The organism is Flavobacterium alvei, from assembly GCF_002920895.1.
Classification (GTDB): domain Bacteria; phylum Bacteroidota; class Bacteroidia; order Flavobacteriales; family Flavobacteriaceae; genus Flavobacterium; species Flavobacterium alvei.
On sequence record NZ_PQVG01000002.1, the window covers coordinates 461,373 to 519,043 of the forward strand.

A 57,671-nucleotide genomic window follows, 5' to 3' on the forward strand; every position below is an offset into this window, starting at 1 on the left:
TACCGAAGGTTTTACCCAATAAACACGAGCATCGGGAATAAATAAATTGCCCCGAATCCAAAGAAATAGTTTATCCAAAAAGGATTGTTTTTTCTGGTTTGGAATAATTCCCGAACTGATTTTCTTGGTTTTATTTTTAGATAAAAACGAAGCCAATTGATAGGGTTCAAAAATTTTATGTTTGACAACAACAGCTTTATCCGAAACTTCTTTGACCAAATTTTCGTCAACAATTGGGTAAGTGGGATTCTCCGGAATATAAACAATAGGCTGAACGCCAAAATCAGGCAAATATTTAACGAATTTCAACCAACGCTGCACGCCTGGTCCACCAGCTGGAGGCCAATAATAAGTTATGATGAGGAGTTTTTCTGGTTTCAAGTTTAAGGTTTAAGGTTTAAACTTTTCTTCCTTTCAACATAAATCCCGCCAATTAGAAGCAACAACATTCCAATGAAACAAAAAAGTGTAATAGTGCTTCCTGTTTGTATAACTTGAGGTTCAAACTTGAACTCAATAGTATGATTTCCTTCAGGAACTCGCATCGCTCTTAGCACATAATTCACAGGAAAATGCTCCTTTTTCTCCCCATCGATATAAGCATTCCAACCATTTTCATAATATATTTCAGAGAAAACAGCCAATCCTTTTCCTGAATTATTGGAGGTATATTTTAAATAATTCGGTTTATAAACATCCAATTGTATGGTTCCTGAATCATCAAAATCCTCTTTCAAACGGGCGTTTTTATATTTCTTACCATAATCGTGAACATTGAAAACCGCATCATGTTTGGTGTCCAATTTACCCAAAGCTTTCATCACATCATCAGGTTTATTCACTAATAAAAGATCTTTAATGAACCACGCATTTCCATTGGCTTCTGGATTTTGAACCGGAACAGAATTGCCTGTCGAATCAGTTTGAATAATGTACTTTACATTCAACATATTCAGAATTTCGATATTGTTTTTGGCAATTTGATAATCGAATAATTGTTGCATTCTTCTTGGTTTAACAGCGCTATAACCTCCTATCGATTTATGGAAAAAGGATGCTCTAGCACTCGAAAGATTTCCATCAATTTCAAAAACTCTATAATGCGACTTATCTTGCAAAATCTGAACATCGGCAGGTGTTTCCTGAAATGGAACTTCTACTTCTCTTTTACTAACAAAACCTTCGGCATCAACATACTTTTTATCTACAAGAACCAAATCAAGAATCATCAATAGTCCAACTGCAATTATTGTAGTATTTTGAGCTAACTTCTCTTTTATAAACAACCACAAAGCAGCAGCTACAAGCAAAAGAAAGAATCCTGAACGCAACAAATCAGCTGAATATAGTGTTTTTCTATCGGCTTTGAGCGCATCAATAAACGAGGGACCATAATTTTGAATATAATAACCATCGTTGGATCCTGCAAAACTGAAACTACCTTTCAATAAAAATAAACCCACAATAATTCCAAAACCTACTGCTGCTGATTGCCACAAGGTTTTGAAACGTGCTTCTTTTTCTAAAGTGAAAAAGGATTGCAAACCCATAATAGCAAGAACTGGAAAACACAATTCTAAAATAACTTGTATCGACGAAACGGCTCTAAACTTATCATACATTGGAACATTGTCAATAAAAAAGTCAGTCAATGTCGGGAAGTTTTTTCCCCAAGAAAGAATTAATGCAACTATAGCTCCCGAAAGAAAGACATATTTAATTTTTCGTTTATCGGCAAACAAAGCCAAAATTCCCAAAAAGAAAACCACAACACCAATATAAGCTGGTGCTGCTACAATAGGTTGATCGCCCCAATAAGTTGGCATGGCTGAAACAAATTCATTGGCTTGTGATTCTGGAACTCCTTGGCTAGTCATGAATTTATACATTTCACTATCAGTTCCTAAAGCCTCACTGTTTGAACCTCCAAAAAGTCGTGGCGCTATTAAATTGAAACTTTCGGCAATTCCGTAACTGTATTCGGTGATATAATCGTGTGACAAAGCACTGTTGGTCTCTGCTTTTTTTCCATCAGGAGTAAAAGTCAATTCACTTTTTCCACGGGTACTAAATTTTGCATATTCGGCTGTAGCCAATAAGTTGGTAGCATTAGCACCAAGTGCAAAAATTCCAGCTATTGCCAAGACTCCAAAGGAAGTCAAAAGTGGTTTAAATTCTTTTTCTTTTATAGCCAAATAAATAAAATATCCCGAAAGCACCAACAAGAAAATCAACAAATAATAAGTCATTTGAAAGTGGTTGGCATTGATTTCTAAAGCAACGGCAAACATAGTCAGCAATCCACCCCAAATATGTTTCTTTTGAAAAACCATTATAAAACCGGCAATCACCATTGGCATATAAGCAATGGCGTGAGCTTTAGCATTATGACCAACACCCAAAATAATGATCAAATAAGTCGAAAATCCAAAGGCCAAAGCTCCAAAAAAGGCTTTGAGTGGATCTGTTTTTAAAACCAAAAGCAGAACGTAAAAACCAATAAAATAGAGAAATAAATAATCCGCAGGACGTGGCAAGAAACGCAAAACATCATCAATCATTCCAATGTAATCGTGAGGATATTTGGCTCCCAATTGATACGTAGGCATTCCTCCAAAAGCTGAATTGGTCCAATACGGTTCTTGATGTTCTGAAGCTCTAAAATCATTTTGCTCCTTTGCCATTCCGGTATATTGGGCAATATCAGATTGCAAAATTTGTTTCCCTTGTAAAACTGGATAAAAATAAATGAGAGAAATTAATACGAATCCGAGCAGCACTATGGCGTGAGGATATAACTTTTGAAGTTGCTTCATTAAATTGGTTTTGTTTTTTTTGGTTTTAGGTTTTGGGTCTTGGATAAATTTAATCTATCTCTTCATAATCGACATAATCCCCCACTTTTTTGGTTTCGCGAGTTTTTTTGGCATTGGCAGTATCAATAATAATTTCGTCGTTATTTGGCGTTTTTTGCCAAGGATTACCCTGAGCATATTGCTGCTGTTTTTGGAAATTTTCACCCGCTTTCTCCACTACTTTTTTGACCAATAATGGTAAAAACAATCTTGCCAAAAACTTTATAATATAGTAAATAGCAATGATATAAATTAAAGTCCTAATAAATCCTTGAAATGATGCTTCTTGCATAATTAAATAATTTTTGGCAAAATTAACAATTCCATCGTTCAAAATTAAAATATCATTCTTAAATAAATAATAAAATATAGTACATTTGAAATGCGTTATCCCTTTTTAAACCAAAAAAAAGAATATGTACAAAATCAAAAACCTTGTCGTAGCTGCATTTTTTATGATTCCTTTGATTCATTATGGACAACACACCGACCAAATCAACTCGAATAGACCGGGCGAAACCATGTCGGCTTTTGCTGTTGGAAAATCGGTGATTCAAGTTGAATCTGGCCTATATGGCATCAAAGAAAATCATAGTATCTTGAATTATGATGCCAATGGATTTGGCATTGATATGACACTTAGATGGGGATTGTTTATGGAAAAACTGGAATTGATTGCTGATTTACAATACCAATATGAATATTTAAATCCTGCCACAGCTTATCCTGAGAGATCGGCTTTCAAACAAACCGTTTTAGGAGCAAAATACCTGATTTATGATCCTTTCAAAAACTATGAAAAAAACATCAATGTATATAGTTGGAAAGCCAATCATGCCTTTAATTGGCATCAATTTATTCCCGCCGTTTCAGTCTTTGCTGGGGCGAATATTACTCTCGCTAATAATCCATACTATTTTTCTCCTGATGCGGCTATTTCTCCAAAAATAGCTTTGATAACCCAAAATCATTTTGGTGATGGAACTTGGGTTGTTGTTACCAATATCATCGCTGACTATATTGGAACTGATTATCCAAGTTATGGTTACGGAATTACCTTGACCAAAGGATTCAACCGAAAATGGTCTGGATTCATAGAAAATCAAGGCTATATAAGTGATTTCTATAGTGATGCCATTGTTCGTGGCGGAGCTGCATACTTAATTCACGATGATTTGCAAATTGACGCTTCTATCAGTACGAGTTTAAAAGACACACCCTCAATACTTTATGGAGGCATAGGATTTTCTTGGCGTTATGATGCCAAATACAAAGAAGTGAGAATCAATATTGATGATGACAAAAAAACAAAATCTCAAAAGAAAGTTGAGAAAAAGAACAAAAAACGCAAAGACCAAATAGAAACTACATCTTAAAAACAAAAATGATTACCATCAAAGAAGCCTCTACCAAAAAGGAAATGACAGAATTCGTGAAATTTCCATTCTCCTTATACAAAGACAACAAATATTGGGTTCCGCCTATCATTGCCGATGAATTGGCCAGTTTTGACCGAACCAAAAATCCAGCATTCGAAAGTGCCGAAGCTTATTTTTATTTGGCATATAAAAACGATACAATTGTTGGACGAATTGCTGCTATCATCAACTGGAACGAAGTAAACAACCAGCATAAAAAGAAAGTTCGTTTTGGTTGGTTCGACGTAATTGATGACATTGAAGTGACTAAAGCATTATTAGAAAAAGTCTATGAACTAGGAAGAAAAAACAATTTAGAACATGTTGAAGGCCCAATGGGATTCTCCAATCTGGACAAAGTTGGCGTTCTCACAGAAGGTTTCGACGAAATGGGAACTATGATTACCTGGTACAACCATCCTTATTTTGCAAGTCATTTAGAGCAATTGGGATTTGTAAAAGAGAAAGAATACATCGAAAGCGTTTTTCCTTTTTCGAATGTAAAACCAGAATTCTTCCTGAAAGCGCAAGCTTTAATCAAAAAAAGATATGAACTAAGGAGTTTGAACTTTACTAAAACCAAAGACATCATGCCTTATGTGGACAAAATGTTTGATTTGTTTAATAATTCTTACGCTAGTTTATCTTCGTTTGTAGCCATTACCGATATTCAAAAAGAATACTTCAAGAAAAAATACATCAGTTTTATCAATCCAGAATACATCAAATTTGTGATGGATAAAAACGATAATATTGTAGCTTTTAGCATTGTAATGCCCAGTTTTTCAGAAGCTTTACAAAAAGCAAAAGGCAAACTTTTTCCTTTTGGATTTTATCATTTGCTCAATGCTAGAAAAAACAGCAAAGACGTTGTTTTTTACCTGATAGGAGTTGATCCAGAATACCAAAACAAAGGCGTAACTGCCATTATTTTTGACGAATACTTCAAGACTTTTAGCGAAAAAGGAATTGTCAATTGCATCCGAACTCCAGAACTTGAAGAGAATCATGCCATTCATAACCTTTGGAAAAATTTCGACCCAAGAATTCATTGTAGGAGAAAAACGTTTATTAAGAATTTGTAGAAAATGGAGCTCCGCAAAGTCTCCGACTTTGCGGTAGTGATTATCGTTTTTCAACCGATTTTGTTTTTAATTATTTTTATAATGTCAGTCAAAGACTGAAGAACACATTCTCAAAGTCGGAGACTTTGCGAAGCATAACTATACAATTCAAAACTTAAAAATCGTTTTTATCCGCTCTATCTGCGTCATCAGCGTTCCATTTTTTTACCAATAAACTTTGTAACTTTGCCTTTCTGAACAACGCCAAATGAAATTCCAAGTCATATCCGATTATCAGCCCAAAGGCGACCAACCTCAAGCAATTGCCAAATTAGCCCAAGGCATTGAAGCTGACGAACGCTATCAAACTTTGTTGGGAGTAACGGGTTCTGGAAAAACATTTACCGTTGCCAATGTGATTCAAGAAGTGCAAAAACCAACCTTGATTTTGGCACACAACAAAACCTTGGCGGCACAATTGTACTCAGAATTCAAGCAATTTTTTCCGAATAATGCTGTAGAATATTTCGTTTCTTACTACGATTATTACCAACCTGAGGCTTTTATGCCCGTTTCTGGAGTCTTTATCGAAAAAGATTTATCTATTAATGAGGAGTTAGAAAAAATGCGTTTGAGCACCACTTCTTCCCTACTTTCGGGACGAAGAGATATTATTGTGGTGGCATCGGTTTCTTGTATTTATGGTATTGGAAATCCAGTAGAATTTCAAAAAAATGTGATTGCGATTGAGAAAGACCAGATGATTTCTCGTACCAAATTATTGCACAGTTTGGTGCAAAGTTTGTATTCCAGAACCGAAGCCGATTTCAATCCCGGAAATTTCAGAATCAAAGGCGACACGCTTGAAGTTTATCCAAGTTATGCCGATGATGCGTATCGCATTCATTTCTTTGGAGACGAAATTGAAGAAATCGAAAGCTTTGATTTGAAAACCTCCAAAGTCTTGGAACGTTTTGAAAAACTGACCATTTATCCCGCCAATATGTTTGTGACTTCACCCGATGTATTGCAAAATGCCATTTGGGAAATCCAACAGGATTTGGTCAAACAAGTCGATTATTTCAAGGAAATAGGCAAACATTTGGAAGCCAAAAGACTGGAAGAACGCACCAATTTCGATTTGGAAATGATTCGCGAATTGGGTTATTGCTCCGGAATTGAAAACTATTCTCGTTACCTTGACGGACGAGATGCTGGATCAAGACCTTTCTGTTTGTTGGATTATTTTCCAAAAGATTATTTGATGGTGGTGGACGAAAGTCACGTGACGCTTTCGCAGGTTCAAGCGATGTATGGCGGCGACCGCAGTCGAAAAGAAAACTTGGTCGAATATGGCTTCAGACTTCCTGCCGCAATGGATAATCGTCCGTTGAAATTTGAGGAATTTGAAGCGATGCAAAACCAAGTCATTTATGTTTCGGCAACGCCTGCTGATTATGAATTGCAAAAATGTGATGGTGTTTATGTGGAGCAAATCATTCGCCCTACTGGATTATTGGACCCGATTATTGAAATTCGTCCGAGTTTGAACCAAATTGATGATTTGATTGAAGAAATTCAAACCCGAGCCGAAATTGACGAACGGGTTTTGGTTACGACTTTGACTAAAAGAATGGCTGAAGAATTGGCTAAATATCTGGACAAAGTTTCCATTCGTTGCCGCTATGTCCATTCGGATGTGGATACTTTGGAACGCATCGAAATTATGCAAGACTTGCGAAAAGGATTATTTGATGTTTTAATTGGCGTGAACTTATTGCGTGAAGGATTGGATTTGCCCGAAGTTTCCTTGGTTGCTATATTAGATGCTGACAAAGAAGGATTTCTGAGAAGTCATCGTTCGTTGACCCAAACCATAGGTCGTGCGGCAAGAAATTTGAACGGAAAAGCCATTATGTATGCCGATAAAATCACGGCAAGTATGCAAAAAACTATTGACGAAACCAATTATCGCAGAACCAAACAGATTAATTTCAATACCGAAAACAACGTTATTCCAATGGCGTTGAACAAAAAAATAGAGAGTGCTTTTACCAATAATAAATTGGTAGAATATGAATTAGGACACATTCCTTCGCTTGCTGCCGAACCTGAAACGGCCTATTTATCAAAACCCGAAATTGAAAAACTCATTCGTGAAAAACGAAAAGCAATGGAAAAAGCCGCCAAAGATTTGGATTTTATGCAAGCGGCAAAGTTGAGAGATGCTATAAAAGCTTTGCAGGAACAATTAAGTTAATTCTTTTTTTTTTAATAAATTCTAAGCCTATTTTTAATTATTTATTGAAATAATGGATTGGAATCGATTTCAATTTAAATCAACAATCTAAAATTTTAAATTATAAGTTTTTTAGTCAATTTAAATTTAAAACTAGATTAATTTTGTAGTATTTAGAGAATCATTCTTTGTCCTAAATCCTAAAAAAAATACAGAAACACGGAAAGGCAACTTTTTAGTTTTGCCTGTGTAAACTCATTTAAATAATTAGAATTTAGAGCTGTACAAATTGTTTTTAAACAATTACAACTAAAACAAAATTAACGGCAAAAAACTGATTTTTTATAAAAAAAACACTAACTTTATATAACAAATATCGATTTCTAGCCGATACAATCAAAATACGATAAATGAATTCTAAGAAAAAGTGGCCTAATTTTATCAGTTGGTTTCTAGAAAGACCTAAAAAAACTGGATATATATTGTCCCTAATTCTTAATGTATTGGTAATTCTGATTTGTTTTCAACGCTATCATATGTTGAAAGAAGACCAGGAAAGGGAAATGAAGGCTGTTTCAGATAAAATTTATGAAAATATCGAGCAGTCTCTTAAAAACTGCCAAGCCACATTGGTCTTGCTCGCATTTACCATCAATGACAATGGTATTCCCCAAAACTTCGATAGGGTTAGCAAGCAGTTAATAAAGACAAACCCTATTATCAGTGTGTTGCAAGTAGATCCAGATGGAATCATAAAGTACATCCATCCTATGCAAGGCAACGAGAAAGCTCTAAACATAAATATTTTAGATTCAGAATCCCATAAAAAAGAGATCTACAATTCAATTAAAACTAAAAAAATATACTTTGCAGGTCCGTTAAAATTGAAACAGGGCGGAATGGGTATTTTGGGTTGGCTTCCCGTTTACAAAGACAATAAATTCTGGGGATTTACTACTGCCATCATAAAGTTGGAAAACTTGTTAAAAGCATCGGGAAGCAATTCTATTGATCATACTGAGTATGAATTCCTGTTTTCAAATAAAAACCCAAAAACGCATCGAGAAGAATTTTATTTTTCCACAAGAAAAAAATTAACAGAAACCAACTATATATCCAAAAAAATACCCAATAGTAATTGGACAATTTATTTAGTTGAAAAAAAACATTCTGATATATACCTACCCATTTTAATAGTAGGTAGTTTAGGCATATTAATTGGCATATTATTAGGTTTGCTTACGATGAGACTATTAAAAGCGCCTGAAACATTAAATATTTTATTAAAAGATCAAGAAACAAAACTCCTGAAGAATGAATTGAAGTTCAAGACTATTTTTGATCAAGCCACCATAGGCTTTGCCATTTTAGATGCCTATACAGGCAGTTTTAAAGAAGCCAACAAGAAATATTGTGAAATGTTGGGCTATACCTTCGAGGAAATCAAAGAAAAAGGTATTGCCAACTTGACCCATCCAGATGATATAGAAACCAGCTTGCTTAATCTAAAAAATCTTGAAGAAGGCAAAGTTCAGGAATACTCTTCAGAAAAAAGATATATAACCAAGTCAGGAAAGACTATTTGGGTAAATTTGAATGTTTCGCCACTTTGGGAAAATCACGAAAAACCTACTTCCTTTATTGCTTTCATAAAAGACATTACACAAAAGAAAGAAGCCGAGGAGTTAGTAGTAAAAAGTCAATCCCAATTTAAATCCCTTATCGACACCATAGACGGGATTGTTTGGGAATACAACATTGAAACTTCCACTTCCACTTTCATAAGTAAAAAAATAGAAAGCATTTTAGGATACACCGCAGAAGAATATATAAGTTGTCCTACTTTCTGGGAAGACCATATCTATACCGAAGATCGTGAGTTTGCTTTAAGAATATCTACCATAGTAAACAAAAAATACACTAATTATGATTATGAATACCGAATGGTTACCAAAAAAGGTAAGATTATCTGGATCAGGGATATTGTGAATTTTGTCTATGAAAATGGTAAAGCCGTAATGTCTAGAGGAATCATGATTGACATTACCGTAATGAAAGAAGCCGAGAAAGATTTAAGCAACTCCTTTCATTTGGTTTCAGAACAAAACAAAAGATTATTGAATTTCTCCTATATCATTTCACATAATTTAAGATCTCATACCAGCAATATAGAGTCAATAATATCGTTAATAGACAATACAGATTCAGAAGAAGAACGCAATGAAATGATGAAATTGTTAAAATCAGTTTCAAATTCACTAAACGAAACAATGAATCATTTAAACGAAGTAGTCAACATCAATACTAATATCAGCTTGGTCATAGAACCTTTGAATCTTAGCCAATATATTAATAAAGTAAAAGAAGTTCTTTCTGAACAAATAAAATTAAGTGAAGCCACTTTTATCATTGAGGTAGGTGAAACTAATTTGGTAAATTATAATTCGGCCTATCTGGAGAGCATTCTTTATAATTTAATTTCAAATGCTATTCGATACAAACATCCCAAACGAAAACCAATCATAACCATAAAATTATACAAAAAAAGAAACAAAGATGTGATTGAGATTTCAGATAACGGAATTGGAATCGACCTTGAAAAAAATAGTGATAAAATTTTTGGTATGTACAAAACATTCAATAATAATGTAGATGCTAGAGGAATCGGATTATTTATTACAAAAAATCAAATAGATTCTATGGGAGGAACTATTATCGTAGAGAGTAAACCCAATATAGGAACAACGTTTAAAATCTATACCAAATGAAAAAAAAGATAATCTGGGTAATAGATGATGATATTATTTATCAAACAATCATCAATAAATTAATACAAAAAATGGAGGTATTTTCAAACTATTCTTCCTTTATGAATGGAAAAGATGCTATAATTTCTTTGACCAATAAATTAGAAGAAGATAGCAATAATCTACCTGATATTATTTTATTGGATATAAATATGCCGATTATGGATGGTTGGGAATTTATTGAGGAAATCAAAAAGATAAAATCAAATATTAAAAAACACATTCAAATTTATATTGTAAGTTCCTCAATTGCTATCGAGGACAAAGACAAATCAAAAACTTACGCCGAAATTATGGGCTACATACCTAAACCAATTTCTGTAAATGATCTTATGTCTATTGTTTCTAATGATAATAATTAAAAGCAGAATATTTTGTTTAAAGAAATCGTATTTAATCTAACGATAAATCACTTAAAAAAACATCAGCTTTCAACTTCAATAGTTTTTAATTGAGGGTAAAAAAGACCTATATTATAGCCCTATTTTACTAACTAATGATTTTTTAATTATTAATCAAATATAACAACTCATAGGTATTTACAACTGTTTTGGAAAATAATTTAAATACATTTATAAGTAGAATACACTAATTGGCCCCAAACCTACTATACATAAAAAATGAGCACTGAAAAATTATGGTCATACATAACCCGTTGGTTTATGTTTAGACCTAAAACCTCTGGATTTTTACTATTTCTGTTCCTAATGTCTGCCGTAGTAATAATATCTATACAACGGATTCAAATGACATGTGAGGCTCGGGATAATGAAATGAATGTTAGATTAAAAGATATTCATCAAAATATTGAACAATCTCTTAAAAACTGTTACACCACTACTGTATCTTTAGCTCTTTCTATTGATGATGAAGGTGTACCGCAGAATTTCGATTTAGTCGGAAAGAAATTATTACAATCAAATCCTATTGCTAGTGCTATTCAATTAGTTCCCAATGGAGTTATCAAGTATATCTACCCAATAAAAGGCAACGAAGCAGCAATGAATCTGGATATTCTAGGATCTAATCATCTCCAAGAAGAAGCCAAAAAATCTATTGAAACACAAAAAATATATTTTGCTGGTCCTTTGAAATTGGCACAAGGAGGAACAGGCATTGTAGGAAGGCTTCCTGTTTATAATGGAAATAAATTTTGGGGGTTTTCGGCGGTTGTTATTAAGTTAGAAAACCTTTTAAATGTTCCAGTGATTAATTTAATGGACAAATCCAAATATGAATTCCAGTTTTCAAAAACAAACCCAATTAGCAATAAAGAAGAGTTTTTTCTTCCTTCAAAAACAGATTTATACAAAAGTTATTACAAATACATCAATATCCCTGATAGCGACTGGAACCTTTATTTAATTGATAAAAAACCATTTGCAATATACAATGAGATCATTTTTCGCTTTTTTTTAGGTTTAATCATATCAATAGTATTAGGAGTTTTTACAAGCAAACTCTTGAAAAAACCAAAAGAATTAGAACTTTTGTTAAAAGAACAGGAGGAAAAACTCTTAGGAAATGAAATGAAGTTTAAGTCTATTTTTGATCAATCTGCAATAGGTTTTGCTCTTATAGATGCCAATTCTGGAGACTTGATTGAAGCAAACAACAAATTTTGTGAAATGTTGGACTATACTTGTGATGAGATCAAAGAAAAAGGTATTGTCAGCTTGACCCATCCAGAGGATTTATATAAAAGCACCCTAAACTTCAAAAGGCTTAGAGAAGGAAAAATCAAGGAGTATTCTGCAGAAAAAAGATACATTACAAAATCCGGAAAACTTATTTGGTTAAATTTGACAGTTTCCCGTCTTTGGGAATCAAACAAAAAGCATTCCACAAATATTGTATTTATTAAGGATATCACATTAAGAAAAGAAGCTCTAGCGCTGATTGAAAAAAGCGAAACCCGATTTAAATCTATTTTCGAAAATTCACCACTCCCATTATGGGAAGAAGATTTTTCGGCAGTAAAAAATCATCTTATTGAATTGGATTTAATGAACAAAAATCCTGAAATTGTTTATTCTTTTTTTAATGAAAATCCTGAAGAATTATACAAATGTATTTCACTGGTAAAAATTATTGATGTTAATAATGAATGTTTAAATCTTCATAAAGTTAAAAACAAAGCATTATTATTAGAAAACTTAAACAATTTAATTGATTCAGAATCTTTTGATGCCATAAAACAACAATTGGTTGCTATTTCTCAAAATGTCAAACAATTTAGTATCGACTCCAGAATAAAAAATATGAAGGGCCAATATCGTGACATCAATTTAAAATGGAATATAATCGAAGGATACGAAGATTCACTAGAAAGAGTTATTCTATCAACGCAAGACATAACCGAAAGAAAAGACTCCGAAAAAGCCATACTCAATTCCCAACAATATATTAAATCACTCGTTGATACAATTGATGGTATCGTTTGGGAGTATGATATTGAAACTCTAGCTTGCAATTTTATCAGTAAAAAAGTAAAACAAATATTAGGCTATTCAGTAAAAGAATGGATGGAAAGCCCTACTTTTTGGCAAGACCACATTCATCCTGAAGATCGTGAATTAGCATTAGAATTATCTGATTCTGCAACCAAGCAAAAAACGAATATAGATTATGAATATCGAATGATTACCAAAAGTGGTGAAATTGTTTGGATACGAGATATTGCTGGTTTTGTTTTTGAAGGAGACAAAGCTGTAAGCTGCCGTGGAATTATGGTTGACATTACTTTAATGAAAGAAGCCGAGAAAAATTTGAACCATTCTCTATATTTAGTTACTGAACAGAATCAGAGACTACTGAATTTTTCCTATATCGTTTCGCATAATTTAAGATCTCACACTAGCAATATTGAGTCAATAATCTCATTAATAGAATCGGCAGAATCAGAAGACGAACGAAATGAAATGATGCATTTGCTGAAATCAGTTTCCGATTCGCTGGATGAAACCATGAGCCACCTCAACCAAGTTGTGAATATAAATACAAATATAAGTTTAATGACAACACCATTGAGCTTGAACACCTATATCACAAAAACAAAAGACATACTTTCTGAACAAATTCATTTAAATGAAGTTTCCTTTATCACAAATTTCCCGGATGATACAGTAATAAACTATAATCCCGCATATCTTGAAAGCATAATTTATAATTTAATTTCAAATGCAATTCGCTACAGACATCCTGAGAGAAAACCTGTCATTACAATACAATGTTATAAAGAGAATAATAAGGATGTCATCGAAATTTCAGACAATGGTATTGGAATTGATCTAGTCAGAAATGGTGATAAAATCTTTGGTATGTATAAAACATTCAGCAACAATAAAGATTCTAGAGGAATAGGATTATTTATCACAAAAAATCAAATTGAGGCAATGGGAGGAAGTATTTCAGTTTACAGTGAACCCAATATAGGAACTACATTTAAAATACATACTAAATGAAAAAAAAGATAATTTGGATTATTGATGACGATGCTATTTACCAAAAAATCATCGAAAAAATAATTAAAAAATCAGGTGTAATTTCTTCACATACTTCTTTTTCAAATGGAAATGAAGCTATCAATACTCTAAAAAATACATTAGAAGATAATAAACAACTTCCTGATATAATTTTATTGGATATCAATATGCCTGTTATGGATGGATGGGAATTTATGGAAGAAATAAAATATCTAAAATCTAAAATCGACAAACGAATTATTATATATATGGTAAGCTCTTCAATTGCTCCTGAAGACAAAAACAAGTCTAAAACCTTTACAGATATTTATAGTTATATACCTAAGCCCGTTTCAGTAAATGATTTAATAGCTATTGTTTCTAATGAATAAAAAAGAATTTAGAACCAACTTTCTAATTATGTTGCTCTTTAAAAATTCCCAATAAAACTTCCGCTTCAATTACAGGACTTTGGGTCTTTTTCATCATTTTCAGAATACGATTAGTTACAATTGGGTTCAGTCCCATATCGATTCCTATTTGTTGTATGGCAATTTCTTCTTTTGGATGCAATACTCCATCACAGTGCATCAATAAAGCCAAACGATAAAACTGATGAAAACGCTCAAATTCCGATTTGATTACAATAAAGGGCAATTCCTGATGGAATAAATCATCAAAAACTTCTTTGGTAATCTTCAACTCATCAGCAACAATGGATAAAAACATGTATTCTTTTTTATGCAAACTTCCGTCAATTGTAGCAAAAGCAATCATTTCTAAAAGTAAACTAATTTTTTCTTCGTAAGTAGGCATCAAATTGTTATTTTTAGCTAAAATATTGTTTTTTATTTAAATCACAAAATCCGGCAATGATACAACGATTTACTGTAGTTATAATTTTCTTTATTGCAATAGGAACATCTTTTGCCCAGCAAAGCACCGCTTCAAAACAAGTCTCTACTTTTACTATAGAAGCACCACAATTGCATACTACAAAGAAAATTTGGATCTATTTGCCAAAGAATTACAAATCATCCACAAAAAAATATCCCGTGATTTATATGCACGATGCCCAAAATCTTTTTGATGCTAAAACTTCCTTTGTAGGCGAATGGAATGTAGATGAAAAACTTGATAGCCTCAATGCACAAGTGATTGTCGTTGGAATTGAACACGGAAACGACAAAAGAATGGAAGAATTAACACCCTACAAAAACGCTAAATATGGCGGAGGAAATGCAGATAATTACCTTGATTTTATTGTAAAAAACCTAAAACCAGCAATTGACACCAAATACAGAACTAAAACGAATGCCCGAAATACAGCAATTATGGGAAGTTCACTCGGTGGATTAGTTTCATATTATGCTATTTTGAAATATCCAGAAGTTTTTGGAAAAGCAGGACTATTTTCACCTTCTTTTTGGTTCAATCGAAAGGAGATTATTGAATTAACAAATACGATCCCAAAACTGAAAACCAAAATTTATTTTCTTTGTGGCGATAACGAAGGTGATGCTGATATGGTAAATGACCTCAACAAAATAGACGAATTAATTTCAGAAAAACGTTGTGAATGTGTGCAATTAACCAAAAAGAAAATCGTCAAAGGTGGTCAACATAACGAAAAATTATGGCGAGATGGATTTGCAAAAGCATATGTTTGGTTGTTTTAAAATATCCATTTAAACCATTTATAAATCAAAAAATATGGTCAAAAAACAGTTGAAAAATCGAGTTTCGACTTTACTAATTTTAGTATTGGTAAGCACAGCTACATTTGCGCAAAAAATACCCCAACGAAAAATCAAAAAATTAATTGAAAAATCAGAAATTCTGAACGAACATTTCACAGGTTTTGTCCTTTTTGACCAAGACCAAGGCAAAATGATTTATGAGCAAAATGCAAGTAAACATTTTGTCCCGGCTTCCAATACTAAAATATACACTTTTTACACCGTTTTAAATATGTTGGGCGATTCGATTCCTGCGTTGAAATATGTAACCAAAGGCGATTCCTTGATTTTTTGGGGAACTGGAGATCCAACACTAACTTATTCGACATTTAAATCGACTAAAGTTTTGGATTTTTTGAAAAAATCGGAAAAGAAATTATACTTCGCATCTCATAATTACAAAGGGAATTTTTATGGATATGGCTGGAATTATGACGATTATTTAGAAGATTTCCAACCCGAATTGACCGCTTTTCCAGTTGATGGAAATACTGCGAAAGTATATAAAACCGAAAAAGGTGAAGTGACTGTAAAACCTCCATTTTTACAACCTTATTTTAAAGTTGACCCCAATTATATCCCTGAAAACTTCCTTATTCATCGGGATTTTTATACCAATCAGTTTACGTATCCAACGACAATTGCTAAAACAGGATATCTTCAAGAAATTCCGTTTAAGACCAGTCCTGAACTAACGATTTCGCTTCTGGAAGAAAAAATAAATAAAGAAATTTCGCTTCTAAACATTACTTTACCTCAGGATTTCAAAATCATTTACAGCGAAAAAACCGATGATGTTTTACGAAAAATGATGCTAGTCAGCGATAATTTTATAGCCGAACAATTGCTTTTAGTCTGTTCTTCAACACTATCGAATGATTTATCTACCAAAGTGATCATTGATTATAGCAAAACTAATTTTATGAAAGAATTTGCCAATGATATCGTTTGGGTTGATGGTTCGGGTTTATCGCGATATAATTTATTCACTCCAAATACGTCAGTTGCTTTGCTGAAAAAAATCAGTCTTACAATTAATGACAAGGAAAGATTGCATAGTTTATTTCCTGCTGGTGGAGTTTCGGGAACACTTAAAAGAGCCTATAAAACAGATGCTGACAAACCATTTGTTTGGGCAAAAACAGGAACACTTACCAATGTTTACAATCAGAGTGGTTACATCATTACTCGAAAAGGCAAAAAATTAATCTATTCATTAATGAACAATAATTTTACCCGAACCACTGAGGAAATTAGGGATGAAATAGCTAGAATTATCACCAAAATTCACAATGATTATTGATTCTCAATTTCAATTAAGGAATAATTTACTTCCAAATTGCTTTTAAACCGTACCTTTGTAAAAAAATAAAAAATGACAAATAACGATATTTTCAAAAAACTTCGTGTAGCCTTAATGCTTCGTGACGACCAAATAGTAGAAATTTTAGAATTAGTAGATTTCAGAATTTCAAAAACAGAATTAAGTGCTTTTTTTCGTGCCGAGAATCACGAAAATTATGTGGAATGTGGTGACCAAGTGTTACGCAATTTCCTAAACGGATTGGTAATTCATTTGAGAGGAACTAAGGAAAATCCAAAAAATCCAAATGATGTTTTGGCCAAACACAAAGCACAAATCCCTACCAAAGAAGGAAACTCAGATAGACCCGAATTTAAGGCAAAACCCAAAGACGAAGAACGAGCCAGAGGTGACCAAAGCCCTTCTAAAACAAAACCTGCTCCAAAAAAGAAACCTTTTAAAAAAACTGCTCCAAAAGTGCAAGTGGTGGAGAAAGTAAAATACAATTTCGGGAAGAATAAGAAGTCATAAGTCAAAAACATTCATTACAGCATATTTTAAAACACTTTTTTCAATCTTAACGAAACATTGATGAAATACTTAATATCAATTGCTTTTCTATTTTTAACTATAAATGTTAAGAGTCAGAACCAGTCAAAAGACCAAATAGTTGGAGATTGGAAAGTTACAAATGTTATAGTAAAATCTACAGATAAAAATAAAATTGATTTAGCTAATTCTTTTAAAAATTCAATCTTTTCATTTAAACCAAATGACTATTTTTCTTTCACTTCAGCAGAAAAGAGTAAATTGATTATGATGGTTGTTGAACAGCTAAAAAATAAAAAGTGGCTTTTTGAAGAAAAGAGTCAAACGATTAGAATTGGTTCTGCAAAAGACAGTTATTCAATAATGTTTATTTTGCCGAAAATTGAAAACAATAAAGCTTCGTTTGAAATTGGTGAAACTGAAATTAATTTAGAGTTAATCAAAATTTAAAACAAAAAAACCTGAGCTTTCACTCAGGTTTTTCATTATAATATAATTTCTAAAATTAAGAAAGTGCTTTTTTAACTTGATCAGCAGCCTCTTGAAATTGTACCGCCGATAAAATTGGCATTCCAGAATTATCGATTAATTCTTTAGCTATTTCAGCATTTGTACCTTGCAAACGAACGATGATTGGCACTTTTATAGCATCTCCCATATTTTTGTAAGCATCAACAACACCTTGAGCAACACGGTCACAACGAACGATTCCACCAAAAATGTTAATCAAAATAGCTTTTACATTTGGATCTTTCAAAATGATACGGAAAGCTAATTCCACACGTTTTGCATCGGCAGTTCCACCAACGTCGAGGAAGTTTGCTGGTTCAAAACCAGCATATTTTATTAAATCCATTGTTGCCATTGCCAATCCTGCACCGTTTACCATACAACCTACGGTTCCGTCAAGATCTACATAGTTCAACCCAGCTTCTTTTGCTTCTACCTCGATTGGATTTTCCTCGCGAATGTCGCGCATTTCGGCTAATTTTGGATGACGATATAATGCATTATCATCTAAATTTACTTTAGCATCAACAGCAATAATTTTATTATCAGATGTTTTCAAAACAGGATTAATTTCAAACATTGAAGCGTCTGAACCGATGTAAGCTTTATACAAAGCATCTACAAACTGCACCATTTCTTTGAAAGCATTTCCAGAAAGACCTAAATTAAAGGCAATTCTTCTAGCTTGAAACCCTTGTAATCCAACAGTTGGATCAATTTCTTCAGTAAAAATTAAATGTGGAGTGTGTTCAGCCACTTCTTCAATATCCATTCCACCTTCGGTAGAATACATAATCATATTGCGCCCTTTACTTCTATTCAAAAGAACCGACATATAAAATTCAGAAGTTTCGCTTTCACCAGGATAATATACATCCTCAGCAATTAAAACTTTATGAACTCTTTTACCTTCGGCCGAAGTTTGAGGTGTAATCAATTGCATTCCGATGATTTGTTCAGCTAATTCCTCTACTTGTTGAAGATTTTTGGCTAGCTTCACTCCTCCTCCTTTTCCACGACCACCTGCGTGAACTTGAGCTTTTACTACGTGCCATCCTGTTCCTGTTTCGGCAGTCAATTGTTTAGCAGCAGCAACCGCTTCAATAGGGTTGTTGGCTACATAACCTCTTTGTACTTTCACGCCATAGCTGGCTAAAATTTGTTTTCCTTGGTATTCGTGTATATCCATTTTTGGTTTATTTGCTTTGATAACGGTACAAACTTAACAAAATTCAACTGAATACAAAATCTTTTTTAATTCAATATAAAATCAAAACTATATTATATAGAAATTTCACTTAAAAAGTAAAATTCAGAGAAAATTTAAAAAAAGCAAAAGTTCAAACCATTATTGATTGAAAATTTTTAATAAATAAGTATAAGTAACAACAATCTTTGTTAAAATTGCGATTTTACATCAAAATAGAATTATCATTTTGTTAATTTGAGTGTTTATGAATGATTAATTACTATTTATTGAGCGTTTTTTTAACATTATAGCAAAAATAAGTTAAACGCAAATTTAAAAATTGTTGTAGCAAATGAAATCTTTATTTTTGCATAAAAATTAATAAGCATGAAAATTAAAGAACAAGGTCTTTATTCACCAGAATTCGAACATGAAAACTGTGGAGCTGGTTTTATCTGCAACCTTAAAGGCGAGAAAACAAATCAAATCATTCACGACGCATTAGAAATTCTTGTAAAACTAGAACACCGTGGTGGTGTGAGTTCTGACGGGAAAACTGGTGACGGTGCTGGTTTATTAATTGATATACCACACGAATATTTCACTAGAGTTTGCGATTTCAAACTTCCAAATGCACGTGAATATGCAGTAGGTATGGTCTTTTTACCAAAAGCTGAAAACCAATACGTTTTTTGTAAAAAAATATTTGAAGATGAAATCAAAAAACAAGGTTTAACCATTCTTGGATGGAGAGAAGTTCCGGTTGATTCGTCTCAATTGGGACAAATTGCTTTGGCTTCTGAACCAAAAATTGATCAAATATTTGTTGGCAAAAGCGAAGAAATTGATGATGTAACCTTCAAAGCAAAATTATATGCTGCTCGTAAAATAACTGAGCATACCATAATCAATTCAAAAATATCTGAGAGTTCGTATTTTTATATTCCAAGTTTATCTACAACAACTTTGATATATAAAGGTATCATTATGCCAGAAGATATTGGTCCTTATTATACTGATTTACAACAAACCGATTTAGTTACTCGTTTGGCTTTAGTTCACCAACGATTTTCTACTAACACCATGCCTTCTTGGGAATTAGCTCAACCCTTCAGATACATCTGTCAAAATGGAGAGATTAACACTCTTAGAGGAAACGTGAGTAGAATGCGTGTTCGTGAAGAAATCATGAAAAGTGATGTATTTGGTCCACAAATAGACAAATTATTCCCAATCATTATTCCAGGAAAATCAGATTCTGCTTCAATGGATATGGTAGTCGAATTGTTAATGCACACCGGAAGAACATTGCCAGAAGTAATGATGATGATGATTCCTGAAGCTTGGGAAAAACACAAAACAATGTCTGAAGAGCGCAAAGCCTTCTACGAATATAATGCTTGCATTATGGAACCTTGGGATGGTCCAGCTTCGGTTCCTTTTTCTGATGGTGATTATGTTGGAGCTTTATTGGATAGAAATGGTTTAAGACCTTCTAGATATACTGTTACCAAAAGCGGTAAATTAATTATGGCATCAGAAATAGGTGTTGTAGATATTGCCCCTGAAGATGTAGAAAGCCACGGTCGTCTTGAACCAGGAAAAATGTTCTTGGTTGATATGAACGAAGGACGCATCATCAATGACGAAGAAATAAAAAGCAAAATTGTATCTGAAAGACCTTATCAAGAATGGTTAAATCAATACAGATTGCATTTAAAAGATGTACCAAGCTCCTCTGAAGTTTGTTCTATCGAAACTATCGATTTGGCTACTAGAGAACGTCTATTTAATTACACTTTAGAAGATATTCAAGATGTAATTACACCAATGGCTCAATCTGGAAAAGAAACGCTAGGTTCTATGGGAACTGATACTCCGTTAGCCGTTTTATCAGACAGACCACAATTAATTTCGAACTACTTTAAACAATTATTTGCACAAGTTACCAATCCACCTTTGGATGGAATTCGTGAAGAAATTGTAACTGATATTAGTTTGAACTTAGGACAAGACCGCAATATTTTTGATATTTCTAGCAAACAATGTAGAAAATTAAGAATTCAAAATCCTGTAATATCTAATAAAGATTTAGAAAAAATTAGAGCTATTTCTATAGATAATTTCCATGCCGAAACTTTTGAAATTTTATATCCAAAAGCAAAAGGATTAAATGGTTTAGAAGATGCTTTAGATGCATTAATCGTTCAAATTACAAAGGCTGTAGAAAGAGGTACAAACATTATCATCTTATCAGACAGAGGTGTAACTAAGGATTTAGCTCCAATTCCATCTTTATTGGCTTGTTCTTATGTAAATCATCAAATGAACCGTTTACGTAAGCGTTCTTATTTTGATATTATAATTGAATCAGCAGAACCACGTGAACCGCATCATTTTGCTACTTTATTCGGATATGGCGCCAGTGCGATCAATCCTTATATGGTTAATGAAATTATCCGCGTTCAAGTGCGTGAAGGATTTATAACAGGAATCGACGAAGAAAAAGCAGTCCACAATTTCAACAAAGCCATTGGAAATGGAATTGTAAAAATTATGAATAAAATTGGAATCTCAACTTTACACTCGTATAGAGGTTCTCAGATTTTCGAAATTGTTGGTTTTAATTCTAAATTCGTTGAAAAATACTTCCCATACACTACTTCCAGAATTGAAGGTATTGGATTGTATGAAATTGAAAAAGAAATTAGCGAAAGATATAAATATGCTTATCCAGACCATTTAATTGCTAACCGATTAGGATTAAATATTGGTGGAGAATACCGATGGAGACGTAATGGAGAACGACATATGTTCAATCCAACAACCATTGCAAAATTACAACAAGCTGTTCGATTAAGCGATCAATCAAGTTATGACGCCTATTCAAAAGCTGTAAATGATCAAGCTCTTAATTTGATGACCATTCGTGGTTTATTTGAATTTGACAACTTGAATCCAATTTCTATTGACGAAGTAGAGCCTTGGACTGATATCGTAAAACGTTTCAAAACTGGAGCGATGTCTTACGGATCTATCTCTAGAGAAGCACACGAGAATTTAGCAATAGCCATGAATCGAATTGGTGGAAAATCTAATTCTGGTGAAGGTGGAGAAAACAGAAAGCGTTTCCAACCTGATATGAATGGTGACAGTCGTAATTCGGCTATCAAACAAGTTGCTTCTGGTCGTTTTGGCGTTACTTCCCACTATTTATCTAGTGCTAAGGAAATTCAAATTAAAATGGCTCAAGGTGCAAAACCTGGAGAAGGTGGACAATTGCCTGGCGAAAAAGTATTGCCTTGGATTGCAGAAGCGCGTAACTCAACTCCTTATGTAGGATTGATTTCGCCACCACCACACCACGACATCTACTCTATCGAAGATTTAGCACAATTAATTTTCGACCTTAAAAATGCCAACAGAGAAGCACGTATCAATGTGAAATTAGTTTCAGAAGTAGGTGTTGGAACAATTGCTGCTGGTGTTGCTAAAGCAAAAGCAGACGTTGTGTTAATTGCAGGTTATGATGGTGGAACTGGAGCTTCTCCATTAACATCCTTGAAACACGCAGGTCTTCCTTGGGAACTTGGATTGGCCGAAGCTCAACAAACTTTGGTTTTAAACAACCTTAGAAGTAGAATCGTTGTTGAATGTGACGGACAATTAAAAACGGGTCGTGATGTAGCAATTGCCGCTTTATTAGGAGCTGAAGAATTTGGTTTTGCTACTGCTCCACTTGTTGCTTCAGGCTGTATTATGATGCGTAAATGTCACTTAAATACTTGTCCAGTTGGTATTGCAACTCAAGACAAAGAATTGCGTAAAAATTTCAAAGGAACTCCAGAACACGTCATTAACTTCTTCTACTACGTTGCCGAAGAATTAAGAGGTATTATGGCTCAGTTAGGCTTTAGAACCCTAGCCGAAATGGTGGGACAAACTCATAAAATCAATACCAATAAAGCGATTACTCATTATAAAGCTAAAGGTTTAGATTTATCAGCCATTTTGCACACTCCTGACGGATACAGCGAAAGAATTGTTAGAAATACCGAAAAACAAGACCATGCCTTAGATAATGTCCTTGATTTCCAAATCTTGAAAGATTCACACCGTGCAATGTACAGAAAAGAAAAAATGACATTGAATTACCCTATCAAAAATACCGATCGTTCAGTTGGTGCTATTGTAAGTAATGAAATTTCAAAAATATACGGATACCTAGGTTTACCCGAAGACACCTTAAACATAAACTTCACTGGTTCTGCTGGTCAAAGTTTAGGGGCTTTTAGTGCTCACGGATTGACATTTACTGTTGAAGGAAACACGAATGACTATTTAGGAAAAGGACTTTCTGGTGCCAAATTAATTATCAAAAAACCAGCAAAAGCGACATTTGTTGCTGAAAACAATATCATTGTTGGAAACGTTTGCTTATTTGGAGCAATCGAAGGAGAAGCTTACATAAATGGTATTGCAGGTGAACGTTTTGCCGTTAGAAACTCTGGAGCAACAGCAGTTGTTGAAGGAGTTGGAGACCACGGTTGCGAATATATGACTGGTGGTAAAGTAGTTGTATTAGGTAGAACTGGAAGAAATTTTGCAGCTGGAATGAGTGGAGGTATTGCTTACATCTACGATCCAGAAAACAAATTTAAAAACGGTCTTTGCAACACAGAATCAATAGACTTTGAAGCAATAGAAGGAGATGAAGCGGATGAATTGAAAGCATTGATTGCAAAACACGTAGCCTATACAAATAGTACAAGAGGTGCTGAATTATTAGCAGATTGGGCTACAAGTTTGAGCAAATTTGTAAAAATAATGCCTACAGAGTACAAAAAAGCATTGAAACGTCTGGAAACAGAAGAACAGATTTTTGAAGAATTAACAGCATAATACAATGGGAAAAGTTACCGGTTTTAAAGAATTCGAAAGAATAGATGAATCATATATTGCAGTAGAAGAACGTGTAGTAAATTACAATGAATTTACAGTTGCCCTGAGTGAAGCTGATATTACAAAACAAGGGTCACGTTGTATGGATTGCGGCATACCATTTTGTCATAGCGGATGCCCTCTAGGCAATTTGATTCCTGATTTCAATCATATGGTACACCAAGGCGAATGGCAAAAAGCCTCTTGGATATTACACTCAACAAACAATTTTCCAGAATTTACAGGACGTTTGTGTCCTGCTCCTTGCGAAAAAGCATGTGTTTTAGGTCTTATAGAAGATCCAGTATCTATTGAAAATTTAGAAAAAAATATTGTAGAACGTGCCTTCAAAGAAGGATGGATTAAACCACAACCACCCAAAACAAGAACAGGAAAAACAGTTGCTATTGTAGGTTCTGGACCAGCTGGTTTAGCCGCAGCACAACAACTAAACAGAGCTGGACATTTAGTTACAGTCTTCGAAAGAGATGATGCTATCGGAGGATTGTTGCGCTACGGAATTCCTAATTTCAAATTAGAAAAAGGAATTATCGATCGTAGAATAGCCGTTTTAGAAGCAGAAGGCATCAGCTTTAAAGTAAACACTCACGTGGGTGTAAACTATGATATTAACGACTTGAAAGCTTTTGACGCCATCGTATTGTGTGGTGGAGCAACCGAAAGAAGAGGTTTGCCAACTCCAGGAGCTGATGCAGACGGTGTAGTTCAAGCTATGGATTTCTTAACACAACAAACCAAAGTAGTTTTTGGTCAAAAAGTAGAAAACCAAGTATTAGCAACAGGAAAAGATGTTATCGTAATTGGTGGTGGAGATACTGGTTCTGACTGCGTTGGAACTTCTAATCGTCACGGTGCAAAATCCGTTACTAACTTCGAGATTATGCCAAAACCTCCTGTAGGAAGAAGCGAAACTACTCCTTGGCCGTATTGGCCTTTACAGTTAAAAACTTCTACTTCTCACAAAGAAGGTTGCGAAAGAAACTGGTTGATCAATACTAAAGAATTCATCAAAGATGCCAATGGTAAATTGATCGCATTAAAAACGGTTAATGTAGAATGGAAAATGGTTCCTGGTCAACGTCCTGAATTAATTGAAGTAGCGGGTTCCGAAAAAACTTGGCCTTGCGATTTAGCTTTGCTTGCCTTAGGTTTTACAGGACCTGAAAAAACATTGAGCAGCCAATTAGGCATTGAACTTGATTTCAGAAGTAACTACAAAGCAGAATTTGGTAAATTCCAAACCAATATTCCAAATATTTTTACTGCTGGCGATATGAGGAGAGGACAATCTTTGATTGTTTGGGCCATTTCAGAAGGTAGAGAAGCTGCTAGACAAGTAGATATTTATCTAATGGGTTCTAGTGACTTACCTACTAAAGAAGGTGGAGATTTGCCAGGTGTATAATCTAAAACCTGGATTAATATAAAAAGACCTTGATTCATTTCAAGGTCTTTTTTTTTAAATAAAATCGAAATATCGTCAAGGTAAGTTTGTTTTTAAACATTTTGTTATATTTTGTTTGATTTCAATAATTTCTTGTATGTGTCAATAAAGAGTAATAAATTTGCCAAAAATGAATCACAATGCAAGCGAAAGACCTAGTACAATTAGCCGATCAATTTGGAAGTCCATTATATGTTTATGATGCGGCCAAAATCCAATCTCAATACAATAGATTAACAAAAGCATTTTCGAAAGTAGAAAAATTGCGTATCAACTATGCAATGAAAGCCTTATCAAACGTAGCCATTCTTGAATTATTGAGAGAATGTGGTTCTTGTTTAGACGCTGTTTCAATTCAGGAAGTACAATTAGGGCTTCACGCAGGATATGCACCCGACCAAATATTTTTCACACCAAACGGAGTTTCACTTGAAGAAATCGAGGAAGTATCTGCTTTAGGAGTTCAAATCAATATTGATAATTTATCTATTTTAGAACAATTTGGAACCAAATATCCAAATGTTCCGGTTTGTATCCGTATCAATCCACACGTTATGGCTGGCGGAAACGCCAACATTTCTGTAGGTCATATTGATAGTAAATTTGGAATTTCGGTTCATCAATTACCCCATTTGTTGCGAATTGTTGAAAATACAAAAATGCATATCGTGGGAATCCACATGCATACTGGTTCTGACATCCTAGATATCGAAGTGTTTTTATATGCTGCCGAAATTTTATTTGACACCGCAAAAAACTTCAAAAACTTGGAGTTCCTTGACTTTGGAAGTGGATTCAAAGTACCTTACAAAAAAGACGATATCGAAACCGATATTGATGAATTAGGTAAAAAATTATCTAAAAGATTCAACGCTTTTTGTGCTGAATACGGAAAAGACTTGACCTTGATTTTCGAACCTGGAAAATTCTTAGTGAGCGAAGCAGGTTATTTCTTAGCCAAAGTAAATGTTATCAAACAAACTACTTCGACAGTATTTGCTGGAATTGATAGTGGTTTCAATCATTTGATTCGACCTATGTTTTATGGTTCGCAACATCATATCGAAAATATTTCGCATCCTGGAGGCAAAGAACGTTTCTACTCGGTTGTAGGATACATTTGTGAAACAGATACTTTCGCCAACAACCGTAGAATTTCAGAAATTAACGAAGGTGATATTTTATGCTTTAGAAATGCCGGAGCTTATTGTTTCTCGATGTCATCCAATTATAATTCAAGATACAAACCAGCAGAAGTATTATGGCTAAATGGTCAAGGACACTTAATAAGAGCTCGCGAAACCTTCGAGGATTTACTAAAAAATCAAATCCCGTTGCCTGTAGAAACAGCAACTGTATAATAACTATCAAATCCCATTTCAATCCAAACGAAATGGGATTTTTTTTGAAAGTAAGAATAATTTAGTGTCAAAAATAAAATAGCTGAACCACAAAATAAATACAATTGGAATAATTTTAATTCATTTTATAAACTGAGATATATCATATTTATTCGAAAATAAATTAGCTATTTTTACTTCGAAAATTAAATATACCCTAAAAATGAAAAAGATAATATTTTGGAGTGTTTCAAGTTTAGTTGCAATACTCGTATTAGTTCAATGCAAACCGAAAACTGAAACCGAAGTGGTTGAACCAGCAAAAGAAGTTGTAAATCCAGATTTGCACGAAGTTAAAGTTAAAGAAGCACTACAAGCCAATGCCTATACCTATCTTTTGGTCAATGAAGCCGAAAAAGAATATTGGATTGCCATTCCGAAAACAGAAGTAACTATTGGCAAAACCTACTCTTACGAAGGTGGAATGGAGATGAAAAAATTTGAAAGTAAAGATTTAAAAAGAACTTTTGACTCTGTATTGTTTGTGGAAGGAATAATAGATCCGAATCCTCCTGTAGCTCCAGAAACTACAACCACTCCAAAAGTTGTGTCCTCTAAAGAATTATCAAAAGGAATTTCGTTGGCCAAAGGCGGAATTTCAATATTTGATTTATACTCTACCAAAGACCAACTTGCAGGAAAAACAGTTATTCTGACTGGTAAAGTAGTAAAATTTATGCCCGAAATAATGAAGAAAAACTGGATTCACTTGCAAGATGGTTCTAATTTTAACGGATTTAACGACATCACCATTACCACTTTAGAAAAGGTAAAAGTAGATGATGTAGTTTCTTTAAAAGGTAAAGTTGTATTAAACAAAGATTTAGGTTCAGGTTATAAATACGATGTACTTGTTGAAGATGCAGTACTTGTAAAATAAGTAAAACTCAATCTTTATATAAATAATAAATCCTATTTCAATGAAAACTGAAATGGGATTTATTTTGCATAATTATAGGTGCATAAATAGTCAAGTGACATTAATTAATTCTTACTATTTGTCACGCTGGAAGCGTCTCAACAGAGCATATTGAGACGCTTCCAGCGTGACAAACGAAATAGACAGTTTTATCTGCAAAATAGCATTAAAAATCAAACAATTAATATCAGATTCAGATTTTCAGAATCTCATTGGATTTTACTTCTCACCCAAAACTTCCGTCAAAACCTTGCCCTCCGTACCGTTTGGCATTTCAAGTTTGAGTTTTAGGGCTAGAGTTGGGGCAATTTCTGTTATTTCTTTTTTGTCAAAACTTTCTCCAGGTTTTATCTTCCAACCATAAAAAAGCAAAGGTGCGTGAGTGTCATAAGCATAAGGCGTTCCGTGAGAAGTTCCTGTTGCTCCGTACTCGATATACCCTGGTTTGTCTAAGACTACCAAATCACCATTTTGGGAAACATCATACCCTTTATTTATAAAATTCAAATAATAATCATTACCTGTTGATGCCAAAATTTCTTCTTCAGTGTACACTCGCTTAACTTGTTCCTGAGTAATCAAATAATCCTTGAAAGTTTGTTTTACTTTTGATAATTCCAAACCTTTAGACTTGATTAAATCCTTATTGAAAAAAACATTAAAATTAGAATATTCCACCACTAGATTTTCGCCATAAGTAGCCGTAGAGAAATCTTTTAAAGACTTTGCAATATCTTTGTATGGGATGTTTTTTACGTTGTATTTATGATCTTTCAGATGATTGGCATTTTCTGCACAAGCGTGATCAGCTGTCAAGAAAAGCAAATAATTGTCCTTGCCAACTGTTTTGTCTAAATAGTTCAATAAATCAGCAATAGTCAAGTCTAAACGCAAATAAGTATCTTGCAATTCCATTGATCTTGGTCCTAGAATATGCCCCACATAATCGGTAGAAGAAAAACTAACGGTCAAGAAATCGGTGACATTATCCTTTCCTAATTCTTCTTTTTCTATGGCTTTTTTGGCAAAATCAGCCAATAAATTATTCCCAAAAGGGGTTGAACGCATAACTTCAGCACCATGTTTATCATACATTGCTTTTAAATTGTATGGAAAAACTGGTTTGTCGGAATTGTATAATTTACCTTCATACGGATTATCGTCTGGCAAACTTTCGTTATAGTCGGCAGCGGGTTTCAATAAATTCCAACCTTTATTGATATAGGTCATATAATTTTTATTGTTGTTGAATTCTGTTACCCAATCCGGCAATGCTGCACCATAAAATGTACTCGAAATAAACGAGCCTGTTCCACTGTACCAAAACGCCCAATTCGCAAAATGTCCGGCTGGTAAAATGGCGCCACGATCTTTTAAACTCATCCCGATTACTTTCCCTTGAAAGTTGGTTCCCAATCGTAATTCGTCAGTAATGGTCGTGCTTAACAAGTTTTTTGGAGACATTGCGCCTTCTTTAGCCGTTCCGTCGCCAACAGTTTTTACAGAAGCATCATCGGTGCAATACATTGATTTACCTAACGTTCTATTGTACCAATCGTTACCCACAATTCCGTTTACCGATGGAGTCGTTCCGGTGTAAATAGAAGCGTGTCCAGGAGCGGTATAAGTGGGCATGTAATTGAAATTGGCATTGTGAAAAACATACCCATTTTGCATCAACCGCTTGAAACCATTTGGAGAAAAATCATCCGAAAATCGATATAAATACTCCATTTTCATTTGATCGACAACGATTCCTACTACTAATTTGGGACGTTGCTGTTGCGCTTGCATATTTAAAATCACAACTAGAGAAAACAACAAAAATAACTTTTTCATAGTACTTTTTTTAGTACAACAAAAATAAGTATTCCAATTCTAGAAAGTGAACTAAGTAAGAATAAAAAAATAAAAATTAATATAATCTTAACTTATAAGGATTAATTGTAATTGAAGATGTTGTAGAGTATAATTCTATCTTCATAATTGATGTAAAGTTGCTTGCGATTGTCTTGCTTTTTTCGAGTAATAATCGAAAGTGTACAATTTTCGCCATTGTTATCTTTGCAGGTAAAAGAGTAAACGCTATCGGATTCGCTCTCTTCTAAAGGAATATAATCAACTATTTCAAAAACTTGAAGCGATTCTGAAAAGACAATAATTCGGTTTTTGTTGGTATCTAATTTCACTAAGATATTGACTAAATTCAAGTCAGACCATTTGCCCCAATTCCCTTTTGAATCTTTTTGCAAAACACTTAAACCCGAAGTTTTGAAGTTATAAGTCTGGCTATACGATTTTTGCAATCCGATGGAGAGAAAAGCGAGAATTATAATTATTTTAATTTTAGTCATTAGTTGAAAAATTTGTAGGTCACCAAAAGTAATAAAATTTAAAACTAGAAATTGAATTTCTCCATTTCTTTTCTAGCTTTTTTAAATTCGAAAATCATTTCTGAAATAATTTCGGCAGCAGGTTTTATATCGTGAATTAATCCAGCTATTTGTCCTATTTCTAATTCACCTTCGTCCATATCACCTTCAAACATTCCGTGTTTGGCTCTTGCTCTGCCTAATAATGTTACCAACTCTTCTTTGGTTGGACATTGGGCATACAAATCCTGAACGTCTTGGTAGAATTTATTTTTGATTAATCGAACAGGAGCCAATTCTTTCAAGGTAAGTTGCGTCTGCCCTTCTTGTGTTTCGATAATTTTATTTTTGAAATTGTCGTGTGCCGAAGATTCTGTCGAAGCGGCAAATCGACTTCCTACTTGCACTCCTTCGGCTCCAAGAACCATTGCGGCTAGCATTCCACGACCGTTTGCAATTCCTCCAGCGGCAATCAATGGAATTTTGATTTTTTCTTTTACCATCGGAATTAAAGTAAAAGTAGTGGTTTCCTCTCTTCCGTTGTGTCCTCCGGCTTCAAAACCTTCGGCAACCACGGCATCTACTCCAGCATCTTGAGCTTTCAAAGCGAAAATTGAACTGCTGACAACGTGAACAACCGTTATTCCTTTTTCCTTTAAAAAAGGAGTCCAAGTTTTGGGATTTCCTGCCGAAGTGAAAACAATTTTCACCCCTTCTTCGACCAGAATAGTCATAATTTCCTCGATATTGGGATACAACATCGGAACATTTACCCCAAAAGGTTTATCAGTAGCTTTTTTGCATTTTTGAATGTGTTCTCTTAAAACTTCGGGATACATTGAACCTGCACCAATCAACCCCAAACCGCCAGAATTGCTGACTGCACTAGCCAATTTATAGCCGGAATTCCAAATCATTCCAGCTTGAATGATGGGATATTTGATATTGAAAAGTTGAGTGATTTTGTTCATTTACTGTTTTATAATTTTTCCACTTTCGGAAATACCATTCGATTCAATTTTATAAAAATAGATGCCGCTATTCAAAGATTTCAATGAAATAGTTGGCGATTGTGTAGAGATATTTTTTTCTAAAACTTTTTGTCCCAAAATAGTATAAATAGCTATTGTTCTAACCTCTGACCCATTTGGTAAAGTGACCGAAATGGAATCATCAGTAGGATTTGGATAGACCTTAAAATCATTTGTAGAAAAAGCTGCAACCGACAATCCATTGGATAAAGCCAAACTAAAATTAGGAATTCCATAACCATATTGAGTTCTTGATTTTACTGCTGGTTCAGAAAAATTATCCGAAGATTGAACGACTAATTGTTTGATTTGTTGCGCATTTTTTCCGGGTAAAGCTTGCCACAAACAAGCCACCATTCCGGCTAAAATAGGACAAGAATAGGAAGTACCGCTGCCACCATTATTAATTGTTCCACCAGAATAAGTATAAGGATATTGTCCCTGAGTCATTACATCTGGTTTTACTCGACCATCATAACTTGGGCCAATAGAACTAAACGAGGCATAAGTTCTATCGTCTTTCACCGCGCCAACGGCAATAACATTTAAAGCTTCGGCTGGAACACCAATGTGTGGTTCTGGATTTGCACCTTCGTTTCCAGCACTTGCCAACACAACAATTCCTTTGCTAAAAGCAACATTCGCCCCTTTTGAAGCAAAAGCAGCATTTCCAGTCATATCAGCATAAGTGTGACCGTAAGAAGCATCGTCAAATTCAAAATAGCCCAAAGAAGTTGTGATGATATCTACACCTACTCTATCGGCTTCCTCTGCGGCTTCTACCCAATTCGATTCTTCAACAGGATTTTCGGAAGCATCATCTTCTGTGATGTACAAATAATATTGAGCATCGGGAGCCGTTCCTATTAATTGACCATCAGTAAAACCTCCTATCAACGATAGCACAGCAGTTCCATGTGTTCCTCCAGAATAAAAATTAGTGCTTTTAGTTACATAATTATATCCACCTAAAATTTGATTGTTTGTCATTAATCTTTGGAATGGTTGTGCCGTATTTACATCAGGGAAACCGGAATCCAAAACCGCAATTATTTTTCCAGAACCCGTATAATTGGCTTGATGTAACAAATGTCCGTTCAGCATTTGAACCTGATTCAAAGAATTGCCATAATTATAGGTTACGGCCGTTTCCATCGTTTTATTTACAGGAGTATATTTTAATTTTGCTTTAGTTTTGTTAGGAGAGCTATTCAACGTTTTATCTGCAAAATCAACACTAAGCACAAAAGACAATAATTTTAGTGCATTAATATCGGCTTGCGAACCTCGAACGTGAACACAATTGAACCATTTAGACTTGGCTTTGACACTAATTCCAATCGAAGCTACTACTTGGTCAATATAAGGTTGATAAATAGGAACATCTTTACTGTCTAATGCAATTCCTTGATTGGAACGTCGGTCCAAAGCTCTTTGCGAAAGCATCGTCAACGGATTACTCAAATAAGTAGCTGAATCGGGTTTGTCTTTAAAATACACCCAAGCATCTTCTTGCGAAAAGCCAACTAAACTAGAAACTAAAAACAGGAAAAGAATTATTTTTTTCATATCAATTTGAGGAAATAAAATACTAATTTAGGAAATAACTCCCGAACCTACTAATTCATCTTCTAAATACCAAGCTACGAATTGCCCTTCGGTGATGGCGGATTGAGGTTCATCAAAGGCTACGTACATTCCACCTTCGAATTGGTGCAAAGTTGCTTTTTGCAAAGGTTGACGGTAGCGAATTCTAGCCATTACTTCCATTGTTTCTCCATTGGCTAAAGCCAAATCAGTGCGAATCCAATGCACTTCGTATTTTTCTATAAACAACGCTTTTCTGAACAATCCTGGATGTTGACTGGTCAATCCGGTGTAAATAGAATTGGTTTCTACATCAGTTGAAATGATGAACAATGGATCGGTTGTTCCGCCCACATTGAGCCCTTTTCTTTGACCGATGGTAAAATAATGTGCGCCTTGATGTTTGCCTACCACTTTCCCCATTTCTGGAGTATAATCTATTTTTTTGGCATCGAAGGCTAATGCTTCTTCAACAGAAAGATGGGCTGGTTTCTCTAAATTATAAATCGGTGACTCTTTATCTATTTGGTAAATGATTCCGTCTTTGGGTTGCAATTTTTGTTGTAAAAATTCGGGTAATCTTACTTTTCCAATGAAACACAAACCTTGTGAATCTTTCTTATCGGCGGTTACCAAATCCAATTCTAGAGCGATTTCACGCACTTCGGGTTTTGTTAATTCGCCTATTGGAAACAAGGATTTTGCCAATTGTTCTTGCGATAATTGACAAAGAAAATAAGATTGGTCTTTATTAGTATCGGCTCCAGCCAAAAGCTGATAGACTTTTTCGCCATTGACTTCGGTTTCTCCTTTTCGGCAATAATGACCTGTTGCCACGAAATCGGCACCAAGACTTAAAGCGATTTTCATAAAAACATCAAATTTTATTTCGCGATTGCAAAGTACATCTGGGTTTGGAGTGCGCCCTTTTTCATATTCATTGAACATATAATCCACGATTTTTTCTTTGTATTCTTCGCTTAAATCAACCGTTTGGAAAGGAATGCCTAATTTTTCGGCAACTAATAATGCATCATTACTATCTTCGAGCCACGGACAATCATTGGAAATAGTAACTGAATCGTCATGCCAATTTTTCATAAAAAGCCCTATGACTTCATAGCCTTGTTGCTGCAACAAATAGGCCGCAACACTTGAATCTACACCACCTGAAAGTCCTACAACGACACGTTTCATTTTGAAATAATTATAATTTTACAAGGTTGCAAAGTTACAAAGATTTACGGAAGGATTGGTGGTTAAAATAGGATTAACCTTTTGTTGGGAAGATTTACTAGAAAGAGGAAAGTATTTTTACGATTTATCTAGATCAAGATGTTGTTTACTGTTTTTACTTTCAATGGTTTTGAAAAACTCAATTACATTTCTATTCCACTCTATTTTATTTTTTATCAAATAGTTTTCGTGTCCTGTTTCTTTATAAATATTTAATTTTTTTATTCCTTTCAAATTAAAATAAATTTCATCAATTTCTTTTCGGCTTACACTTTTATCTTTTTCTCCATAAAGTAATAAAGTGGGGCAATTTATACTTTTAGCATATTCTGTAGGATTATGGCTAAATCCCCAAAATCCATTTTGTATTCCACCCCAAAACAATAAAATTCCAGCCATTGGAAAAGTTGGTACGTTCATTTTATTAAATCTTGCACAAACCGTATCATACATAGAACCAAATGGACATTCAATTATTATTCCTTTTGGTTTAATTTTATTATCATTAATGCATTTCATTATTGCAACTGAACCCATTGAGGTTCCAAATAAATAAATATTTTTTTCACCCGTTTTAGTTAAATAATCAAATACTGTTTTTACTTGTTCGGCTTCTTTATAACCAATTGTAGTTTGATTTCCTTCTGAATTTCCACTTCCCATAAAATCTACAAGCAAAGTGCTAAAACCTTGTTTTATAAATTCATCAGATTTAGTAATCAATGAAGATTTTTCTCCGCCATAACCGTGAAACAATACAATTGTACCTTTCGAATATTTATTTTTAATTAACCAACATTCAATTTCTTTATTGCTTTTCAGTATTACAATTTCATATTCTTGAGATGGGAATTTAACATTTTTGGGTTTTATATTATTTACTCCAAAAAACAAAGTTTTTACTTTTTCTATTGTCGATAATTTTTCTGGACTTTTAGTTTTTTCAGAATTATTCTCTGTGAAGTGAGTAAATTTATAAGCGTGAAAAAATGCAATGATATTCATCATTATAAAGATGCTTAACAAAAACCTAACGATTTTAATACGCTTTTTAAGTACTTTCATGTATGAAATAAATTACTTTTTGGTTTTCGAAACACTTTGTGGATAACTCATATTCTCCTCTTTAACCAATTTCCCTTTGGCAAAAAACTGCCAAATTCCAGCTTTTTTTCCATTAACAAATTTTCCTTTGGAAACAATTGTTCCATCATCTGGATCTCTAAAAATAGCTAATCCTTCATACTGATTGTTGATGTAATTGGATTCTTCGATGATGATTCCAGATTCAGTATATCTTTTATAAGGGCCATTTTTCAGGTCATTTTTATATACTATTTCTTCGGCAATTTTTCCATTAGGATAAAAAACAGATCGCAAACCTTCGAGTTTTCCTTTGCTGTAATTTTCGATTGTCATTACGGTTTTTGAAGCCTTATGATAATATTTCCATTGGCCTTCATATACCTTATTGACGACTTTGCCTTCGCTTACTTTATTTTTGAGTTGGTCATAAAATATGGTGTAAGCCGAATTGTCTGTAGGGTTGAATTCGCGAGTAGCAATGACAATTTTGGTTTTAGTATTGTCAAAAAAAGTAAAAGTACCTACCTCTTTTCCGTGTTCGAAAGTTCCTTCGTATTTTGGATTTTTGGTATCTTCATAAAATCCTTTCCACAACCCATTTTTCTTGCCATTTTCATCTAATTTATTGAAATTAGCTTGAGCTAGAATACAATTGAAATTTAAAAAAATCAAAACAAATATTCCTATTTTACACAATGCTTTCATCGATTTTATTTATTGTTTTTATTGGTCATATGCAATTTGCACTACATCACTTATTAAACGATTTTAAAGGTCAAAAATTATGCTAAAATACATTTCGATAGAGAAAAAACCAAGTAGTTTTCATCTTCCCTCTTTTTTATCTTTATTATAATTTTAGCAATAAATTTATATGTTATTTGTAATCTTATTTATCTTTAATTGATAAAAATATGTATTTAATCGGTTTTATTTGTGTTTTTATCGTTCATGTTATAGATTTACTATTCTAATCTTAACACACTCATTATGAATACATTTAACTTAAAAAGAATTAATCTCTCAAGTAAAATTTTGTGTTCTGTTTTGGGACATAAAATCATCACTACCCGAAATGTAACGGGCCATTTTAGAGAATATAAATGCTCTATTTGTGGTCTAGAATTGACTAATGATCTTCACGGTACTAAAATTTTTCTCACGCCAGAACTCAAAGATATTAATGAAGCTTTAATCCAATTGTATCGAAAAAGAAATTATTCAATTTAATTTATTCACATCCTAAAGCCCCAAAAAGATGCTGATACTACTACTTATAAAAAGTCTATTGCTATTAAAACAAACGGCAAATAAAAAACGTATGTCTCGAATTATGGAAATCAAGCAACGTTTATAACCATTTTAATTCCTAAATAGGTGTTTTTCAGACAATTATTTAATATATGTTTTTATAATTTCGGGTGATAAAATCGAAAGCTGAGTGGAGCACATTTCCCATAGATTTTGCTCTTTTAAAATTGACATCGTGGGTTAATCGATACAATTCCAGTTTCAATTGATCTACATGACTATCAGGGGCAATAATATCGTTCCCCATAATTTGCAATAATTTCTTGATACGAGTCTCTGCCGAAAAAATTCTTTTGGCCAAAGCAGCGCGCTCTTCGCTTTTATATTGTTCGATGGAACTGTTCTCTAATTTATCTTTAACCAATTTTACCATTGGATAATTTTCCTTAAAAAACTGAGGCCGATACACTTTCAAATTTCCTTCGTAACATTGCTGGTCAAAATCTATGGGGCGAATTCTAAAAACCACTTGATCGAAATCGTGAATGGGAACAATTACATAATTATAAGCACGCATATCTCCAAGAAGTCGAATCATACAACGTTCATTAAACTTGACAAACTCTTTAGCAATTTGTGCTTTTTCGACTTCGGAGCAATTTTTCAACAGCGTTTCCATAAAGACATCGCCGGGAATTCCCATAATATGCTCTTCGATCAAAGTGTCTTTGTAAACTAGAAAATGTATTTTGTCAGGCGAAAGAATATGTTCTAATTCTAAACCATAAACTCTTGAAGCATCGGCTTTTTTTACATAAAAATAAGTGTAATTATCGTTGAGAATGTTTCTAACTTTAATGCGAAAGGGTTTTGAGTTTCCGAAAGTGCAATAGTCGATAGCGTCCACATTCAAAAACTTTATGATGTCTGAATTTCCATCAGAATGAAGGTAAGAATATATTTTTTTTAAATTCAAATCAATTTCATTCCTTTCAAACTCATTATAATAAACCCGAATCCATAAAGTATCTACATTATTTTTGTCAAACACAGTTATAGACCCCGAGAAACGCAATAAATCATCATAAAAAATAGAAACTTTAGACACTCGATCAAATCGTTCTAAATAATCTAAAAACAAATTATTTATTGGATAAGTTGGCTTTTTAAAAACCATTAATTGTTCTTCACTCATTTTGAAAAAATTTGATACAAATTTACAGTATTATCAGTTGTGAATTCATACTTGAATGCAAAATACCTCACTTTTTAGCATCTTATTGGTTGAAATTAGCAAATGAATCATTCCTTTTTATAAATACAGATTTGTAGTATCTTTGTAACACTATGAAATGGGTGCAAACACTACTTTTATTTGGTTTTATTTACTGCAATACACTATTTGTATCAGCACAAAATATTACGGTTGACGACAGTTATACCGCTCAACAACTAGTCGAAAATGTGTTGGTAAATAGTTCTTGTGCTTCGGTTTCAAATTATGCTGCAACTGGAGATACTTCGCCTGTTGGCCAAAATAGTTATGGCTATTTTAATAACGCTGGCGGAAGTTTCCCATTTTCAGAAGGTGTTATATTAAGCACTCAATATGCAAAAAAAGCAATTGGGCCTTATAATTTCACCAATGGCAACGACAATGATGGTAGCTGGTCAGGCGATGCTGATTTGAATCAAATATTGGGAGTTTCATCAGTAACTGCAACCGTATTGGAATTCGATTTCGTACCGCTGACCAATTTTTTAAGCTTTGATTATATTTTTGCTTCAACAGAATATGCCGATACAGGTTCTTGTCGATATACTGATGGATTTGCTTTTTTAATTAAAGAAAATAGTCCCGGTTCAGTTTATGACAATCTAGCCGTAATTCCGGGAACTCGAACGCCAGTTTCTTCGACCAATATTCATCCTACCATTCTTCCGTCGGGAATTTATAATGGTTGTGCAGCCATAAACGAGAATTATTTCAGTAATTTTAATAACAACTCAAGTCCCATAAATTATGCTGGACAAACGGTCATTATGAATTCACAAACCACCGTTATAGCAGGAAAAAGTTATCACATAAAATTAGTTATTGCCAATGATATTAACGAATATTATGATTCGGCTGTTTTTCTTAAAGCAGGAAGTTTTTCTCCAAAAATTGACATAGGTCCCGACCGATTAGTAGCAATCAATCCAATTTGTTTTGGAGAAATATTTACTATTGATACCCAATTGCCTGCAAGCTATACTTATAAATGGTTTAAAAACAACGCAGAAATAGTTGGCGAAACAAAACCAACTCTATCAGTAACAGATACTGGAACTTACAAAGTAGAAGTAATTTTTTCGCCTGCAAGCTGTATGGCAACAGATGAAATAAGAATTGAATATGCACCAGAAATTATACTGTCAGACGCAACTTTAGCACAATGTGATGACAATAATGACGGAATCTCGATTTTTGATTTGACCAAAGTGGATAACATCATAAAAAACAACAATAGTACTTTAAGTCCTGTTGTTTATTACGAATCTTTAACGAATGCAAAAGCAAATATAAATCCTATTTTAGTTCCAACAGCTTATACCAACAAACCTACAATTCCTACTCTATTTGCTAGAGTTACCAACACTTTTGGCTGTGCCAATTATGCTCGACTTAGCCTTATCATTGCAAATAATAGCATAGTAAACCAAAATCCAGTTTCAACTTGCGATGACGATGCAGTTCAAGATGGTTTGTATCAATTTGATTTGAATGCTCAAGTTTCGCCCCAACTTTTGAGTGGTTTACCCGCTGGGATGAATATTGAATATTATTACAATTCTACCGATGCCATTTCGCAAAAAAATGCGTTGCCCAATCTTTTCAAGAATACTACAGCAAACCAACAAATTATTCAAGCACGAATTGTAAATGGCCCAGATTGTTACGGAATTACTCCCATAACCCTTATTGTAAACACCTTTAGTCCAGCTAATTTTCAAGATGAAACTAGTTTTGTATGTCTTGGTTCTTCAACTGATTTAAGCGTTGCGACAGGTTTTTCGAGTTATTTATGGAATACTGGAGATACAACAAATCAGATTACAGTCAATTCGGCTGGAAATTATTCGGTTACAGTTACCAATTCAAATGGTTGTAAAGCAATTAAAAAATTTACTGTAACAAGTTCCGAAATAGCAACAATTAGCAATGTTACTGTAAATGATTTTACTGGCAACGAAAATTCGGTTTTATTGGAATATACTGGAATTGGCACTTATGAATTTTCGCTAGATGGTTCTTATTTTCAAGACAATGCATTGTTTACAGGAATTGCTCCCGGAAAATATTTTGCAGTTGCCCGAGACAAAAACGGTTGCGGATTATCGGCTCCATTTACTGTTTATGTTTTAGATTATCCTCGATTTTTCACTCCAAATGGCGATGGTTATAATGATCTTTGGAAAATAAAAAATCTTGATTTATTTCCAAATGCAGTTGTTAGTGTTTTTGATAGATATGGCAAATTATTGAAGCAAATTTCGGCAAAAAGTGCTGGATGGAATGGAACTTTTAATGAATTGCCATTACCGGCATCCGATTATTGGTTTCATCTCAATTTTGGCGACGGAAAAATAATAAAAGGGCATTTTTCATTAAAGAGATAGCAATTATTTTATTATTTTTATCCAATGAAAAAAATTGCTCTACTACTGTTTGTTTTTATATCTATAAGTTGTTTTGCACAGTTTAGCAAAACTCATTATATACCACCTATCACGGCATCTTCAAATAACATTGTCAATGACCATTATTTATATATTTCTACTCCTAACACTAATAATGTAAATTTTAAAATTATTGAAAATGGTGGTGCGATAATCACTGGAGTAGTAAGCAATAGCAATCCTTATATATACAGTATTGGTTCAGGAAGCAGCTCTCAATTATTTACTCCTAAAAATATCATAGGAAAAATTAGCAATAAAGGCTATACGATTGAAGCGGAAGACCTAATTTATGTTAGTATGAGAACTAATGCTGGAGGTGGAGCTCACGCTGGAGGCCTTGTATCTAAAGGAAATAGTGCATTAGGCAAGATTTTCAGATTAGGAGCCATGTTAAATCCAAATGTAGATTCCAGTTTGCTCAATTTTGCTTCAATATTAGCCACAGAAAACAATACCAAAGTTACTATTTCTGATTTTCCAATAGGAACCATCTTTACAGACGGAACAATTTACACTGCCCCAATTACAGTTACATTAAATAAAAATGAAAGCTATGTAATGGGCTTAGAAAACTATTCAGGCAACAACTTTCCTTCTAATTGCTCAAAAATAATTGGAGCATTAGTAGAATCTGATAAATCGGTAGTCGTAAATTCAGGATCGTTTGGCGGAACTAATAGTACAAGTACAAACGGAAGAGATGTTGGTTTTGATCAAATAGTTTCTTTTGATAAAACAGGTAAAGATTATGTTTTCGTAAAAGGCATCGGAACAGACGAATTAGAAAGAGTTTTACTTATTGCTCAAATTCCAAATACAGATGTTTTTTTGAATGGAAGCACAACCCCATATACTACTTTAGCAAATCCTGGAGATTATGTTGTTATTGATGGCAGTCAATTCATAAATAGCAATTTATATGCCTCAACAACTGAAAATGTGTTTGCCTATCAAAGTATTGCAGGATCAAACGTGCCCGCCAATCAAAATTTATTTTTTGTACCACCTTTAAATTGTGCCACACCAAATTCTGTCGATAATATTCCATCAATTCAATCCATAGGAAATGTAACTTATAATGGAAGTTTGAACATTGTGACCGAGACAGGGGCTCTTGTAAAAGTATATCAAAATGGGATATTAACTTCAGCAGGGGCAGCAACGGCAATTACTGGAAATCCTGGATTTGAGCGCTATTCAGTATCTGGATTAAAAGGCAACATTTCAGTAAAATCAACTAAGCAAGTTTATGTTTCTTACTTTGGCACCAATGGAGCAGCTACTTATGGTGGTTATTACTCAGGTTTTGACCTAAAACCAGAAGTAGTATCTGATAAAATATCGGTAACCAATTCTTCTTGTATTCCTAATGTTGTATTGAAAATAAACACATTATCTTCCTACGACACCTTTCAATGGTACGAAAATGATGTTGCTATTCCAGGAGCTACAAACAACTCATTTACACCAACAACACCCGGCTATTATCAAGTTAGAGGCGCCATTTCTGGTTGTCCAAGCAATGGTTTTATCTTTTCTGATAAAATTCCCGTTAGCGAATGCCCTACTAATCAAGACAATGACAAATCCTGCGACAATATTGATTTAGATAATGACAATGATGGAATCCTAAATTGCACCGAATCTTTTGGCAATCAAAACATAGATGTTTCGAATTCAAATGCAGGAAATATAATCAATAATACCTACTCCAATTCGTTTACAGGAGTAACAACAACTACAGGAACTGACTTGCCAATAGGAACATTTACAGGAAGTGCAGACGGTAGTTTCATCACTGAAATACCAGCCGGGAAAGACAATAGTGTAACCTACAAAATGACCTTTGCAAAACCTATGAGTGTTGGAATTGAATATGTTTCTACGGCAAATGCAACCGATTTATTAAATTCAAATGCTGAATATGTTATCAATTCCGAAGTTAACAAAACAATAACGGTACTCAATCCTGATAATCAACTATTAATTGACGTTAACTATGATGGAATATATGAAACTGGTGTTACTGAATATTCGTCGTTTGAAATTCGATTTCGATTAAACAATACAATTCCTTTAGCGGCTGGCACTGGAACTTTCAAAGTTTTAACTTATTTAGCAAATTCCATAAGTATAACACATAAAAATCTATCGGAAACTGAGCCTAATAAATCAAGTTTTAAGTTTTTTGCCCCTTGCATTCCAAAGGATTCTGACAATGATGGAATTCCTGATCAAATAGATACTGATAGCGACAATGATGGAATTCAAGACATAATAGAAGCTCAAGTAAATGCTACTGTTGTTATTTCAAATACGGATACCAACAACAATGGTATTGACAATGTTTTTGAACCCGGATTAACACCTGTTGATTCTGATAATGATGGCGTTTTAGATTATTTAGATTTAGATAGTGACAATGATGGAATCTTGGATTCAGTAGAAACTGAAAATGATTTAGACGCAGATGGAATTAGAAATTACCGCGACTTAGATAGTGATAAAGATTTATGTTCTGATGTAATCGAAGCCGGTTTTACAGATGCTGATGCTGATGGAAAATTTGGAAATTCCCCTTTAACTGTTGACTTGAATGGTTTAGTTATAGGCGCTCCTTATTCTATTCCAAATCCAAATTATTTAATTTCGGCACCCATTGTAATAACAAAACAACCTGCAATTGCCCCCACTTGCGAATTACAAAATGCTTTAGCAACGATAGTTGACAATGGCGGAAATACCTATCAATGGCAACTTTCGACAGACGGTGTCAATTGGAACAACCTCGCAAACGATGCAACTTATCCTGATGTTACTGCTAATCCACTAATAATAACAGGCATTACCAATGCAATGAACGGATATAAATATCGTGTGGTACTAAATAAAACAGGAAATTCTTGTGGATTGACTTCGGCTGAAACTACTTTGACCATACTTGCTTTACCAACCGTAAAAGACATCAGTATTGTGCAATGTGATGACGATTTAGATGCCATTTCCTCCTTTAATCTTACAGTAAAAAATAATGAGATTTCTACTGATTTTGCGAATGAAACGTTCACTTACTATAAAACATTATCTGGAGCCAATACTGCCGACCCAACACAATTAATTACAACTCCATTGGCTTTTACAAATACAACACCTGGAACAATGCCAGTTTGGGCAAGGGTTGTGAATAAAAATGGTTGTTTCAGAACTGCTCAAATCACCTTAAAAGTTTTAGCGACCCAAATTCCAATAACTTTTAAAAGAACTTTCGAAGTTTGTGATGATTTGTTAGATTTAAACGGAGCAAATAATGCTAATAACAACAAAAGAGATGGTGTTTCTACATTTAATTTTAGCAGTGTGACAACCGATATTCAAGCATTGCTTCCTACAGTAGGAAATTATTCCATAACCTATTACCGTAATCAAGCAGATGCTTTGTCTGAACTAAATGTTATTACCGATATTACCAATTATCGAAATATTGGCTATCCAAACACACAAGACATTTGGGTTCGTGTCGATAGCGATGTTGACAATGCTTGTTTTGGCTTAGGACCCTTTGTGACTTTAACAGTTGAGAAATTACCTTTCGCAAATGCTGTTGTTATTCCAAGGCAATGCGACGACAATCAGGATGGAATTTTTAAATTTAATACAGCAACTTTAGAAAGTACTTTATTAGGAAGCAATCAATCATTTCCGGTTACGGTGACCTATTTTGATGCGTCAAATAATCCTTTGAAAGATGCTAACGGAATCTTGATAACAAGCCCATTTCCTGCTACTTTCGATTCGAATTCACAAATTATTAAGGCAGTTGTTACCAATAATTCCTCTTTAAAATGTAATGATGAAACCACCATTGAATTCATCGTAGATGATTTGCCAGAAGCATTTCCAATACCTGTTTCATTGACATCCGTTTGTGATGATGAAATAGATCCTTTAACCCAAGACGGAAAATTTAGATTTGACACCTCTACTTTCGAAGCAACAATTTTAGGCTCTCAAACAGGAATGATCGTTAAATACTATGACGAAAACGGAAATGCTTTATCAAGTCCGCTACCCAATCCGTTCCAAACAAAAACACAAAACATAAAAGTAACCGTTGAAAATCCAATAAACACAACCTGTGTAGCAACACTAATCATTCCTTTTATAGTAGATCCACTACCAAATATCAATTTAAACACTGATAAAAACGACGACGAATTAGTTTGCTCAAATATTCCAACATTTTATATACAACTCAATGCGGGAATCCAAGATGGATCTTCAACAAATAACTATACTTATGTTTGGTCAAAAGACGGAATCATTTTGCCTGGTGAAACAAACTACACTTTAGATGTAAATACTGAAGGATTATACACAGTAGAAGTTATAAATAGCGTTGGTTGTGGAAGATCTAGAAAGATTCAAGTTACAGCATCAGATGTTGCAAAGATTGACAGTACCATAATAGTAGATATGACAGACATCAATACCATTACAGTAAACGTTTCTGGATTAGGCGATTACGAATATAGTTTAGATGAACCTACAAGCTATTTTCAGGATTCGAATTTCTTTACAAATGTTTCGGCTGGCATTCACACCATTTACATCCGTGACAAAAATGGCTGTGGAACTATTGACAGAACAATTGCAGTGGTTAGTGTTCCAAAATTCTTTACTCCTAATGGCGATGGCTACAATGATTATTGGGGTGTAAAAGGTGTAAATGCAGATTTTAATAGTAACTCAACGATATACATTTTTGACCGATACGGAAAACTGCTCAAACAATGGGTTCCATCGTCGAGCGAAGGTTGGGATGGTACTTTCAACGGAAGCCCAATGCCAGGTGACGATTATTGGTACACCATAAAACTAGAAGATGGCCGAGAAGCTAAAGGGCATTTTAGTTTGAAACGATAACTTTATTAAATCCCAATTTTTAAATTCCAAAAAAAAATCCCAAGTTCCAGTTGGAATTTGGGATTTCTATATTGAAATTTAAAATAGAATTATATTTTAAATCTTTTTCTATCTGTTTCAGTCAAATAAATTTTTCTCAAACGAATTGATTTTGGTGTAACCTCTACATATTCGTCTTTTTGAATGTACTCTAAAGCTTCTTCAAGAGAGAAAATAATTGGAGGGATAATTCTAGCTTTTTCATCATTTCCAGAAGAACGAACGTTAGATTGTTTTTTCTCTTTAGTTACGTTTACACACATATCATCGCCACGAGAGTTTTCTCCAATTACCTGACCTTCATAGATTTCAGCATTTGGTTCAACGAAGAATTTACCACGATCTTGTAATTTATCGATAGAATAAGGAATAGCTTTTCCTTTTTCCATAGAAATTAATGAACCTTTGTTACGTCCAGCAATTTCCCCTTTGTAAGGCTCATACCCTATAAAACGGTGCGCCATAATAGCCTCACCAGCAGTTGCAGTAAGCAATTGATTACGCAATCCAATAATTCCACGTGATGGAATGTTGAATTTTACAACCATACGATCTCCTTTGGTTTCCATACTCAACATTTCTCCTTTGCGCATAGTAACAAATTCGACAGCTCTACCTGAAAGATTTTCTGGTAAGTCGATTGTTAATTCCTCAATTGGCTCACATTTTTTACCATCAATTTCTTTGATGATAACTTGTGGCTGACCGATTTGCAACTCATAGCCTTCTCTTCTCATTGTTTCAATAAGAACAGACAAGTGAAGTACACCACGACCAAAAACCATAAATTTATCAGCAGAATCGGTTTCACCCAATTTCATTGCCAAGTTTTTCTCTAATTCTTTTGTCAAACGTTCTCTAATATGACGAGATGTTACAAATTTACCTTCTTTACCAAAGAAAGGTGAATCGTTAATAGTGAACAACATACTCATCGTAGGCTCGTCAATATCAATCGTTTTTAGACCTTCTGGGCTTTCATAATCAGCGATAGTATCACCAATTTCAAAACCTTCCACTCCAATGATGGCACAAATATCACCTGCAATAACTTCTTGAACTTTTTTACGTCCAAGACCTTCAAAAGTGTGTAATTCTTTGATTCTTGACTTACTTATAGTACCATCTCTTTTAACTAATGAGATTGGCATACCTTCTTTTAAAATACCTCTTTCTAAACGACCAATCGCGATACGTCCTGTAAATGCAGAGAAGTCTAGAGATGTAATCAACATTTGTGGAGTTCCTTCAGATACTTTAGGAGCTGGTACATTTTGGATAACCATATCCAATAAAGGCTCTATGTTTTCAGTTTGGTTTTTCCAATCATCAGACATCCAGTTATTTTTAGCTGAACCATAAACGGTTGGAAAATCCAACTGCCATTCTTCAGCACCTAATTCAAACATTAAGTCGAAAACTTTCTCGTGAACTTCTTCAGGAGTACAGTTTTCTTTATCTACTTTATTGATAACCACGCAAGGTTTTAAACCTAAATCAATAGCTTTTTGCAATACAAAACGAGTTTGTGGCATTGGTCCTTCAAAAGCATCTACAAGAAGACAAACACCGTCTGCCATATTTAGAACTCTTTCAACTTCTCCACCAAAATCGGCGTGACCAGGAGTATCAATAATATTAATTTTTGTTCCTTTGTAAACTACTGAAACATTTTTTGAAGTAATAGTAATACCTCTTTCGCGCTCTAAGTCGTTGTTATCTAGGATTAAGTCACCTGTATTCTCATTGTCGCGAAATAACTGACAGTGATACATAATTTTATCAACCAAAGTTGTTTTACCGTGATCGACGTGGGCAATAATTGCAATGTTTCTAATAGCTTCCATCTGTAAATTTTAATGGGTGCAAAGGTACACTTTATTTCTATATAAAAAATCTTTATATTATTGTTTGCAATTTGTTAACCTTTTTATCTAAATATCAAACCTGTAGAAATAAGTTTTGAATGATTATAAATAATAACATAAATTAATTATATTTGAATAATGAAAAATAACACCAACAAAATAACCATTCTCTATATAATAGTATCCATTATTTTGGCTATTCTATACCGCGAATTTTTTAAAATAATAATTCCATCAAATCCACTTGCTTTCAGTTTTATAAATGACCTTCTATTTATAGTGGTTTCTGGCATACTTCTTAGGTTTGTTTTGCATAAAAACAACATTAAAAACTCCGAGATTTACAGAAAATTAAAAAATACAAATAATGAGATCAAAGAGTCTAATGAAAGATATGATATTGTATCAAAAGCTACTAGTGATATCATTTGGGATTGGAAAATTTTAGAAGACACCATGACCTGGAACAAAGGAATCGAAGCTGTCTTTGGATACAAACAAGAAGAAGTAGGCAAAAGTTCAAAATGGTGGTTTGATAATATACACCCAGAAGACACCATCAAAATGTCTATTAAATTATATTCTTTTATTGAACAAAAAACCGAAAAATGGCAAGATCAATATCGCTTTAAATGTGCAGATGGCACTTATAAGTACGTTTTAGATAGAGGCTTTATTTTAAAAGATGAAACCGGAAAATCAGTACGAATGATAGGAGCCATTCAAGATATTACCAAACAAAAAGAAGAAGAACAGCGACTAAAACTGTTAGAAACCGTTATTACACATACAAAAGACTCTATAATTATTACCGAAGCCAATTTGAATGAAGGTAAAATACCCGACATTGTTTATATAAATCCCGCTTTTTCTGTCATATCAGGATACACTTCAGACGAAATTATTGGAAAATCTCCTGAAATTTTTATAGGTCCAAATTCAAATCCAGAAGACCATAATACTCTAATAAAAGCTATAAAAAATAAGCAAGAATGCCATATTGAAACACTAAGTTACAAGAAAAACAATGAACCCTATTGGGTTAATTTCAATATGCTGCCAGTATATAATTCTGATGGCGAACTTTCACACTGGGTTTCAATACAAAGAGATGTCACAGAAGAAAAAAAACAGGAAGTAGAAAAAGAACAATTAATTAAGGAATTAACCCAGAATAATAAAGATTTACAGCAATTTTCATACATCACCTCACACAATCTTAGGGCTCCTCTGTCAAATTTAACTGGGTTACTAAACTTAATTAAAGATATCCCTATTGAAAATCAAGAGCTTAAAGAAATTATTGACGGCTTTAACAAATCAACTCATTTATTAAACGAAACCATAAATGATTTAGTAAGAGTAATTATCATCAAAGACAACCCTTCGATCGAAAAACAATCGCTATTGCTAAAAGACATTTTTGAAGACGTATTTAGTCAATTGGATTTTCTAATTGGATTACATAAACCTATTATAAAATTCAATTTTGAAGAAGTAACTTTCCTCAATACCAATAAATCTTATTTAGAAAGTATTCTATTAAACCTATTGACCAATTCAATCAAATACAAATCTGAAACTCGAAAATTAAAAATAAACATTTCTGCACATCAAATAGAAAATAGTGTTATTTTAATCTTCAAGGATAATGGAATAGGTATTGATTTAGAAAGAAATAAAGATAAAATTTTTGGACTATATCAAAGGTTTCATGATTACCCTGATAGCAAAGGATTAGGGCTTTACCTAGTAAAATCGCAAGTTGAAACTATGGGAGGTACAATTAGTATAGAAAGCAAAGTAGATATTGGAACCACATTTACATTAACGTTTAAAAACAAATAAAATGCTCAATAAGATTTTATGCATTGATGACGATCAGATTACGCTAATGCTATGCAAAATGGTAATTGCAAAAGCTACTTTTTCAAATGAAATAGCCACAGCAAAAAACGGAGAAGATGCCCTTAATTTCTTTGACACACTCAAAACATCAGATAAAACAATTACAAAACCAGAATTAATTTTTTTGGATTTAAACATGCCTATTATGAATGGTTGGGAGTTTTTAGAAGCCTTTAATACCGAAAAATATGCAGAGTTTCATAACACCAAAATAATTATCCTCTCCTCAACAATAGATCCTGGAGATTTAGAAAAATCAAAAAAATACCCACTAGTAATTGATTTTTTACCCAAACCAATCTCAAAAGAAATGCTTGAATATTTAAAAGATAAAATTCAATTTTAATTCATTTCTTGCAAAAAAAACTATTTTTGAGACCACATTTACCGATTTATTAATTGGTCTTTTGAGACACCTTTCGATTACTGCATTTTCTCTAAAATCTTCTTATTGATTGCTTTTATTAATGCAGGGCCTTCATAAATAAATCCTGTATAAAGTTGGATTAAACTTGCTCCTGCATTCAATTTTTCGATAGCATCATCGGCAGAATGTATTCCTCCTACTCCAATAATAGGAAAGGCTTTATTGCTTTTTTCGGAAAGAAAACGAATCACTTCAGTCGAACGATTTCGCAATGGTCTTCCCGACATTCCTCCTGTTTCTACTTTGTTTGGTGATTGCAATCCTACACGAGATAAAGTGGTATTAGTAGCAATTACACCTGCAATTTTGGTTTCTTTAACAATATCAATAATATCTAACAATTGCGAATCGGTCAAATCGGGAGCAATTTTCAAAAGAATTGGTTTTTGCTTTGACTTTGTTAAATTCTGATTTTGCAAGGTTTGCAACAATTGTTTCAACGGCTCTTTTTCCTGCAATTCTCGAAGATTGGGTGTGTTGGGCGAACTTACATTAACCACAAAATAATCGACATAATCATATAAAGCATCAAAGCAAATGAGGTAATCCGAAGTAGCCTCTTCATTAGGAGTTACTTTATTTTTGCCAATGTTTCCACCAATAAGAACGCCTTTGTTTTTCTTTAATCTTTCAACTGCATCCTGAACACCTGCATTATTGAACCCCATTCTATTAATAAGTGCATTGTCTTCTGTTAGGCGAAAAATACGCTTTTTAGGATTTCCATCTTGCGCTTTTGGTGTAATGGTTCCAATTTCAATAAATCCAAAACCTAGATTAGACAATTCGTTATACAAAGTAGCGCCTTTGTCCATTCCTGCTGCTAATCCAACGGGGTTTTTAAACTTTAAGCCAAAGACTTCGGTTTCTAATCGTTTGTCATCTACAACATATAAAGATCTAAAAAGTGATGGAATTCCTGGTATTTTGGATACATTTCGAATTAATGAAAAAGTAAAATAATGCACTTTTTCGGGATCAAAACAAAAAAATAGAGGACGGATAATTTGCTTGTACATAATATAATAAGTTGTGGTGCAAAAATAGAATTATCTTATCGAATTATAAATATTTACACGAAATTAATTTTCCAATAACCTATTTATTGGTGACCAAAACTGCAAACTGACCTCTGTTCACTGCCAACTTTTTTATTACCTTTGCAAAAAAAATAAATTTATATGTCAAACATCTATTTAGGCTACCATTTTACAGTTGAACCCAAAGAACTAGGTTCAGAAATTTTGGTTGCCGAACTTGGCGAGTTACCTTTCGAAAGTTTTATCGATACTGATTTTGGTATTGTTGCTTATATTCAAAAAGATCTTTGGTCAGAAGGAATTCTAGACGATTTGTTCATTTTAAAATCGCCAGAATTTACTATTTCTTATGAAGTACAAGAAATTGATCAAGTAAATTGGAACGAAGAATGGGAAAAGAATTTTGAGCCGATTGATGTAGATGGAAATTGCCACGTTCGCGCACCATTTCATCCCAAAACCAAAGCCGAATTTGATATTGTTATCGAACCCAAAATGAGTTTCGGAACTGGTCATCACGAAACCACACATATGATGATTCAGCATTTATTAGAAATTGATGTCACTGGAATGAAGACGCTGGATATGGGTTGCGGAACAGCCATTTTAGCAATTTTAGCCGAAATGAAAGGCGCTCAACCTATTGATGCTATCGATATTGACAATTGGTGTTATTTGAATTCTATTGAAAATGCAGAACGCAATAATTGCGAACACATTACTGTTTATGAAGGTGATGCTGCCTTGTTGAAAGACAAAAAATACGATTTAATTATAGCTAACATCAACCGAAATATTTTGTTGAATGATATGCAAAGCTATGTAGATTGTCTAAATCCAAAAGGAACTTTGCTACTGAGTGGATTTTACACCGAAGACATTCCGTTTATAGACGCTTCTTGTACTGAAAAAGGATTAACATACGTTAAAAAATTTGAAAGAAACAATTGGGTATCTTTAAAATTTGTAAATTAGTGCACTAAAATCGAAAAAATTAAACAAAGCCAGCATTATTTTTATTTATAACCTACAATTATTTAAAAATGAGTACTATAGAAAAAACAAGAGTAAAAGTCAGCCAGAAAGAAGCAACTTCAATAAACAACGAAATTATAGTATATAATGACGATGTAAACACTTTTGATCACGTTATCGAAACCTTAATTAGGGTTTGCAACCATACTCCCGAACAAGCAGAACAATGCTCATTAATAGTTCATTATAACGGAAAATGTACGGTAAAAACAGATGTTTTAGAAAAATTGAAACCACAATGCACCCAATTACTGGAAGCAGGTTTAAGCGCTGAAATAATTTAATTGTTTAGTTTAATAATCATAAAAAAAACAGGATTTTCAAAAAGAGAATCCTGTTTTTTTTATGTCACTTTTATTTTGTTTAATGAGGTAATTTATCTTTTATCAATCCATATAAAAACGTTCCAAAAAGTGCTCCAAAGAGAACTAACAACAAAGGCAAAAATCCAGCTCCAAGAAGTATAAATATCGGTCCAGGACAAGCTCCTACCAATGCCCAGCCAAGACCAAAGAAAATTCCCCCTACCCAAAATCGAGTTGAACCAGGTTCTTTTGGAATAATTTCAATTGGAAAACCTTTAAAATCTTTTATATTTTTTCTTTTAATAATTTGGATTCCAATGACACCTGTAACAATCGCAACCATAATTATTCCATACATATGAAAAGATTGAAACATGAACATTTCATAAATTCGATACCAAGAAACCGCCTCTGATTTTGTCAAAACAATTCCAAAAATAAATCCGACAACTATATATTTTAATGCTTTCATACTAAAAAATTAAAGGTAAAATAAAATGTGCCATTATTAACCCTCCAATAAAGAATCCAATCACAGCTTTCAAGGACGGTAATTGCAAACTACTCAAACCATAAATAGCGTGTCCCGAAGTGCATCCGCTAGCATAACGTGTACCAAAACCAATTAGAATACCTCCAATTATTAAAATAAAAATGCTTTTTGGAGATTGAAAAATAGCATTTGAAAACAAGGCATCCGGCAATAATTTTCCGTTTGGAGCGTCAATTCCAAGTTGCGTCAATTGTGCAATTGTTTTGGGATTAATAGCCACATTAGAAGCATCACTCATAAAATGAACCGCAACAAAACCACCTAACATTGCGCCTAAAACCACATATAAATTCCAACGCTGTGCTTTCCAATCAAAGTCAAAAAAACCCACTTTTTTTCCTAAACCCGACATTGCACATAACGAACGTAAGTTAGAGGACATCCCAAAAGTCTTTCCAAAATAAATTAAACTTAGCATTACCATTCCTATCAAAAACCCCGAAACATACCAAGGCCAAGTTTGAAATAAAATCTCCATAATATTGTATTTATTTGGCTAAAATAATAATTCTAATTTTATTAAAATGAATAATTAAGGCATAATTGTTGTTTATGCTAGCAATACCTCATAAATTTGCAATTAAATTACACTGCATTTATTTGACAACAAAATCCTATAAATCCCTATAGTAAGATTATGAAAAAAACAGCCCTTCTTATTGCTCTTCTAATTAGTATCAGTTCGTGCACAAGTACAAAATCGACCCTTAAAAATGTAGATGACAATGCTCCAACACCAAGATTAATAAATAATGAAACTTTTGAGATTAAGGAGTACAGCAAAGACAAAAAATACGGCTACGATAAAGATTATCCTATCAATATTTTTTATGGAAACACTAGCAACGAAACGATAAATCAACAACGATTCTTGAATGCGTTGGCAGGACCAAATGGCGAACAAATCACCTATACAAAACTTGAAAGTTGCTGCCCTTTTCCAACAAAAAGAAGCAATATGGGCGCTGGTTTTCTTGATGTTTACCAATTAAGATGGAAAGGACAAAAAAATCCTGTAACATTATATTTAAATATTTACGAAAAAGGAGTGTTAATGGTTCCGGTAGGACTTAGTTTGAAAAAAAAATAATTTGATTTCAAAACCATAAATCATAACTATCTTTGCCTTCTGAAAAACCACACTATGAACATACTCAATATTCCACAAATAAAACATACAGACAGCGGAAACTTCTTTCTACTAGCAGGACCTTGCGCCATTGAAGGTGAAGAAATGGCGATGAAAATTGCCGAAAAATTAGTTTCAATTACTGACAAACTAGAAATTCCTTTTGTTTTTAAAGGGTCATTTAAAAAAGCCAATCGCTCTAGAATTGATAGCTTTTCGGGAATTGGAGACGAAAAAGCACTAAAAATACTTGAAAAAATATCTAAAAATTTTGGTGTTCCTACTGTAACTGATATTCACACTAATGAAGATGCCGAAATAGCTGCCCAATATGTTGATGTATTGCAAATTCCAGCTTTCTTAGTGCGCCAAACCGATTTGGTTGTGGCTGCTGCCAATACTGGAAAAGTGGTCAACCTAAAAAAAGGACAATTTATGAGTCCTGAAAGCATGAAACATGCGGTTCAAAAAGTATTGGATTGCAACAACCAAAATGTGATGGTAACCGATAGAGGAACCATGTTTGGCTACCAAGATATGATTGTAGATTTCAGAGGAATACCAACCATGCAAAACTATGCTACTACCGTTCTGGATGTGACTCACTCCTTGCAACAACCCAATCAAACTGCTGGAGTTACTGGCGGAAGACCCGATATGATTGAAACCATTGCCAAAGCCGGAATCGCAGTCGGTGTTGATGGTATTTTTATTGAAACTCATTTTGACCCTGCTAATGCTAAAAGTGATGGTGCCAATATGCTTCATCTAGACTATTTCGAAGCTTTAATGACCAAACTAGTCGCCATCCGAAAAACCATAAATCAATTTTAAATTAATCTATTTTGAAAACTTCAATTACATTTTCAGCTTTATTATTTTTTTGTATTTCCCTGAACTCTTTCGCTCAAAACGACACCATCGCAAAAGAAAGATATACTTCTCATAACAAGGGAAAATTCACTATTTCCTGGGGTGGAAATAGAGAAAAATTTACCGACTCTGACATTCACTTCATGGGCGATGATTACAATTTTGTAGTCCAAAGTGCAACAGCTCACGACAAACCAAAAGGATGGCATGTGGATTACATCACACCTGGTCGAATGACAATTCCTCAGACCAATTTTAAATTAGGCTACTTTTTTACCGACAAATACAGTATTTCTATTGGAGTTGACCATATGAAATATGTAATGACTCAAAATCAGACGGCTAATATTACAGGAATAATAAACGGCAATCCTCCTTTCAATGGGAGTTATGCAAACACACCAACGGTGATGACAGAAGAGTTTCTAATGTTTGAACACACCGATGGTTTAAATTATGTATATGCAGAAATTGCCCGTCAAGATGACATCTCAAAATGGTTTGGCATAAAAAACACCGATAAATTTCAGATAAACATCAATGGTGGCTTTGGTTTTGGTGCCTTATATCCAAAAACCAACACAACACTTATGGGCAAAGAAAGACACGATGATTTTAATGTAGCTGGTTATGGCACTTCTATAAAAGCGGGAATCAACTTTACATTTTTCAAATATTTCACAATCGAAGGCGATTTGAAAGGTGGTTATATTAATATGCCCAATATTAGAACAACTAAAAGTACTTCTGATAGTGCTAAGCAAGAATTTTTCTATGGAGAAACCATCATTGCTCTTGGCGGAATTTTTAGATTATAAATCTATTTCAATACAAATTAAAATCTCCTAATTAGGAGATTTTTTTGTTTATACCAACTTTAAATTCAAATAATTAGTTGCATTCTAATCGGTTTTACAAAGATTAATTCTTAAATTAGTACACAAAAATTTCGACTATATGAAACCGAAAATTGGAATTCTGTACGCTACCGTAGATGGTCAAACTCTGAAAATTTGCAGGTTTATTCAAGATCTTTTAGTCGAAAAAGGATACACTGTAGCACTTTTTACTACTGAAAATTTCGACAAAAAAGTAACCGATTTCGATACGTTTATTATTGGCGCTAGCATTCGCTATGGCAAACACAATCCAAAAATAATCGAATTCATAAACCAAAATAAAAGTGCACTCGAAAAAGTAGAAAATGCCTTTTTTTCAGTCAATCTTGTGGCAAGAAAACCTGAAAAAGCTAGCCCAGAAACCAATCCCTATTTTATTAAATTCTTGAAAGAAATCGATTGGGTTCCAAAAAAATCGGCTGTATTTGCTGGAAAATTAGACTATCAAAAATATCCCTTTACAGACAGATTGATGATACAATTGATAATGTGGATGACAAAAGGCCCTACAAATTCAAAAACCAAAATCGAATACACCGATTGGGGAAAAGTCAAGGAATTTGCAAATTCAATTCATATCAAATAACATTTGGTCGATTATTTTTTCCTTTTAAAGCTTTTTTAGTAGTTTGCAGATAATTTTTGTATTACTTTAGAAAATTATAAAACACTATAATTTCAAAATCAATTATATTGCCTTTTTAGATACAAAAAGCAGTCTAAATTTATCTTCTAATATGAGCAAACCTCTAAATTGGTACTTAAAAAGACACCCCTTATTATATAAAATCCGTTTTAGATTAGTATCTAAAAATGTTTCTTTGAATGACATCAACAACTTTTGTTATAATGACATCAATAAGAAAAATAATATTCCAAAACTATTTTACGAAACAAACGACTTAATATTTAACGAAATAAGCGAGAAATTAAGCGATTTTGAAAAAACCAAAACAATAGCTATTTGGCTAAAAAAGAACATAAAAGGTGGACCAGGATTAGGCAAATCATCGGCAACAGCTTTACACAAAATGATAAAAGGTGAAGGAGGGGTTTGCAGCGATTTTTCCCAAATTTTTTCAAATTTTTGCGTTATAAACAATATAAAAGTAAAAGAATGGGGACTAAAAAGCCTATCGACTGACCCAAAAGTCTCAGGAGGACATTCGTTTAATGAAGTTTACTGCCCTGAATTTCAAAAATGGATTATGATAGACGTGGCAAAGTCCTGCCTATTTTATCAATCCGAACTAGACATTCCTTTGTCAACGCTAGAATATATGCAACTGAAAAAAGAAAAAAAACAAATTGACATTAGACCTTTAAACGGACTTGACACTACCGACAACAACCTTTTAAATATATTCATACTCTCCAATTCAATGCCTTTTATCATTACCAATTATGATAATAAAACCGTCGATTATTTCCTTGATAAACTAGATTTTTTTCCAGTATCAATCATTCATGGATTACTTATTCTTTTAGGCAAAGGATATCGATTTGAATTTCCTGAGAATTTTTAAACCCTTTATGCTATAAAACTTGAATCGGTTTCTTTTTAAAATCAAAAACTCATCTTTGATTAACTTTTCATTGCACAATCATTCCGATTTGTATCTTTGTTGAAAATACAATCTTATGCAACATATTATAGATCGCTTTATAAGCTACGTCATCATTGATACCGAATCTGACCCTAATTCTGAAACTACTCCAAGCACCGCTAAACAATGGGATTTAGCCAACAAATTGGTCGATGAACTAAAAACAATTGGAATGCAAGACGTTACAATTGACGATAAAGCCTACATCATGGCAACTTTACCATCAAATGTAGATCACGAAGTGCCAACTATTGGATTTATTGCACACTTTGACACCACACCCGATTTTACAGGAGCCCATGTAAAACCTCAAATTTTTCCCAATTATGATGGTGGCGATATTCTATTAAATGCTGACCAAAACATTATTTTATCACCCAAATATTTCAAGGATTTATTACAATACAAAGGGCAAACGATAATTACAACCGACGGAACCACACTTCTTGGAGCCGATGATAAAGCTGGAATTACCGAAATTGTCACAGCAATAGAATTTCTAATCAAAAACCCTGAAATCAAACACGGAAAAATTAGAGTTGGATTTACTCCTGACGAAGAAATTGGACGTGGAGCACATCATTTTGACGTAGAAAAATTTGGCTGCGATTGGGCTTACACAATGGACGGAAGCCAAGTAGGCGAACTGGAATACGAAAATTTCAATGCCGCTGGAGCTAAAATTACTTTCAAAGGAAAAAGTGTTCATCCGGGTTATGCCAAAGGAAAAATGATCAATTCTATGCTTATCGCCAATGATTTCATTAACGAATTACCAAAAGGAGAAACACCTCAAGAAACAAGAGGGTATGAAGGTTTTTTTCATGTGCATCACCTAAAAGGGAGCATTGAAGAAACTGTTTTGGAACTTATAATTCGAGACCATAACAAGAAAAAATTTGAAAAACGAAAAG

The 57,671-nt window shown here is 33.6% G+C and carries 45 protein-coding genes (2 of these 45 cut by a window edge); 28 read left to right on the forward strand and 17 right to left on the reverse strand.

Annotation, left to right across the window (positions count from 1 at the left end; genetic code table 11):
* The 3 genes in view from C3L50_RS04985 to C3L50_RS04995 are tightly spaced (at most 49 nt apart) and all read right to left on the reverse strand, a layout consistent with a single transcriptional unit that may run on beyond the window.
* A protein-coding gene (locus C3L50_RS04985) for a glycosyltransferase family 4 protein (RefSeq protein WP_103805039.1) crosses the window boundary here: on the reverse strand, positions 1–381 show its beginning. Its footprint begins 912 nt before the window's first position; the window shows 381 of its 1,293 coding nt (coding positions 1–381); the start codon lies at positions 379–381; the stop codon falls past the left edge of the window.
* Between the two features lie 2 nt (positions 382–383).
* On the reverse strand, positions 384–2,816 hold the full coding sequence (locus tag C3L50_RS04990; protein WP_103805040.1) for a YfhO family protein: 2,433 nt from the start codon (positions 2,814–2,816) through the stop codon (positions 384–386).
* A 49-nt stretch (positions 2,817–2,865) separates the two neighbouring features.
* The gene (locus C3L50_RS04995) at positions 2,866–3,147 is read right to left on the reverse strand and encodes a DUF4834 family protein (protein WP_103805131.1); all 282 of its coding nucleotides are present in this window, start codon (positions 3,145–3,147) and stop codon (positions 2,866–2,868) included.
* A 124-nt stretch (positions 3,148–3,271) separates the two neighbouring features.
* On the opposite strand from C3L50_RS04995, the gene C3L50_RS05000 reads away from it, so the two are divergent.
* The 7 genes from C3L50_RS05000 to C3L50_RS05030 all read left to right on the forward strand — a co-directional run bounded on the left by C3L50_RS05000 (position 3,272) and on the right by C3L50_RS05030 (position 14,239).
* The gene (locus C3L50_RS05000; protein ID WP_103805041.1) at positions 3,272–4,231 is read left to right on the forward strand and encodes a transporter; all 960 of its coding nucleotides are present in this window, start codon (positions 3,272–3,274) and stop codon (positions 4,229–4,231) included.
* Positions 4,232–4,239: 8 nt separating this feature from the next.
* Complete coding sequence (locus tag C3L50_RS05005) at positions 4,240–5,358, forward strand: GTP cyclohydrolase (protein WP_103805042.1); 1,119 nt, start codon at positions 4,240–4,242, stop codon at positions 5,356–5,358.
* 247 nt (positions 5,359–5,605) lie between these two features.
* Positions 5,606–7,597, forward strand: a complete 1,992-nt coding sequence (gene uvrB / locus C3L50_RS05010; protein WP_103805043.1) for an excinuclease ABC subunit UvrB — start codon at positions 5,606–5,608, stop codon at positions 7,595–7,597.
* Positions 7,598–7,986: 389 nt separating this feature from the next.
* Entirely contained in the window at positions 7,987–10,344 is a 2,358-nt protein-coding gene (locus C3L50_RS05015; protein WP_103805044.1) for a PAS domain S-box protein, read from the forward strand.
* Entirely contained in the window at positions 10,341–10,745 is a 405-nt protein-coding gene (locus C3L50_RS05020) for a response regulator (RefSeq protein WP_103805045.1), read from the forward strand. Before C3L50_RS05015 ends, C3L50_RS05020 begins: the two co-directional genes overlap by 4 nt.
* A 258-nt stretch (positions 10,746–11,003) precedes the next feature.
* Positions 11,004–13,847, forward strand: a complete 2,844-nt coding sequence (locus C3L50_RS05025) for a PAS domain S-box protein (protein ID WP_103805046.1) — start codon at positions 11,004–11,006, stop codon at positions 13,845–13,847.
* Positions 13,844–14,239: a response regulator gene (locus tag C3L50_RS05030; protein WP_103805047.1), complete on the forward strand. Its 396-nt coding sequence runs from the start codon at positions 13,844–13,846 to the stop codon at positions 14,237–14,239. The genes C3L50_RS05025 and C3L50_RS05030 overlap by 4 nt, the downstream gene beginning before the upstream one ends.
* A 22-nt stretch (positions 14,240–14,261) precedes the next feature.
* Here the strand turns inward: C3L50_RS05030 and C3L50_RS05035 are convergent, their stop codons facing one another.
* Entirely contained in the window at positions 14,262–14,663 is a 402-nt protein-coding gene (locus tag C3L50_RS05035) for an excinuclease ABC subunit B (RefSeq protein WP_103805048.1), read from the reverse strand.
* A 56-nt stretch (positions 14,664–14,719) separates the two neighbouring features.
* On the opposite strand from C3L50_RS05035, the gene C3L50_RS05040 reads away from it, so the two are divergent.
* The 4 genes from C3L50_RS05040 to C3L50_RS05055 all read left to right on the forward strand — a co-directional run bounded on the left by C3L50_RS05040 (position 14,720) and on the right by C3L50_RS05055 (position 17,888).
* The gene (locus C3L50_RS05040; RefSeq protein WP_103805049.1) at positions 14,720–15,526 is read left to right on the forward strand and encodes an alpha/beta hydrolase; all 807 of its coding nucleotides are present in this window, start codon (positions 14,720–14,722) and stop codon (positions 15,524–15,526) included.
* Between the two features lie 34 nt (positions 15,527–15,560).
* On the forward strand, positions 15,561–16,889 hold the full coding sequence (locus C3L50_RS05045; RefSeq protein WP_103805050.1) for a D-alanyl-D-alanine carboxypeptidase: 1,329 nt from the start codon (positions 15,561–15,563) through the stop codon (positions 16,887–16,889).
* 72 nt (positions 16,890–16,961) lie between these two features.
* Complete coding sequence (locus tag C3L50_RS05050) at positions 16,962–17,420, forward strand: DUF1456 family protein (RefSeq protein ID WP_103805051.1); 459 nt, start codon at positions 16,962–16,964, stop codon at positions 17,418–17,420.
* A gap of 60 nt (positions 17,421–17,480) precedes the next feature.
* Entirely contained in the window at positions 17,481–17,888 is a 408-nt protein-coding gene (locus C3L50_RS05055; protein WP_103805052.1) for a hypothetical protein, read from the forward strand.
* Positions 17,889–17,943: 55 nt separating this feature from the next.
* Here the strand turns inward: C3L50_RS05055 and sucC are convergent, their stop codons facing one another.
* Positions 17,944–19,137, reverse strand: coding sequence for an ADP-forming succinate--CoA ligase subunit beta (gene sucC, locus C3L50_RS05060; protein ID WP_103805053.1), 1,194 nt, complete (start codon positions 19,135–19,137; stop codon positions 17,944–17,946).
* A gap of 387 nt (positions 19,138–19,524) precedes the next feature.
* Between sucC and gltB the strand changes: the two genes are divergently transcribed.
* From gltB to C3L50_RS05080, 4 genes are all read left to right on the forward strand, one after another.
* Positions 19,525–24,039 (forward strand): glutamate synthase large subunit, encoded by a 4,515-nt coding sequence (gene gltB, locus C3L50_RS05065; protein ID WP_449528498.1) that lies wholly within the window; start codon positions 19,525–19,527, stop codon positions 24,037–24,039.
* 4 nt (positions 24,040–24,043) lie between these two features.
* On the forward strand, positions 24,044–25,504 hold the full coding sequence (locus C3L50_RS05070) for a glutamate synthase subunit beta (RefSeq protein WP_103805054.1): 1,461 nt from the start codon (positions 24,044–24,046) through the stop codon (positions 25,502–25,504).
* A 179-nt stretch (positions 25,505–25,683) separates the two neighbouring features.
* Positions 25,684–26,904 (forward strand): diaminopimelate decarboxylase, encoded by a 1,221-nt coding sequence (gene lysA, locus C3L50_RS05075; RefSeq protein WP_103805055.1) that lies wholly within the window; start codon positions 25,684–25,686, stop codon positions 26,902–26,904.
* A 202-nt stretch (positions 26,905–27,106) separates the two neighbouring features.
* Positions 27,107–27,823 carry a hypothetical protein gene (locus C3L50_RS05080; RefSeq protein WP_103805056.1) on the forward strand — a complete coding sequence of 239 codons (717 nt, stop codon included), beginning with the start codon at positions 27,107–27,109 and terminating at the stop codon, positions 27,821–27,823.
* Positions 27,824–28,081: 258 nt separating this feature from the next.
* Here C3L50_RS05080 and pafA read toward each other — a convergent pair whose 3' ends face one another.
* The 7 genes from pafA to C3L50_RS05115 all read right to left on the reverse strand — a co-directional run bounded on the left by pafA (position 28,082) and on the right by C3L50_RS05115 (position 35,879).
* Entirely contained in the window at positions 28,082–29,701 is a 1,620-nt protein-coding gene (gene pafA / locus C3L50_RS05085) for an alkaline phosphatase PafA (RefSeq protein ID WP_103805057.1), read from the reverse strand.
* A 101-nt stretch (positions 29,702–29,802) separates the two neighbouring features.
* Complete coding sequence (locus C3L50_RS05090) at positions 29,803–30,216, reverse strand: hypothetical protein (protein WP_103805058.1); 414 nt, start codon at positions 30,214–30,216, stop codon at positions 29,803–29,805.
* Positions 30,217–30,260: 44 nt separating this feature from the next.
* Entirely contained in the window at positions 30,261–31,205 is a 945-nt protein-coding gene (locus C3L50_RS05095; protein ID WP_103805059.1) for an NAD(P)H-dependent flavin oxidoreductase, read from the reverse strand.
* Complete coding sequence (locus tag C3L50_RS05100) at positions 31,206–32,834, reverse strand: S8 family serine peptidase (protein WP_103805060.1); 1,629 nt, start codon at positions 32,832–32,834, stop codon at positions 31,206–31,208.
* A 27-nt stretch (positions 32,835–32,861) separates the two neighbouring features.
* On the reverse strand, positions 32,862–34,049 hold the full coding sequence (gene mnmA / locus C3L50_RS05105; protein ID WP_103805061.1) for a tRNA 2-thiouridine(34) synthase MnmA: 1,188 nt from the start codon (positions 34,047–34,049) through the stop codon (positions 32,862–32,864).
* Between the two features lie 117 nt (positions 34,050–34,166).
* Positions 34,167–35,096 carry an alpha/beta hydrolase gene (locus tag C3L50_RS05110; protein ID WP_243400339.1) on the reverse strand — a complete coding sequence of 310 codons (930 nt, stop codon included), beginning with the start codon at positions 35,094–35,096 and terminating at the stop codon, positions 34,167–34,169.
* A 69-nt stretch (positions 35,097–35,165) separates the two neighbouring features.
* Complete coding sequence (locus tag C3L50_RS05115) at positions 35,166–35,879, reverse strand: toxin-antitoxin system YwqK family antitoxin (RefSeq protein WP_103805063.1); 714 nt, start codon at positions 35,877–35,879, stop codon at positions 35,166–35,168.
* Between the two features lie 285 nt (positions 35,880–36,164).
* On the opposite strand from C3L50_RS05115, the gene C3L50_RS05120 reads away from it, so the two are divergent.
* On the forward strand, positions 36,165–36,404 hold the full coding sequence (locus C3L50_RS05120) for a hypothetical protein (RefSeq protein ID WP_103805064.1): 240 nt from the start codon (positions 36,165–36,167) through the stop codon (positions 36,402–36,404).
* Between the two features lie 166 nt (positions 36,405–36,570).
* Here the strand turns inward: C3L50_RS05120 and C3L50_RS05125 are convergent, their stop codons facing one another.
* Positions 36,571–37,620, reverse strand: a complete 1,050-nt coding sequence (locus C3L50_RS05125; RefSeq protein ID WP_103805065.1) for a hypothetical protein — start codon at positions 37,618–37,620, stop codon at positions 36,571–36,573.
* 152 nt (positions 37,621–37,772) lie between these two features.
* Between C3L50_RS05125 and C3L50_RS05130 the strand changes: the two genes are divergently transcribed.
* On the forward strand, positions 37,773–40,088 hold the full coding sequence (locus C3L50_RS05130) for a T9SS type B sorting domain-containing protein (protein WP_103805066.1): 2,316 nt from the start codon (positions 37,773–37,775) through the stop codon (positions 40,086–40,088).
* A 24-nt stretch (positions 40,089–40,112) separates the two neighbouring features.
* Complete coding sequence (locus tag C3L50_RS05135; protein ID WP_103805067.1) at positions 40,113–45,074, forward strand: T9SS type B sorting domain-containing protein; 4,962 nt, start codon at positions 40,113–40,115, stop codon at positions 45,072–45,074.
* Positions 45,075–45,163: 89 nt separating this feature from the next.
* On the opposite strand, the gene typA is transcribed toward C3L50_RS05135, so the two are convergent.
* Positions 45,164–46,960 carry a translational GTPase TypA gene (gene typA / locus C3L50_RS05140; protein WP_103805068.1) on the reverse strand — a complete coding sequence of 599 codons (1,797 nt, stop codon included), beginning with the start codon at positions 46,958–46,960 and terminating at the stop codon, positions 45,164–45,166.
* 159 nt (positions 46,961–47,119) lie between these two features.
* Here typA and C3L50_RS05145 point away from each other — a divergent pair, with 159 nt between their 5' ends.
* Together C3L50_RS05145 and C3L50_RS05150 are read left to right on the forward strand one after the other, a co-directional pair.
* Entirely contained in the window at positions 47,120–48,829 is a 1,710-nt protein-coding gene (locus C3L50_RS05145; protein WP_103805069.1) for a PAS domain-containing sensor histidine kinase, read from the forward strand.
* 1 nt (position 48,830) lies between these two features.
* Positions 48,831–49,235, forward strand: a complete 405-nt coding sequence (locus tag C3L50_RS05150; protein ID WP_103805070.1) for a response regulator — start codon at positions 48,831–48,833, stop codon at positions 49,233–49,235.
* A gap of 77 nt (positions 49,236–49,312) precedes the next feature.
* On the opposite strand, the gene C3L50_RS05155 is transcribed toward C3L50_RS05150, so the two are convergent.
* The gene (locus tag C3L50_RS05155) at positions 49,313–50,335 is read right to left on the reverse strand and encodes a quinone-dependent dihydroorotate dehydrogenase (protein WP_103805071.1); all 1,023 of its coding nucleotides are present in this window, start codon (positions 50,333–50,335) and stop codon (positions 49,313–49,315) included.
* A gap of 162 nt (positions 50,336–50,497) precedes the next feature.
* On the opposite strand from C3L50_RS05155, the gene prmA reads away from it, so the two are divergent.
* Positions 50,498–51,331, forward strand: a complete 834-nt coding sequence (prmA, locus tag C3L50_RS05160; protein WP_103805072.1) for a 50S ribosomal protein L11 methyltransferase — start codon at positions 50,498–50,500, stop codon at positions 51,329–51,331.
* Positions 51,332–51,399: 68 nt separating this feature from the next.
* Positions 51,400–51,675, forward strand: a complete 276-nt coding sequence (locus tag C3L50_RS05165; RefSeq protein WP_103805073.1) for an ATP-dependent Clp protease adaptor ClpS — start codon at positions 51,400–51,402, stop codon at positions 51,673–51,675.
* 79 nt (positions 51,676–51,754) lie between these two features.
* Here the strand turns inward: C3L50_RS05165 and C3L50_RS05170 are convergent, their stop codons facing one another.
* Together C3L50_RS05170 and C3L50_RS05175 are read right to left on the reverse strand one after the other, a co-directional pair.
* Complete coding sequence (locus C3L50_RS05170; RefSeq protein ID WP_103805074.1) at positions 51,755–52,168, reverse strand: DUF6691 family protein; 414 nt, start codon at positions 52,166–52,168, stop codon at positions 51,755–51,757.
* A gap of 1 nt (position 52,169) precedes the next feature.
* Positions 52,170–52,727: a YeeE/YedE family protein gene (locus C3L50_RS05175; protein ID WP_103805075.1), complete on the reverse strand. Its 558-nt coding sequence runs from the start codon at positions 52,725–52,727 to the stop codon at positions 52,170–52,172.
* A gap of 159 nt (positions 52,728–52,886) precedes the next feature.
* Between C3L50_RS05175 and C3L50_RS05180 the strand changes: the two genes are divergently transcribed.
* The 6 genes from C3L50_RS05180 to pepT form a co-directional block, all read left to right on the forward strand.
* Positions 52,887–53,339: a 2-dehydro-3-deoxyphosphooctonate aldolase gene (locus C3L50_RS05180; RefSeq protein ID WP_103805076.1), complete on the forward strand. Its 453-nt coding sequence runs from the start codon at positions 52,887–52,889 to the stop codon at positions 53,337–53,339.
* Between the two features lie 54 nt (positions 53,340–53,393).
* Complete coding sequence (gene kdsA, locus C3L50_RS05185; RefSeq protein WP_103805077.1) at positions 53,394–54,212, forward strand: 3-deoxy-8-phosphooctulonate synthase; 819 nt, start codon at positions 53,394–53,396, stop codon at positions 54,210–54,212.
* Positions 54,213–54,223: 11 nt separating this feature from the next.
* Complete coding sequence (locus C3L50_RS05190) at positions 54,224–55,069, forward strand: hypothetical protein (RefSeq protein ID WP_103805078.1); 846 nt, start codon at positions 54,224–54,226, stop codon at positions 55,067–55,069.
* Between the two features lie 139 nt (positions 55,070–55,208).
* Positions 55,209–55,736, forward strand: coding sequence for a menaquinone-dependent protoporphyrinogen IX dehydrogenase (gene hemG, locus C3L50_RS05195; RefSeq protein ID WP_103805079.1), 528 nt, complete (start codon positions 55,209–55,211; stop codon positions 55,734–55,736).
* Between the two features lie 151 nt (positions 55,737–55,887).
* Entirely contained in the window at positions 55,888–56,676 is a 789-nt protein-coding gene (locus C3L50_RS05200) for a transglutaminase domain-containing protein (protein WP_103805080.1), read from the forward strand.
* Between the two features lie 115 nt (positions 56,677–56,791).
* On the forward strand, positions 56,792–57,671 hold the 5' portion of the coding sequence (pepT, locus tag C3L50_RS05205) for a peptidase T (protein WP_103805081.1). The gene runs 368 nt beyond the window's last position; only the first 880 of its 1,248 coding nucleotides appear in the window; it begins with the start codon at positions 56,792–56,794; its stop codon lies off the right edge, out of view.

Coding starts and splice junctions, on each gene's coding strand:
- C3L50_RS05200 (WP_103805080.1), top strand. CDS start 55,888: ATGAGCAAACCTCTAAATTGGTACTTAAAAAGACACCCCTTATTATAT.
- C3L50_RS05170 (WP_103805074.1), bottom strand. CDS start 52,168: ATGAAAGCATTAAAATATATAGTTGTCGGATTTATTTTTGGAATTGTT.
- sucC (WP_103805053.1), bottom strand. CDS start 19,137: ATGGATATACACGAATACCAAGGAAAACAAATTTTAGCCAGCTATGGC.
- C3L50_RS05020 (WP_103805045.1), top strand. CDS start 10,341: ATGAAAAAAAAGATAATCTGGGTAATAGATGATGATATTATTTATCAA.
- C3L50_RS05145 (WP_103805069.1), top strand. CDS start 47,120: ATGAAAAATAACACCAACAAAATAACCATTCTCTATATAATAGTATCC.
- C3L50_RS05180 (WP_103805076.1), top strand. CDS start 52,887: ATGAAAAAAACAGCCCTTCTTATTGCTCTTCTAATTAGTATCAGTTCG.
- C3L50_RS05150 (WP_103805070.1), top strand. CDS start 48,831: ATGCTCAATAAGATTTTATGCATTGATGACGATCAGATTACGCTAATG.
- C3L50_RS05110 (WP_243400339.1), bottom strand. CDS start 35,096: ATGATGAATATCATTGCATTTTTTCACGCTTATAAATTTACTCACTTC.
- C3L50_RS05175 (WP_103805075.1), bottom strand. CDS start 52,727: ATGGAGATTTTATTTCAAACTTGGCCTTGGTATGTTTCGGGGTTTTTG.
- C3L50_RS05165 (WP_103805073.1), top strand. CDS start 51,400: ATGAGTACTATAGAAAAAACAAGAGTAAAAGTCAGCCAGAAAGAAGCA.
- typA (WP_103805068.1), bottom strand. CDS start 46,960: ATGGAAGCTATTAGAAACATTGCAATTATTGCCCACGTCGATCACGGT.
- C3L50_RS05100 (WP_103805060.1), bottom strand. CDS start 32,834: ATGAAAAAAATAATTCTTTTCCTGTTTTTAGTTTCTAGTTTAGTTGGC.
- uvrB (WP_103805043.1), top strand. CDS start 5,606: ATGAAATTCCAAGTCATATCCGATTATCAGCCCAAAGGCGACCAACCT.
- C3L50_RS05025 (WP_103805046.1), top strand. CDS start 11,004: ATGAGCACTGAAAAATTATGGTCATACATAACCCGTTGGTTTATGTTT.
- C3L50_RS05130 (WP_103805066.1), top strand. CDS start 37,773: ATGAAATGGGTGCAAACACTACTTTTATTTGGTTTTATTTACTGCAAT.
- C3L50_RS05115 (WP_103805063.1), bottom strand. CDS start 35,879: ATGAAAGCATTGTGTAAAATAGGAATATTTGTTTTGATTTTTTTAAAT.
- C3L50_RS05125 (WP_103805065.1), bottom strand. CDS start 37,620: ATGAGTGAAGAACAATTAATGGTTTTTAAAAAGCCAACTTATCCAATA.
- hemG (WP_103805079.1), top strand. CDS start 55,209: ATGAAACCGAAAATTGGAATTCTGTACGCTACCGTAGATGGTCAAACT.
- C3L50_RS05035 (WP_103805048.1), bottom strand. CDS start 14,663: ATGCCTACTTACGAAGAAAAAATTAGTTTACTTTTAGAAATGATTGCT.
- C3L50_RS05045 (WP_103805050.1), top strand. CDS start 15,561: ATGGTCAAAAAACAGTTGAAAAATCGAGTTTCGACTTTACTAATTTTA.
- kdsA (WP_103805077.1), top strand. CDS start 53,394: ATGAACATACTCAATATTCCACAAATAAAACATACAGACAGCGGAAAC.
- prmA (WP_103805072.1), top strand. CDS start 50,498: ATGTCAAACATCTATTTAGGCTACCATTTTACAGTTGAACCCAAAGAA.
- gltB (WP_449528498.1), top strand. CDS start 19,525: ATGAAAATTAAAGAACAAGGTCTTTATTCACCAGAATTCGAACATGAA.
- C3L50_RS04995 (WP_103805131.1), bottom strand. CDS start 3,147: ATGCAAGAAGCATCATTTCAAGGATTTATTAGGACTTTAATTTATATC.
- C3L50_RS05070 (WP_103805054.1), top strand. CDS start 24,044: ATGGGAAAAGTTACCGGTTTTAAAGAATTCGAAAGAATAGATGAATCA.
- C3L50_RS05050 (WP_103805051.1), top strand. CDS start 16,962: ATGACAAATAACGATATTTTCAAAAAACTTCGTGTAGCCTTAATGCTT.
- mnmA (WP_103805061.1), bottom strand. CDS start 34,049: ATGAAACGTGTCGTTGTAGGACTTTCAGGTGGTGTAGATTCAAGTGTT.
- C3L50_RS05055 (WP_103805052.1), top strand. CDS start 17,481: ATGAAATACTTAATATCAATTGCTTTTCTATTTTTAACTATAAATGTT.
- pafA (WP_103805057.1), bottom strand. CDS start 29,701: ATGAAAAAGTTATTTTTGTTGTTTTCTCTAGTTGTGATTTTAAATATG.
- C3L50_RS05095 (WP_103805059.1), bottom strand. CDS start 31,205: ATGAACAAAATCACTCAACTTTTCAATATCAAATATCCCATCATTCAA.
- C3L50_RS05155 (WP_103805071.1), bottom strand. CDS start 50,335: ATGTACAAGCAAATTATCCGTCCTCTATTTTTTTGTTTTGATCCCGAA.
- C3L50_RS05005 (WP_103805042.1), top strand. CDS start 4,240: ATGATTACCATCAAAGAAGCCTCTACCAAAAAGGAAATGACAGAATTC.
- C3L50_RS05080 (WP_103805056.1), top strand. CDS start 27,107: ATGAAAAAGATAATATTTTGGAGTGTTTCAAGTTTAGTTGCAATACTC.
- C3L50_RS05030 (WP_103805047.1), top strand. CDS start 13,844: ATGAAAAAAAAGATAATTTGGATTATTGATGACGATGCTATTTACCAA.
- C3L50_RS05120 (WP_103805064.1), top strand. CDS start 36,165: ATGAATACATTTAACTTAAAAAGAATTAATCTCTCAAGTAAAATTTTG.
- lysA (WP_103805055.1), top strand. CDS start 25,684: ATGCAAGCGAAAGACCTAGTACAATTAGCCGATCAATTTGGAAGTCCA.
- C3L50_RS04990 (WP_103805040.1), bottom strand. CDS start 2,816: ATGAAGCAACTTCAAAAGTTATATCCTCACGCCATAGTGCTGCTCGGA.
- C3L50_RS05090 (WP_103805058.1), bottom strand. CDS start 30,216: ATGACTAAAATTAAAATAATTATAATTCTCGCTTTTCTCTCCATCGGA.
- C3L50_RS05000 (WP_103805041.1), top strand. CDS start 3,272: ATGTACAAAATCAAAAACCTTGTCGTAGCTGCATTTTTTATGATTCCT.
- C3L50_RS05015 (WP_103805044.1), top strand. CDS start 7,987: ATGAATTCTAAGAAAAAGTGGCCTAATTTTATCAGTTGGTTTCTAGAA.
- C3L50_RS05135 (WP_103805067.1), top strand. CDS start 40,113: ATGAAAAAAATTGCTCTACTACTGTTTGTTTTTATATCTATAAGTTGT.
- C3L50_RS05040 (WP_103805049.1), top strand. CDS start 14,720: ATGATACAACGATTTACTGTAGTTATAATTTTCTTTATTGCAATAGGA.